This window comes from Bradyrhizobium erythrophlei, from assembly GCF_042430365.1.
GTDB classification, from domain to species: domain Bacteria; phylum Pseudomonadota; class Alphaproteobacteria; order Rhizobiales; family Xanthobacteraceae; genus Bradyrhizobium; species Bradyrhizobium erythrophlei.
Genome location: NZ_JBHMET010000274.1, coordinates 401365 through 457696, shown reverse-complemented (window position 1 = coordinate 457696; position 56332 = coordinate 401365). Strand labels below are relative to the sequence as shown.

Annotated in this window: 54 protein-coding genes and 3 pseudogenes (1 of these 57 cut by a window edge); 27 read left to right on the top strand and 30 right to left on the bottom strand. The window is 63.6% G+C overall.

All coding sequences use genetic code 11. From position 1 onward, the window contains the following. Window positions 1-106: 106 nt before the first annotated feature. The 14 genes and pseudogenes from ACFFWD_RS44050 to ACFFWD_RS43985 all read right to left on the bottom strand — a co-directional run bounded on the left by ACFFWD_RS44050 (window position 107) and on the right by ACFFWD_RS43985 (window position 19013). Window positions 107-2257 (bottom strand): oligosaccharide flippase family protein, encoded by a 2151-nt coding sequence (locus ACFFWD_RS44050; protein WP_376975720.1) that lies wholly within the window; start codon window positions 2255-2257, stop codon window positions 107-109. A gap of 27 nt (window positions 2258-2284) precedes the next feature. Continuing rightward, window positions 2285-4183: a tyrosine-protein kinase domain-containing protein gene (locus tag ACFFWD_RS44045; RefSeq protein ID WP_376975718.1), complete on the bottom strand. Its 1899-nt coding sequence runs from the start codon at window positions 4181-4183 to the stop codon at window positions 2285-2287. A 10-nt stretch (window positions 4184-4193) separates the two neighbouring features. Then, a complete protein-coding gene (gene asnB / locus ACFFWD_RS44040; RefSeq protein ID WP_376975717.1) occupies window positions 4194-6179 on the bottom strand; it encodes an asparagine synthase (glutamine-hydrolyzing) in 1986 nt (661 codons plus the stop codon). A 2-nt stretch (window positions 6180-6181) separates the two neighbouring features. Further along, window positions 6182-7198 (bottom strand): O-antigen ligase family protein, encoded by a 1017-nt coding sequence (locus ACFFWD_RS44035; RefSeq protein ID WP_376975716.1) that lies wholly within the window; start codon window positions 7196-7198, stop codon window positions 6182-6184. Window positions 7199-7434: 236 nt separating this feature from the next. Next, window positions 7435-8655 (bottom strand): glycosyltransferase, encoded by a 1221-nt coding sequence (locus tag ACFFWD_RS44030; protein ID WP_376975715.1) that lies wholly within the window; start codon window positions 8653-8655, stop codon window positions 7435-7437. A 255-nt stretch (window positions 8656-8910) separates the two neighbouring features. Further along, the gene (locus ACFFWD_RS44025; RefSeq protein ID WP_376975713.1) at window positions 8911-9507 is read right to left on the bottom strand and encodes a helix-turn-helix transcriptional regulator; all 597 of its coding nucleotides are present in this window, start codon (window positions 9505-9507) and stop codon (window positions 8911-8913) included. A gap of 178 nt (window positions 9508-9685) precedes the next feature. Further along, window positions 9686-11012 (bottom strand): annotated as a pseudogene (locus ACFFWD_RS44020) (IS5 family transposase). 344 nt (window positions 11013-11356) lie between these two features. Then, window positions 11357-12634 carry a polysaccharide biosynthesis/export family protein gene (locus ACFFWD_RS44015; protein WP_376975712.1) on the bottom strand — a complete coding sequence of 426 codons (1278 nt, stop codon included), beginning with the start codon at window positions 12632-12634 and terminating at the stop codon, window positions 11357-11359. Continuing rightward, a complete protein-coding gene (locus tag ACFFWD_RS44010; RefSeq protein ID WP_376975711.1) occupies window positions 12612-13904 on the bottom strand; it encodes a hypothetical protein in 1293 nt (430 codons plus the stop codon). The genes ACFFWD_RS44015 and ACFFWD_RS44010 overlap by 23 nt, the downstream gene beginning before the upstream one ends. Then, a complete protein-coding gene (locus ACFFWD_RS44005) occupies window positions 13901-14908 on the bottom strand; it encodes a GDP-mannose 4,6-dehydratase (RefSeq protein ID WP_376975710.1) in 1008 nt (335 codons plus the stop codon). Before ACFFWD_RS44005 ends, ACFFWD_RS44010 begins: the two co-directional genes overlap by 4 nt. Continuing rightward, complete coding sequence (locus ACFFWD_RS44000) at window positions 14905-15621, bottom strand: sugar transferase (RefSeq protein ID WP_376975709.1); 717 nt, start codon at window positions 15619-15621, stop codon at window positions 14905-14907. The genes ACFFWD_RS44005 and ACFFWD_RS44000 overlap by 4 nt, the downstream gene beginning before the upstream one ends. Then, window positions 15618-16754 (bottom strand): DegT/DnrJ/EryC1/StrS family aminotransferase, encoded by a 1137-nt coding sequence (locus tag ACFFWD_RS43995; protein ID WP_376975708.1) that lies wholly within the window; start codon window positions 16752-16754, stop codon window positions 15618-15620. The genes ACFFWD_RS44000 and ACFFWD_RS43995 overlap by 4 nt, the downstream gene beginning before the upstream one ends. Window positions 16755-16827: 73 nt before the next feature. Continuing rightward, window positions 16828-17547, bottom strand: a complete 720-nt coding sequence (locus tag ACFFWD_RS43990) for a nucleotidyltransferase family protein (protein ID WP_376975707.1) — start codon at window positions 17545-17547, stop codon at window positions 16828-16830. Window positions 17548-18200: 653 nt separating this feature from the next. Further along, window positions 18201-19013: a LuxR C-terminal-related transcriptional regulator gene (locus ACFFWD_RS43985; protein ID WP_376975706.1), complete on the bottom strand. Its 813-nt coding sequence runs from the start codon at window positions 19011-19013 to the stop codon at window positions 18201-18203. A 790-nt stretch (window positions 19014-19803) separates the two neighbouring features. Here ACFFWD_RS43985 and ACFFWD_RS43980 point away from each other — a divergent pair. Beyond that, the gene (locus ACFFWD_RS43980; RefSeq protein ID WP_376975705.1) at window positions 19804-20490 is read left to right on the top strand and encodes a LuxR C-terminal-related transcriptional regulator; all 687 of its coding nucleotides are present in this window, start codon (window positions 19804-19806) and stop codon (window positions 20488-20490) included. Window positions 20491-20571: 81 nt separating this feature from the next. On the opposite strand, the gene ACFFWD_RS43975 is transcribed toward ACFFWD_RS43980, so the two are convergent. From ACFFWD_RS43975 to ACFFWD_RS43965, 3 genes are all read right to left on the bottom strand, one after another. Beyond that, the gene (locus ACFFWD_RS43975; RefSeq protein ID WP_376975704.1) at window positions 20572-20808 is read right to left on the bottom strand and encodes a DUF6894 family protein; all 237 of its coding nucleotides are present in this window, start codon (window positions 20806-20808) and stop codon (window positions 20572-20574) included. A gap of 360 nt (window positions 20809-21168) precedes the next feature. Further along, window positions 21169-21432: a hypothetical protein gene (locus ACFFWD_RS43970; protein ID WP_376975703.1), complete on the bottom strand. Its 264-nt coding sequence runs from the start codon at window positions 21430-21432 to the stop codon at window positions 21169-21171. A 9-nt stretch (window positions 21433-21441) separates the two neighbouring features. Next, complete coding sequence (locus ACFFWD_RS43965) at window positions 21442-22467, bottom strand: NAD-dependent epimerase (protein ID WP_376975702.1); 1026 nt, start codon at window positions 22465-22467, stop codon at window positions 21442-21444. 260 nt (window positions 22468-22727) lie between these two features. On the opposite strand from ACFFWD_RS43965, the gene glmS reads away from it, so the two are divergent. Together glmS and ACFFWD_RS43955 are read left to right on the top strand one after the other, a co-directional pair. Continuing rightward, a complete protein-coding gene (gene glmS / locus ACFFWD_RS43960; protein ID WP_376975701.1) occupies window positions 22728-24554 on the top strand; it encodes a glutamine--fructose-6-phosphate transaminase (isomerizing) in 1827 nt (608 codons plus the stop codon). Window positions 24555-24704: 150 nt separating this feature from the next. After that, window positions 24705-25436 (top strand): class II aldolase/adducin family protein, encoded by a 732-nt coding sequence (locus ACFFWD_RS43955; protein ID WP_376975700.1) that lies wholly within the window; start codon window positions 24705-24707, stop codon window positions 25434-25436. 56 nt (window positions 25437-25492) lie between these two features. Here ACFFWD_RS43955 and ACFFWD_RS43950 read toward each other — a convergent pair whose 3' ends face one another. Further along, window positions 25493-25810, bottom strand: a complete 318-nt coding sequence (locus tag ACFFWD_RS43950; RefSeq protein ID WP_376975699.1) for a DMT family transporter — start codon at window positions 25808-25810, stop codon at window positions 25493-25495. Between the two features lie 148 nt (window positions 25811-25958). Then, window positions 25959-26876 carry a LysR family transcriptional regulator gene (locus ACFFWD_RS43945; protein WP_376975698.1) on the bottom strand — a complete coding sequence of 306 codons (918 nt, stop codon included), beginning with the start codon at window positions 26874-26876 and terminating at the stop codon, window positions 25959-25961. Window positions 26877-26982: 106 nt separating this feature from the next. Between ACFFWD_RS43945 and ACFFWD_RS43940 the strand changes: the two are divergent. The 8 genes and pseudogenes from ACFFWD_RS43940 to ACFFWD_RS43905 all read left to right on the top strand — a co-directional run. Further along, window positions 26983-27429, top strand: a pseudogene (locus tag ACFFWD_RS43940) (glutathione S-transferase family protein); the annotation flags it as partial. Window positions 27430-27554: 125 nt separating this feature from the next. After that, a pseudogene (locus ACFFWD_RS43935) lies at window positions 27555-27689 on the top strand (fumarylacetoacetate hydrolase family protein); the annotation flags it as partial. Continuing rightward, window positions 27686-28096 (top strand): polysaccharide deacetylase family protein, encoded by a 411-nt coding sequence (locus tag ACFFWD_RS43930; RefSeq protein WP_376975697.1) that lies wholly within the window; start codon window positions 27686-27688, stop codon window positions 28094-28096. The pseudogene ACFFWD_RS43935 and the gene ACFFWD_RS43930, both read left to right, overlap by 4 nt. Continuing rightward, window positions 28093-28560, top strand: a complete 468-nt coding sequence (locus ACFFWD_RS43925; protein WP_376975696.1) for a polysaccharide deacetylase family protein — start codon at window positions 28093-28095, stop codon at window positions 28558-28560. The genes ACFFWD_RS43930 and ACFFWD_RS43925 overlap by 4 nt, the downstream gene beginning before the upstream one ends. A gap of 102 nt (window positions 28561-28662) precedes the next feature. Next, window positions 28663-29877 (top strand): MFS transporter, encoded by a 1215-nt coding sequence (locus ACFFWD_RS43920; protein ID WP_376975694.1) that lies wholly within the window; start codon window positions 28663-28665, stop codon window positions 29875-29877. A gap of 282 nt (window positions 29878-30159) precedes the next feature. Next, window positions 30160-31650 carry a 4-hydroxyphenylacetate 3-hydroxylase family protein gene (locus ACFFWD_RS43915; RefSeq protein ID WP_376975693.1) on the top strand — a complete coding sequence of 497 codons (1491 nt, stop codon included), beginning with the start codon at window positions 30160-30162 and terminating at the stop codon, window positions 31648-31650. Between the two features lie 30 nt (window positions 31651-31680). Beyond that, window positions 31681-32226: a flavin reductase family protein gene (locus tag ACFFWD_RS43910; RefSeq protein WP_376975692.1), complete on the top strand. Its 546-nt coding sequence runs from the start codon at window positions 31681-31683 to the stop codon at window positions 32224-32226. After that, window positions 32223-32951 (top strand): flavin reductase family protein, encoded by a 729-nt coding sequence (locus ACFFWD_RS43905; RefSeq protein WP_376975691.1) that lies wholly within the window; start codon window positions 32223-32225, stop codon window positions 32949-32951. The genes ACFFWD_RS43910 and ACFFWD_RS43905 overlap by 4 nt, the downstream gene beginning before the upstream one ends. Here ACFFWD_RS43905 and ACFFWD_RS43900 read toward each other — a convergent pair. After that, window positions 32944-33165: a hypothetical protein gene (locus tag ACFFWD_RS43900; RefSeq protein ID WP_376975690.1), complete on the bottom strand. Its 222-nt coding sequence runs from the start codon at window positions 33163-33165 to the stop codon at window positions 32944-32946. The genes ACFFWD_RS43905 and ACFFWD_RS43900 overlap by 8 nt on opposite strands. On the opposite strand from ACFFWD_RS43900, the gene ACFFWD_RS43895 reads away from it, so the two are divergent. The 9 genes from ACFFWD_RS43895 (at window position 33121) to ACFFWD_RS43855 (ending at window position 39736) form a co-directional block, all read left to right on the top strand. Beyond that, window positions 33121-34110, top strand: a complete 990-nt coding sequence (locus ACFFWD_RS43895; RefSeq protein WP_376975982.1) for an ABC transporter substrate-binding protein — start codon at window positions 33121-33123, stop codon at window positions 34108-34110. The two genes, ACFFWD_RS43900 and ACFFWD_RS43895, sit on opposite strands and share 45 nt — an antisense overlap. Window positions 34111-34131: 21 nt before the next feature. After that, window positions 34132-35004 carry a branched-chain amino acid ABC transporter permease gene (locus ACFFWD_RS43890; RefSeq protein ID WP_376975689.1) on the top strand — a complete coding sequence of 291 codons (873 nt, stop codon included), beginning with the start codon at window positions 34132-34134 and terminating at the stop codon, window positions 35002-35004. A gap of 2 nt (window positions 35005-35006) precedes the next feature. After that, a complete protein-coding gene (locus ACFFWD_RS43885) occupies window positions 35007-35945 on the top strand; it encodes a branched-chain amino acid ABC transporter permease (RefSeq protein ID WP_376975981.1) in 939 nt (312 codons plus the stop codon). Further along, window positions 35942-36739, top strand: a complete 798-nt coding sequence (locus ACFFWD_RS43880) for an ABC transporter ATP-binding protein (RefSeq protein WP_376975688.1) — start codon at window positions 35942-35944, stop codon at window positions 36737-36739. The genes ACFFWD_RS43885 and ACFFWD_RS43880 overlap by 4 nt, the downstream gene beginning before the upstream one ends. Further along, the gene (locus tag ACFFWD_RS43875; protein ID WP_376975687.1) at window positions 36723-37427 is read left to right on the top strand and encodes an ABC transporter ATP-binding protein; all 705 of its coding nucleotides are present in this window, start codon (window positions 36723-36725) and stop codon (window positions 37425-37427) included. Before ACFFWD_RS43880 ends, ACFFWD_RS43875 begins: the two co-directional genes overlap by 17 nt. Before the next feature lie 16 nt (window positions 37428-37443). Next, on the top strand, window positions 37444-37755 hold the full coding sequence (locus ACFFWD_RS43870) for a DUF4286 family protein (RefSeq protein ID WP_376975686.1): 312 nt from the start codon (window positions 37444-37446) through the stop codon (window positions 37753-37755). Between the two features lies 1 nt (window position 37756). Beyond that, on the top strand, window positions 37757-38218 hold the full coding sequence (locus ACFFWD_RS43865; protein WP_376975685.1) for a DUF3830 family protein: 462 nt from the start codon (window positions 37757-37759) through the stop codon (window positions 38216-38218). Window positions 38219-38238: 20 nt separating this feature from the next. After that, window positions 38239-38439: a hypothetical protein gene (locus tag ACFFWD_RS43860; protein ID WP_376975684.1), complete on the top strand. Its 201-nt coding sequence runs from the start codon at window positions 38239-38241 to the stop codon at window positions 38437-38439. 187 nt (window positions 38440-38626) lie between these two features. After that, a complete protein-coding gene (locus tag ACFFWD_RS43855; RefSeq protein ID WP_376975683.1) occupies window positions 38627-39736 on the top strand; it encodes a Rieske 2Fe-2S domain-containing protein in 1110 nt (369 codons plus the stop codon). A 50-nt stretch (window positions 39737-39786) separates the two neighbouring features. Here ACFFWD_RS43855 and ACFFWD_RS43850 read toward each other — a convergent pair whose 3' ends face one another. The 10 genes from ACFFWD_RS43850 to ACFFWD_RS43805 form a co-directional block, all read right to left on the bottom strand. Continuing rightward, a complete protein-coding gene (locus tag ACFFWD_RS43850; RefSeq protein ID WP_376975682.1) occupies window positions 39787-40401 on the bottom strand; it encodes a glutathione S-transferase in 615 nt (204 codons plus the stop codon). Next, window positions 40398-42134: an FAD-dependent oxidoreductase gene (locus ACFFWD_RS43845; protein WP_376975681.1), complete on the bottom strand. Its 1737-nt coding sequence runs from the start codon at window positions 42132-42134 to the stop codon at window positions 40398-40400. The genes ACFFWD_RS43850 and ACFFWD_RS43845 overlap by 4 nt, the downstream gene beginning before the upstream one ends. Continuing rightward, a complete protein-coding gene (locus tag ACFFWD_RS43840; RefSeq protein ID WP_376975680.1) occupies window positions 42131-42877 on the bottom strand; it encodes an SDR family NAD(P)-dependent oxidoreductase in 747 nt (248 codons plus the stop codon). Before ACFFWD_RS43840 ends, ACFFWD_RS43845 begins: the two co-directional genes overlap by 4 nt. Beyond that, on the bottom strand, window positions 42874-43710 hold the full coding sequence (locus ACFFWD_RS43835) for an SDR family NAD(P)-dependent oxidoreductase (RefSeq protein WP_376975679.1): 837 nt from the start codon (window positions 43708-43710) through the stop codon (window positions 42874-42876). The genes ACFFWD_RS43840 and ACFFWD_RS43835 overlap by 4 nt, the downstream gene beginning before the upstream one ends. A gap of 2 nt (window positions 43711-43712) precedes the next feature. Continuing rightward, on the bottom strand, window positions 43713-44426 hold the full coding sequence (locus ACFFWD_RS43830) for an ABC transporter ATP-binding protein (protein ID WP_376975678.1): 714 nt from the start codon (window positions 44424-44426) through the stop codon (window positions 43713-43715). Continuing rightward, window positions 44419-45180, bottom strand: coding sequence for an ABC transporter ATP-binding protein (locus ACFFWD_RS43825; RefSeq protein WP_376975677.1), 762 nt, complete (start codon window positions 45178-45180; stop codon window positions 44419-44421). Before ACFFWD_RS43825 ends, ACFFWD_RS43830 begins: the two co-directional genes overlap by 8 nt. After that, on the bottom strand, window positions 45173-46099 hold the full coding sequence (locus ACFFWD_RS43820; protein WP_376975676.1) for a branched-chain amino acid ABC transporter permease: 927 nt from the start codon (window positions 46097-46099) through the stop codon (window positions 45173-45175). The genes ACFFWD_RS43825 and ACFFWD_RS43820 overlap by 8 nt, the downstream gene beginning before the upstream one ends. A gap of 6 nt (window positions 46100-46105) precedes the next feature. Continuing rightward, complete coding sequence (locus ACFFWD_RS43815) at window positions 46106-47008, bottom strand: branched-chain amino acid ABC transporter permease (protein WP_376975675.1); 903 nt, start codon at window positions 47006-47008, stop codon at window positions 46106-46108. A 73-nt stretch (window positions 47009-47081) separates the two neighbouring features. After that, a complete protein-coding gene (locus tag ACFFWD_RS43810; RefSeq protein WP_376975673.1) occupies window positions 47082-48305 on the bottom strand; it encodes an ABC transporter substrate-binding protein in 1224 nt (407 codons plus the stop codon). Window positions 48306-48334: 29 nt separating this feature from the next. Continuing rightward, entirely contained in the window at window positions 48335-49102 is a 768-nt protein-coding gene (locus tag ACFFWD_RS43805; RefSeq protein ID WP_376975672.1) for an SDR family NAD(P)-dependent oxidoreductase, read from the bottom strand. 124 nt (window positions 49103-49226) lie between these two features. On the opposite strand from ACFFWD_RS43805, the gene ACFFWD_RS43800 reads away from it, so the two are divergent. The 7 genes from ACFFWD_RS43800 to ACFFWD_RS43770 form a co-directional block, all read left to right on the top strand. Continuing rightward, complete coding sequence (locus tag ACFFWD_RS43800; protein WP_376975671.1) at window positions 49227-49940, top strand: GntR family transcriptional regulator; 714 nt, start codon at window positions 49227-49229, stop codon at window positions 49938-49940. 46 nt (window positions 49941-49986) lie between these two features. Further along, a complete protein-coding gene (locus ACFFWD_RS43795; RefSeq protein ID WP_376975670.1) occupies window positions 49987-50823 on the top strand; it encodes an ABC transporter permease in 837 nt (278 codons plus the stop codon). After that, window positions 50823-51887: an ABC transporter ATP-binding protein gene (locus tag ACFFWD_RS43790; RefSeq protein WP_376975669.1), complete on the top strand. Its 1065-nt coding sequence runs from the start codon at window positions 50823-50825 to the stop codon at window positions 51885-51887. The genes ACFFWD_RS43795 and ACFFWD_RS43790 overlap by 1 nt, the downstream gene beginning before the upstream one ends. Before the next feature lie 59 nt (window positions 51888-51946). Then, window positions 51947-52933 carry an extracellular solute-binding protein gene (locus ACFFWD_RS43785; RefSeq protein ID WP_376975668.1) on the top strand — a complete coding sequence of 329 codons (987 nt, stop codon included), beginning with the start codon at window positions 51947-51949 and terminating at the stop codon, window positions 52931-52933. 162 nt (window positions 52934-53095) lie between these two features. Then, window positions 53096-53926: an ABC transporter permease gene (locus tag ACFFWD_RS43780; RefSeq protein ID WP_376975980.1), complete on the top strand. Its 831-nt coding sequence runs from the start codon at window positions 53096-53098 to the stop codon at window positions 53924-53926. Between the two features lie 46 nt (window positions 53927-53972). After that, window positions 53973-55580 (top strand): amidohydrolase family protein, encoded by a 1608-nt coding sequence (locus ACFFWD_RS43775; protein WP_376975667.1) that lies wholly within the window; start codon window positions 53973-53975, stop codon window positions 55578-55580. Beyond that, window positions 55577-56332 carry the 5' portion of a CobW family GTP-binding protein gene (locus ACFFWD_RS43770; protein ID WP_376975666.1) on the top strand. Its footprint extends 264 nt past the window's final position, so 756 of the gene's 1020 nt are visible here — the first part of the coding sequence; it begins with the start codon at window positions 55577-55579; the stop codon falls past the right edge of the window. The genes ACFFWD_RS43775 and ACFFWD_RS43770 overlap by 4 nt, the downstream gene beginning before the upstream one ends.

The following is a 56332-nucleotide window of genomic DNA, read 5'->3' as shown; positions in this document are numbered from 1 at the left end:
GGCCCTCGCGAGTATGAGGTGACTATTAGGCCGTTGCGCCGGCAAGCGCATCGTTCGAATGAAGGACGAACCTTAAGCTTCTGTTGTTACAGAATATTTCTGCGGTCTATTCCGCGGCCGGGCGACGGAACTCCCAGATCGCATGGAGAAGGCCGGCCATCATGTTCACGCGCTTGTGGATGTAGACAACCATTGCCGTGTTCCAAACCACGTTCGTCACGGCCGTCGCGACGGCAGCACCCATTGCGCCAAAGAAGGCAATCCCGATCGCGCATGCGGTCAGATTGACCGCCGCGCCGACCAGCATGATCAGGGTTGCTGCGCGCTCGTGTCCCGTCATGGTCAGGAGGTTCAGCTGAGGACCGGTTGCGGCGGCCAGCAGTTGACCGATGACGAGGACTTGGGCGATCGGGGCGGCTACGATGAACTCCTCGCCGAAGAAGCGCAACAAGGGCTCCGTCAGGACCAGGAGCGGAATTGCCAGCACGGCCGTGCCGAGCAGCGAGAGCACGGTCGCGCGGGCGAACAGGCTTTGCAATGCCGCGTCATTGCGGTGCGCGTGGAGCTTCGAGACGCTCGGAGAAAAGAAGGTTCCGACGGCCACACGGGGAAGCACAAGAAACATGGCGAGGTTCAGCCCGAGAGCGAACAGGCCGGCGGCGTGTGCGTCGCCGCTCCAGCCCAGCAGGATCAACCCGGCGCGGCTCATCAGGATTTCTACGCCGATCATGAGCACGACCGGAATTCCGAGATGCCACCAATCGGCCTTGGCGTAAGCCGGTGTCACCGATCGAAGCTGCGGCGGCCACAGCTTGCGCATGCTGAACCCGAGCACCCCGGCCGTGAAGGCGGAGCTCGCAAACAAGGCCAGCAGCACGGTCGTTGCGTCGATTGGTGTGATGTTGAGGCCCAGTGCCAGCAGCACTAGCACGACCATGAGGCCGTCCCGACCGAACCGCTCGGGAGCAAGAGCCGAAACGACGCCGCCAAACGCGCGAACCGCGGAGCCGGCAAGCACGTAGATCGTGACCAGCGGGACTGTCGCGATGCCGATCGCGAGGCTGATCGTCAGCTCCGGATGCTCGTGGTGCGGCAGCACGAACACGGTCGCGATTCCGCCGATTGCGATAACAGCCGCGAGGAGCGTCGATCGTCCGAAGGCATACCGGATCAGTCCGTAGGCCAGCGACCACCGTCCGGTCGCGCTATAGGCGGGCACAAATCGCAGCAGGACCGTGTTGAAGCCAAGGGCCGAGATATAGGAGAGCAAGGTCGTCCAGGCCACGGCATACGAGTAGATGCCGTAGCTGTTCGTGCCAATGAGGCGGGCAATCACGAGCTGCGCAAGGCAGGTCAGCCCGGCTCCTCCAACGTAGACCATGAAGGCCCACAGGCTGGCGTTGGCGAGACGGCGCGTGAGCTCGGGGTCGTCGGGGCCGGCATTCTCGAGCGGCGACGGCACCGGTGCGAGCATTTCGCCAAAGGACGGGAGTGCGCGCTGCTCCGGATTGGGCCGCGCATGCGCCGTGTTGTCCTTCTTGAATCTGGTGGAGACTTCCTCTTCGACGCGGTCGAGCGCCTCGGTCAGGAGATCCGGGTCGAACGAATTGAAGCAGATCGGCTGCGGATCGTCGGTTGCCAGCAGCGATCCGACATAGTCGGTGATCGGCTTGGCCTCGAGAAAGGTCTCGACGTCAGGTTCGAACCACTTCTCCGCGAAGGTCTTCCCGTTCACGCGCTGATGAAGGCGCCGTTCCAGCATGTCGCGCGGGGCGTCAAAGCGGATCACGAGGTCCGACGGTGTTCGCATGCTGATGGCGTGGGCGATCGTCTTCTGATCGGCACGGCTGAACATGGCAAGGGTGCAAACGACCTGGACGAACCCCTGGTCGAACAGGACGATATGGTTCGGGTCGTGCGCGCGTTTCCAGACACAAGAGAACCGCATGACGTACTGGCTCAGTCTGATCCACCAGATGGCGCTCCTCGGCGGCATCAGGCGGAGCAGGTCGCGCGCAAGAAGCAGTCCCCGGGCGTTCGAGATCGGGCGGCACAGGATCGCGAGATCAGCGAGGAGCGCATGAAAGATGCGCACGATCGCCGGAATGATGCCGCCGCGGCTCAGCCACTTGCTTTGCATACGCGGCAGCGTCAGCACCAGATCGACGGTATGGCCCCGCTCGCGCAGGCGATCGGCCAACGCTCGGCTGAACGTCGTCTTGCCTGCACCCGGCGGACCGAAGGTCTCGATAATCATGCGATACTCAATTCCATCATCTGCGGTTCAGGATCGCGCCCTCAGCTTTGCCCACGCCGAGTGCATGGCCTCGATTGCTGCCTTGGGGGTGAACCATCGCGTGATCGCCGCTTCGTACCGTTGGTAACGCGCGACCAGTGGGTTCGGCCGATCATCCGCGGGCTGCGTGGCCTGGTCGTTGCCGGACGGATCTGCCCGCGTCAGGACCACCGAGATGCTCGTATCGCGGTTGGGGTGAAGATGTTCCGTGCGAGCGAGCTGGTGCAGGGCAGCGAGCGCCAGATCCCGATGGGTGCTTCCGCTACGCACAGCGAGCAGGATGTGATCGGCCCAGCTTGCGATGAGCCGTGCCTCGGGGACTTCGAGCAGGGACGGTCCATCGATGATCACGAGATCGTACGCTTCGCCCAGTTGCCGGAGCAGCGGAGCAATCTTGGGATTAGCGAACACGCCAAGCCGATTTCCATCGGACAGGCCAGCCGGCAGATAGTCGATGCCGAACTCGGGAATATACTGCACCGCATCCGCAAGCGGCCGGTCATACGACAGAACGCCGCGCAGATTGGCGCTCTCGTCGCTTGGGCGACGGCCGAACTGGCCGAAATCCATCAGCAGCGTGCGTCGCCCGAGCCGGGCGGCGTAGACGCCAAGGCTCCGCGCAAGGAGGGTCTTGCCTTCGCCGCCGACGCTGGACGTCACGAGAACGATCCGTTGCTGGACGACCGGATCGGACGCCAGCAGGGATACCAGGATGGAGCGGATTGCCCTGGAATAGCTACTCGTGGGCTGCTCCAGGAAGTACTGGGGCTGAACGCCCGGCTCGAGCGGGATGGTCGGCATCACGCCGACGCACGGAACGTTCAGAGCTGAGGTCGCGTCGGCCTCCGTGCGCAGCGTGTGGTCGAGACGATCGAGAACAACGGCAAGAACGCAGGCGAACAGCGCCAGCGCGATCACGGCGGGAGGAACCAAGAGCAGAGGCGGCAACGAGGCAGGCCGCTCCGGCGGCGAGGCCGTAGCGCGCAGGCTGACGTCCGGCTGCACGACGAGACCGGTGGCGGTCAGTTCCTGCCGTCGCCGAAGAAGCGTCTCAAACTGCTGCGCGAGCGTGGTCACTTTCCATTCGAGCGCGGCATCCCGTGACGGCACCACCTGGCCGGCAAGGCGATAATTCTTCAGTTCCTGCTCCGCCTGCGCGAGGTCGGCCTGGATCTTGGTTGACCGCACCGCGAGGGCATTCAAAGCGTTCTCGGCCTCGCTGCGCTTCTGCCGCGTCAGCGCTTCGACGTAGGACTGTGCGACCGTATTGGCGATGTCCGCCGCCTTTTGCGGATCGGGCGACGCCGCGCTCACGCCGATGATCCGGGAGCGACGCTCCTGGCCAATCTTCAGACTGCCCTTCAGAGCAGCCAGCGCCGCGCCGTCGTCCGGCTTTGCTTCGCCACCGATCAGCGCCTTGATATTTGTCCAAGCGTCGTGCACCTGCGTCCGCAGGCTCTGGATCCAGCCTCCTGCGGCGCGGTGTCTCGCATCCTGAAGTTCACGAAGCGTGGGCAGAAGCTGCCGCAGATAGGCATCGGACAAGAGGACCGTGACATGCGTGTCGATGATGGATTCCTCGGCACCTTGGCCGGCGGCGGCAGCGGGGGCCCCCTCGGTTGCTGCCGGTTGCCTGACGTCGACAGCAAGCTGTGCGGTCGCCAGATAGGTGGGCGATACGAACAGGCTTGCAAGGCCGGCGAGGATGGCGCCCACGATGACGATCCTGAGGATGAGCCGCCTGTATTTCCGCAGGCTCTCCAGCACTTGCTTCAACGACTGCATGCCGTCGTTGGTCCCGACGGATTGTTCGCCCATGCGTGCCCCGGGAACGGTGTCCGGGAGGACGGTCAGCTGCCGCATGCGTTTGCGTACCAGGGCTTCCATTGCTTGATCCTCACTGCGCGGGTTCGAGCACTCTCATCGGCCGAGATGCTCTGTGATCTCGTGTCGTATCCAGCCATGATTGCAGCATCAGAACCGCCCACAGCGGCCGCGCATGGTCGCGGCGGCCGCTCTGGTGGTCCTGCCAGCACTCCTGAATCCTTCGCGGGTCCAGCAGCCCCTGGCGGCGAAGGCGCGGCTCCGAAAGGAGGTCGCCCGCCCATGCGCGCAGGGGTCCTTTCAGCCAGGCGCCGATCGGCACGTCGAAACCCTGCTTCGGGCGATCGATGAGGTGGCTCGGGACATAGCGGTTGAGCACCTGACGCAGAATCCACTTGCCGCGACCGTCGCGAACCTTTGCGGAGTTCGGCAATCGCCAGGAGAATTCCACGACGCGATGGTCGAGGATCGGACAGCGCGCCTCGAGGCTTGCCGCCATGCTGGCGCGATCGAGCTTCACCAGGATGTCGCCGAGGAGATAGCCGGTCATGTCGCGGACGATGAAGTCGGACAGAAGATCATCGAGCGGCGGCACCTGGGCCGGATCGACGGCAGCGGGTTCCGCGGTCAGCTGCAACTCGGAAAGACGCGTCGTCTTCCGGTACATGTCGTCGACACTGTCGCCGCCGAACAGCTGCGCCAGGCGGTTGATCCGGTCGCCCTGGATCATTCGCCGCAGACGGACGGGCAGCGGCAGCGCGCTGGTCAGATCTTCGCGCAACACGCGCGCCAGCAGTCCGACGCCTGCCGCCGCGGTCTGCCGCAAGGCTCCGTTGGCAAGGAGCGCGGCGAGGCGAGCCGTCAGAAGGTGCCTGGAATAGCCACCGAAGCATTCGTCGCCGCCGTCGCCGGAGAGAGCGACCGTGACGTCCCGCCGGGCGAGACGAGAGAGCAGGAGCGTTGGGATCTGCGATTCATCGGCAAACGGCTCGTCCCAGATCGAGGCGAGGCCGGGAATGACCGCTCTGGCGTCCGCCGGAGTAAGCCTGAACTCCGTGTGATCCGTGCCGAGATGACGTGCGACGGCAGCAGCGCTGGCCGCCTCGTCGAAGGTCGGTTCGTTGAACCCGATCGTGAACGAGCGGACCGGCCGCGGCGACTGGGACTGCATCAGCGCGGCCACCGTCGCGCTGTCGATGCCGCCCGAAAGGAAAAGCCCGATGGGGACGTCGGCGACCATGCGCTCACGCACGGTCTGGCGGAGCAACTCGTCGAGCTCCGTCACGAGCTGACGATCGTCTTCGGGAGCGGGGGAGGCCCGGCCGTTCCTGGCAACCTCCGTCAGCGACCACCAGCGGCGCGCCCTCGCGCGCAGCGTCGCCGCATCCGGCTGGGCTGCAAGTTCGCCGGCGCCGAACGACAGGATGCTTCCGGGCGGGAGCTTGAACGCATCACGCCAAATGCACAGATCGTCCGGCAACCAGCCTTGCGCGAGAAACTCCGCCACCGCGCGCGGATCGATCTCCGACGAGAAATCGGGCAGTGCGGCGATTGCCTTCAGCTCCGAGGCAAAGGCGATGGCGCTTGGTGTCCTGGCGACGTAGAGCGGTTTCTTCCCCATCCGGTCGCGGGCGAGATGGAGGATGCGGTCCCGGCGATCCCACACGCCGATCGCAAACATTCCGTTGCTGCGGCTGAGGGCTTTCTCCAGCCCCCAGCTTTCGATCATTGCGAGCAGGACTTCCGTATCGCTGCCGCCGTTGAAGCGATGACCGATGCCTTCAAGCTCCTGGCGCAGCGACAGGTAGTTGTATATCTCGCCGTTGAACGTGATGACGAAGCGGCCGCTTTCGGAGCGCATCGGCTGTCGTCCGGCGTCCGTAAGGTCGACGATTGCGAGCCGGCGATGACCGAGCGCGATCCCGGCGTATGGGTCACTCCAGAAGCCGTCGGCATCGGGACCGCGATGCTGCAAGGTTGCGGTCATTTGCCTGATCGCGACCAGGTCGACGGGCCGGGAAGCCCGCGGGATCTGGAGTATGCCGGTGATGCCGCACATGTTCAGGTTCCTGGACGCGCCTGCGGGGAGGTCGTGCGTTCCGAGCCAAGGATCAGGCTGAGGGCGAGCGCGAACCACACGATCGGGTGACGCAGGATGAAATGGCTTATGCTGAAGATGGAAAGCGTCGCGACCAACGCCGCCAGGACATCAAGCCGCGCACGCAGCACCAGGGCGATCGTGGTCGCAAACAGGCCGCACACGGCCATCACGCCGAGCAGGCCGCCTTGCAGGAACACGTCCATCAGTGTGCTGTGAGCTTCGAACGGGAGGGGTAGATTGTTGACGTTTGCCACGTTCGGCTTCGTCAGGTGCGGACCTGGTCCGAGCCCTACCGATCCCGTATTCAATCCGATATCCAGTGCGTCCCCCCAAAGTTGCAGGCGCAGTGCCGCGGTCGCCTTCGTTGCGTTACCGCCACGATCCTTGGTGAGACTGAACGCAAGGCTTTCGACGTCGCCGGCGGTCGCCACGGCATACGGCGTCAATGAGAGCGCAAGCGGAGCGGCAGCGAGGATGACGAACAGCCCGATGGCGAACCGGAGGCTCGATCGGTGCTCCGGAGAAGTCAGCCAGCTCCGCAGGCGCAGCAGGAGCAGCAGCGCGAGGGCCGCGGTCATCGCGATGAGGAATGTATCGCTCTTGGTGAGGCGGCCGACGATGAGGGACAGAAGGCAACTGAAGAAGGCAACGATCCGACCAAATCCCCGCGCGGAAAGCGCCAGGCTCAGGGATAGCGGCGTAAAGACGGCGCAGTAAAGCCCGACCTGATTGGGATTCTCGGCCCAGCCCCGAAAGCGGTCCCAGAACCACGGCTCGACCGATGGCAGGCTGATGATGTTCCAACCCATCGCGAGCTGCAGAACCAGCGCGGCAATCCAGAATCCGATCAGGAACCACTGGGTCTGGCGCAACGCGCCGTGCGGATCCATTGTCGCAGCGATCATGAGGGCGAGCGCGGCCACCAGCACATATGCGAAGGTGTCATGTATCATGGTGGGGGGATCGAGCTCGTTCATGAGCAACGCCAGGCATGTTCCGATGCTCATCGCAAACGCAAAGCAGACCCAGAACGCGCCGATGCGAAGCACGGCTCGTGCGTTGTGGATGCGGCCGCCAGCGATCAGCTCAAGGGCGGCAAGTATGAGCCACAGCACGAGGCAGAGTTCGCCAATGCCCATCGACACAGCCCCAGGCAGCCGCAACTGTGAGGCCGTCGTGAGAACAATGCCGAGGGCAAAGAGTGCGTTGCCAATCATGATACTGCGCTGCTGTGAAGGCGAGCCCTTTGGTAGTCGCGGCCATCACGGGATGACGGAAGCTGGTCGTCGCCCGGCCTGACTGCGGAAACCAGCTGTCGGTAAAGCTCGGCGTAACGGTCGGTCACGACGTTCAGATCGAATTCGCGGCGTACCGTCTCGACCGAGCGGGCGCCCATGGCTCTTGCCCGGGCGGGGTCCTGGAGCAGGTCGAGGATGGCGGCGGCGAGCGCGCGCGGATCGCGCTCGGGCACGAGGTGGCCGTTCCAGTTCTCCACCACGACGTCGTCGCAGCCCGGAACACGTGTCGCGACGATGGGTACACCGGCGAGCCCCGCCTCCAGCAGTACCCGCGGAATGCCTTCCCGGTATTCGGTCGGGCAGGCAAAGACATTGGCGAGGCCGAGGAGCGCGGGAACGTCGGATCTCGCGCCGAGCGCCGTCACGTAGGGCGCATGGCGATCGATCAGGGCCTGGTCCACCGCAAAGGGACCCTCGCTCTCGCGCGGACCGACGAGCAGGAAACGTACGCCAGGCCGGGCCGCGTGCACGATGGCCGCAGCGTCGAGCAGGGTGGGGATGCCCTTTTGAACGGTCAGCCGGCTGACGGTCAGCACCACCTCGCAATCGCCGAGATTCAGCTCGGCGCGCAGCCTGGCATCGGAGCTTGCCTGGCTCTGCGCGGTCTCGAAGGCCGCAACATCGATGCCCGAACTTCCGATCAGCACGTCGGGACTGTTGCCGAGCAGGTGATAGCGCTGGAAGAAGCTGCGATCCGCCGTGTTCTGAAATACTGTCGCCGTGGTCCAGCGGGCGGCCAGGCGCTGCATCGTCAGGTAGATTGGCCGGAACGCGAGGGCCTTGAGATTGGTCGACGAGAACACCCAGCCCATCCCGTTGATGGTGCGCACGACGGGGACGCTGCCGCGGATCGCGAGCGGCGCAAGCAGGTTGGGTTTGGTGTCGAACGTCTGGACGACGTCGGGCCGGATACTTCGAACGAGCTGCGAGAGCTGCCCGATCGCCACGCGATCGTTGATGCGCGCGCCAAATCTGTCGAAGCTGTAGCCATGATACTCGATGTCGTTCCTGGTGAATGGAAGTGCGGCGCCGGTGCCGGCCGCGCTCACCCGGAAGCCCCGATCGCGCAGGGCGGACAGGAAGGGGATGCGGAGCGCATGATCCTCGCCTCCCACGCAGAGCACATGTATCGTCATGCGAGTCCTCTCGGTCACGCCGCTGTGCAGTTCCGCCGGCCGGGTGATCGGCCACCCCGTCGGCCTTGCGCTTCTCCGGGCACGCTCAAGGTGCAAACGAGCTTACGAGACGATCGGAAAGTGTCTTCATTCGTTTGGATGAGAACGCCGTCGAAACTGCCTTGTTGTCTTGCGGTGGTCCGCCCACGAACGGATTTTCCCGAGGTCGGACCACCGCGGATTTGACGCGATTGAATGGCGAGCCGCGTGCGGCCGTCAGGGCAAGACGGCGACGCGGCCCAGCAGCGCAACGAGCTCCGCTTGCCGCCGGGTCTGCGTCTTGACGAACAGCGCAGCGAGATGCGAGCGCACTGTCGTTCGGCTCAGTCGCCGGGCGCGGGCCACGTCGAGCAGATTGCGACCTCGCGCCAGTTCGACCGCGAGCTGGGTTTCCGCGGCGGTGAGGCCAAACAGGCGCTGCAGCGTGCCCGGAGTGGGTTCCGGATGCGCGTCGAGATCAAGCAGGATGACGGCGCTAGTGCCGTCCGAGCGGGCATTGCAGATCTGGTTGACGAGGCGGCTGATGCCTTCCTTGGTTGACGTCGCGAGCCATGACGTCGAGCCGATCGGCAATTGTGCTCCTGCACGATTGAGCAGTTGCCGCAAGGCGCCGTAGGGAGTCTCGCGACCGGGTAGTTGGCGGGACTCGCGCTCCAGGATCGCCCGGGCGGTCGCGCTTGCCTCGATCACGCGATCCCGAATGAGCAGGATCTGTCCGCATCCGATGCGCCCCAGCGCCGCGGGAAACTCGTCCCGCTTGTCCGCAGAATAGGTATCGGGCTGAATGGGCGTACGGTTGGAAATGTTAAACACGGATTCCCTGCACTGATGAAGTGATGCAATCGCGTTTGGCAATGTGGTGGTCTGGTCCAAATTGAGCATTTCTCCTGCCTCCAGGCCGTCTCATTCAAATGAATGGAATGAGGGCGTGAAAAGCATCCCAAGTTCGGCAAACGCTGTAAAATTCAAATCGGGGGTAATCCGTCGTCCGTTAAAAAACCGATTGACGCGGTGAGCGGTCGCTGGCGGCAGCGATGAGGGTGGTCAAGATCAGACACCAAAGAGCCCTGAGCCAGGCGAGGATGCGGCGGAAGTTGTGGCCGACGGCGGAGAGGATGACGTTGGCGGCATCGCCGGCGCGGCCTTTGAGGTAGCAGCGGCCGAGGTGACCATCGGTCTTCAGGTGTCCGATGATGGGCTCGATGGCGGAGCGGCGGCGCAGCTCGCGCTTGATGGCGCCGAAGACGCCGCGCTTCTGGCCGGAGATGAAGACGCGACGCGGATTTTGCGCGTCGTGGCCGCGGTATCCCTTGTCGACATAGGCCCGCTCGATCGCGCAGCCGGTGAGTGTCTCGGTGCGGTCGATGACGTCCCGCAAGGTGTGACCGTCGTACGGGTTATCGGGTAGCGCCCTGGCGTGCAGCACGAACAGGCCGCCGGGAGCCCGGCGGTTGTTGGTGACGATGGAGGCTTTGACACCGAACTCGTAAGGCGCGGCGGCTTTGCCCTTGCCGATGCACTCCACCTCCGGGGCATGGAAGGAATAAAGCTTCCAGCCGCGCTGGCGCTGCTGCTGCGAACGGATCTGCGAAGCCCGGCTGAGCGGGAGGGCAAAGGCGTTCTCGAGCACAGCCTGACCTTCGATCTTGCGGCGGATATCGCGGATGATCCGGCCCAACCGGCTGCGCAGGATGCGCAGCTGCCGGTGATGCCGCTTGAATTGCTTGGCATGGGCGTAGCGCCCCGCCATCATCGCCGCGGTCTTGGCAATGCGAAGATAGGACTGCCGCAGCTTGACCCCGTGCTTCCGCGCCAGGCGGTTGAGCCCCTTGACCGCCGCGTGCAGCAGCTTGGCATCGGTCGGAAAGGTGATGGCCTTCGGCTGCACCGTGGTATCGACCGTGACCCGCTTGAGGTCCTGGCTGCGTAACGCGCCGGCCTCGTGCGCCACCCGCAGGCTCTCGGCCAGCAACAGCTCCAGCTTGTCGCCGAGCCGCTTGCGCCAGTGGCTCAGGTCCGAGCGCTCGTGCGGGAAGGCGTGCTGGAAGAACTCTTCGCCGGTGAAGTACTGGAAATACGGGTCGTGGACCCAGCGCTCGCACACCCCCTCATCGGACAGCCCGTAAATCTGCTTGAGCAGCAGCAGCCCGATCATGAAGCGGGTCGCGATGCCCGGCCGACCATTCTCGCTATAGAGCGGTGCGATCTCGCCGTCGATCCAGTCCCAATCGAAGCTCGTGCTTCATGTTGATGATCTGGTCCAGCCTGGCCCGGAACAGATCGCCCGATCCCGTCGTCCTGTGCTTCTTCGGTCGCATCGCCACCTCCGATACGACGACGGAATCATGACTGGCGATTCGACGGAATCCTGAAAATGAAATTGCAGGGTTCCGATGCCCAAGCATCAAAACCCTGCAATCTCAAAACAGCCCACAAAGACAAATGCGATTCCAGCTCAATCGCTTAGCCGCTCTTCACGGACGACTAATCCAGCTACCTCGTCGGGGGCGGCCGTCGACGGCGCGCAGGTGCGGTCGGGTGGCGGTTGCGGGATAGCGGGGACCGCCCCCTTGCGCTGCTGCGGGCGCGGCCTGGCGCAGCATGCGGCTGCGGAGGCCGCCGGCGCGACCTCCGTTGTGGGTACCCCGTTTGATGCCGACGGCTAGTTTGAGGCGTTCGTAGCTGCCGAAGCCCGCAATGCGACGTCGACCACGTCCCCCGGTTCGACATCGAAATCGACCGATGCGGCGATCCTGTCCCATCGTTGTCCGACCTTACGGATGATGGTGACCTCGGGCTGGAGCTCGCTCATTCCGAGCGGCACGGCGCCGGCGCCGCCGATCGGCTGCAGCCGCTGGCTCAGCGCCTGCATCCTGACCCGCAGATCCGCCATCCGGGCGTTCGAATCCTTCAGCTCCTTCAGCAGATTGACGGTGCGCAGGCTGCCGACGCGATCGATCTGCCGCAGGGAATCCTCACGCTGACGCTGCAGCCGCATGACCTCAACCTGGGTTTGCAGGCGGCGCGTCGATGAGAGCAGCAGCGCACGCCGGCTCTCCGCAACGCGGGGGCTTGGCAATGATCCCTGGCCGAACAGCTTGATGACGCGGTCGAGTTCCTCCTCGTCCGCCTGGACACCTTTCTCCTCGGCCTCCTGCTGCTTCTTGAGCGTCACGAGCTGAGCATCCGCCTGCTTGACGGCGTCTTCCAGGAAGGCCCGTTCATTGCGATTGTCGGTCACGGCCGTTTTCAGCGATTGTGCCTCGGCTTGCACGATCGGGTCGATCGCGGAGGCCGGCAGGGAAATCTCCCTCGGGATGCTCGCATCGAACTTGTCTTGATCGCGTAGCTCCGCGTTGGTGCGCTGAACGTGGATGAACTCCTTCACGTATTCGGTCGAGAACGACTGATAGTCGCGCACCAGATCGGCCGGATCGGTGGCGCCTGGCGTCTGGCCGCGGGATCGCAACAGGCTGAAGCCGCCGGCGACCGCCACGACCTGACGTACGGTCATGGCTGCGCGATAAACTTGCTGCCCCGGCGTCAAAACGTCGCCGGTGACGTAGATCGGCCGATACTCCGCGACGCTCGTCATGACGTCGCCGGGCTTGACGACGAAAGGCTGCTCGCCCCCGTTCGGCGCCCGTTGACGCAGCACCCGCGAGCGCAGCAGCGCCTCCATGCGCGCTTGAAATTCCGCAGGCGTCAGGCCGGAGACCTCCACCGCGCCGATCCCGGGGAACGCGATGGTGCCATCATCTTGAATCTGCAGTCTGTAGCGCTGATCGGGCAGGCCGCCGATCGACACTTCGAGCGTGTCGCCGGCCGCCAGCTTGTACTGCGCCGCGACGCTGGCCCCGCTGCTCGTCGCGGCAACGACTGTTACCCAGAAGGCGGTGCAGAGGTGGCGCAAAGCCCTAGTGCGAATGTTGCCCTTCATGACGCTCTCCTTGGACGAGCTGCGACCCGCTCTCGGGATCACCCCAATCGAGCCTGGTCACAAAATCAAACACCGGTCCGCCTCGCGTCCCCCAGTTGCTCGACCAGATGACCTGCGATCCATCGGGGGAGGGGGAGCCGTGGGTTTCACTCCAGTAATCTGCTGATACGTTGACCGTGTGCGCGACGCGCCGGAACTCGCCGCTGCCGTCGATCTTCAGCGCGATAATCTCCTGGGCGAACGGAGCCATCCGCGCGTTGCCCACCAGGGCGAGCGGGCTGCCGGCATAGCTGAGGAACACCCATCCGGGACGGCGGATCGCCCGTGTCGAGGCATGTTGGGCCTCGCCATAGGGAGCAAGCGCCGTGACCAACCCGTCGCGCAGTCTTCGCTTGATCACCTGATACTTGTCGGGCGCCGATTTGCTGATGCCCACGTAGACTTCCAGCCCGTCGGCATCGACGGTCATGTCGCCATGGCCCGGCCGATGATGCTCGGTCCAGCTCTGCACCAGGCTGCCGTCGACCGCGAAGATGAACGCCTGATCCGTTTGATCGGCGAGCGCCTGCTGGCAGAAGATGGAGCCACCGAGCGGCGAGATGCCGCAATAGCTGTTCTTGCCGGGAATTCGCGCGAGGTCGATGTCGGGAAACTTCTGCCGGGTCGAGAGATCGACGGCGAAAGCGACCAGCGGGCCATCCTGCCTGGTCGCGCGTACCGCGATGCGGTGGCCGTCCCAGGATGGGTTGCCCTTGTAAGGGCCGAACTGAAGTTCGCGGTATTCCCTGAGCTCGAAGACGACATCCTCGGCATTGGTTCGCGGTGCCCATCGCGAAATGCGGTTGCCGAGGACGCAGATCATGACCTCCGGCTCCCGCGGATGCCATTCGCATTCACCCGCCCGCTGTCGCTGGAATAGCGCTGTGTAGCTGCGCCCGTCGAGAAAGCAGAGCCCGTTGCAGCCGTTGACGATCAGAAGCAGGCTCTGGTCGGCGTTCCAGGCTTGCGCGCTCGAATAGCGGTGCGAGCAGTAATTACGTTTGCAGGCAACGCCGTTGCCGAGCGCGCTCTGCGGGGTGGTCACACGCACGAGCGTCGTCCCGAGGGATTTGTCTGCCGTCGGGACGAGGTAGTCCGGCAGGTCCATGGGCGAAGCAAAGGCAAACCGCGCATTGGCCAGTGTCTCCGGCTGCGCGCTCCGCGACAGGAGGAGTGAGGCAATGATGCCGCACCACAGCCCGGCCCGGACCCAATGTAGCCGGGCGGTCATGTGATGAAATCGTGCTGGCGGCGGACCTGGCTTGTCGAGAGGCGACCGCGCCACCAGTTGACGGTCCGTTCCAGTCCATCGCGTAGCGTTACCTTTGGCGACCATCCGGTCGCCCGGACAAACCGGGTGGAATCGGCGAGCAGCGCCCGCACCTCCGAGTTGGTCGGACGAAGCCGCTTTTCGTCCTGAATGACGGGCTTCCGGCTGGACGTCAGATCGACAATGATATCGATCAGGTCGCCGATCGTAATGGCACGCTGACTGCCGGCGTTGTAGGCATGGCCATACTCGATGTCGTCGGCCAGACCGGCGGCCATGAACGCTGCGGCGGTGTCGGTAACGAATGTGAGATCACGCACGGTCGTCGTATCGCCGACCATGATCTCCGTGCAGGACGGATCGAGCGCCTGCCGAATGATGGTGCCGATGATCGCGCGTTCGCTTTGCCGCGGCCCGTACGTATTGAACGGTCTGAGGATCACGACGGGAACGCCAAACGACCGCGCGAACGCCTCCGCCATCATGTCCGCCGCGACCTTGGATGCGGAGTAGGGCGATTGTCCCTGCAAGGGATGGGACTCGTCGATCGGCATTCTCAGCGCAGTGCCGTAGACCTCGCTGGTCGAAGTCACGACGACCCGCTCGGTGCCGTGCTGCCGCGCGGCCTCCAGGACGTTCAACGTGCCGAGGACATTGGTTTCGACATACGACTGCGGGGCGAGATAGGAATAGGGGATCGCGATCAGCGCCGCGAGATGGAAGACGAAGTGGTGGCCCTGGACCAGGCGGCCGACGAAGGCGGCGTCGCGAATGTCGCCGCGAACGAGATTGAGCCTATGCCGCGTCGACTCCGGGAGATCGTCAAGCCAGCCATGGCTGTCGAAGGAGTTGTACTGGGCCAGAGCCGTCACGTCGGCTCCCGCCGCAACCAGCGCCTCCGTCAGGTGAGATCCGATGAAACCGTCGGCTCCCGTGACGAGTATCTTTGCCCCAAGGTAGCTCATGGTCGTCGCTCTTTCTCATCGGTGGAAGCGTCCGATCGAACGTTCCGCCTCAATGCGGCCCAGCACTCCGCGGCGATGACGCCGCCGGCGCGAACAATCCAGCCAAGATCGGATACGAGGGTCCGGCGCGGGAAATAGGCGAGATCGATCTTCGCCTTGGCCGGGAACAGAACTTCCCGGTAGAAGTCCGCGGCCGGCGCGTCCGCGGGGTAGAGCCTGTTCTCGTGCCGGAAGATGACCTGGCACGGGCCGAATACGCCGGGCTTGTGGTCGAGGAGCTGCTCGAAGCCGTCGCGAAAGCAGTCGGCAAAGGTGAGCGACTCCGGCCGGGGACCGACGAGAGACATATCGCCGCGCAGGACGTTCCAGATCTGCGGGAGCTCGTCCAGCTTGGTTGCGGCGAGGATGCGGCCGACCGCGGTCATCCGGTCATCTTCCCGCAGCGTCAAGGGCGAGCCCTTGTCGTCGCAACTCGGTCTGAACTTGCGAAACTTGTAGATGTAGAATGGTTGCCCGTTCTGTCCGAGGCGGAGTTGCGAGAACAGGATCGGCCGGCCGGCCTCGAGCCAGATCACGGCCGCCACGATAATGAAGACAGGCGAGAGCACCAACAACGCGGCGCCGGCGCAGACCAGGTCAATGATGCGCCGTCCGTTCACCTGAGAAAGACGAGATGGCGCGATCAGGTGATTGGCCGTCTCGGGTACAGTCATGCAACCGCTCCAACAGGGTAGTCCGCAGCAAGTGCCGCCGCGAGCGCAGTCACGACACGCTCGACGTCCGATGTCGTCATTCCGGGATGCAGCGGCAAGGTGAGCTCGTGGCGGGCAAAATCCTCGGTTCGCGACAGGGTCGTCTCGGGATAGAGATCCCTGTAGAAAGTGAGGCGATGGACCGGCGGATAGTGAACCGTGGTCTGGATGCCGCGCTTGCGCAGTCGGTCGATGACGCGCTGTCGGATCGTTCCCGGCGGCAACACGACCGGCATGATATGATGAGCCGAGGGCCAGGGCGCTTCAAACGGCACCATCACCGACGGGCACTGCTCCGCGAACAGCTGGCGGTAGCTGGTCGAGAGCCGGCGTCTGGTGTCATTCCATTGCGGCAACTTCTTCAGCTGTGCGAGGCCGAGGGCCGCGCGCAACTCGTCCATCCGGTAGTTGAAGCCGAGGATCGTCACGTCGTAGTCCGGACGACGGTTGGTGAGGCGTTGCCGTGTGCCGCTCGTCATGCCGTGGGCGCGCGCGCTCCGGATGGTTTCGCGCAAGGTGCGGCTGCGGGCGATGATGGCGCCGCCCTCGGCGGTGGTCATGTTCTTGTTGCCATAGAAGCTGAATGCCGCCGCTTCGCCATAGGTCCCGACATCAGGCATGCCGGGCGCGTGCGCGGCATCCTCGATCAGGAGCAGACCCTTCCGGCGGGCAAAGGATTGCCAGGCGTCGCGATGGGCCAGATAGCCGGCAAAATGCACGAGAATGACGGCCTTGGTTCGGGAGGTGCACTTGGCTTCGGCATCGTCCAGGGACATCAGCGGCACCTCTGCCGATCCGATATCGACGAAGACCGGCCGTGCGCCGACATAGAGGACGCTGTTGGCGGTGGCGACGAATGTCAGCGAGGGAACCAGGACCTCGTCTCCGGGGCCGATGCCAAGCGCATGAAGGATCAGGTGAAGGGCGGCCGTGCACGAGCCGACGGCGACCGAGTCCTCGGCTTCATGCATGCGCGCGAACGCCTGCTCGAAGTCGCGGACCCGATCTCCCATCGTTACCCAGCCGCTCTCGATCACGGCGGACAGGGCAGCCTTCTCGTCTTCGCCCAGGACCGGCTCTGATACCAATAGCATGTGTTCTCTCCAATCCCGGGTTGAATGAGACGGCAGGACCGCCGAAGCGGTCGCTGCAACACGAGGCTTGGGGTCAGGCGGCGACCGTCGCGGCGAAGGCCGGCGACTGTTCGTCCCATGCGACGTCCTGCGCCCTCAGGAAGTCCTCGACGCGTCCGATATCGAGCCAGAGCCCGCTATGCTTGAACACGTTCACCGGGGCTTCTTCGTCCAGCATCTGGAACATCAGATCGTCGAAGCCGAAGGGAACGTTCGACGGGATCCGTTCCAGCACGGACGGGTCCATGCAGTAGATGCCCATGCTGACGAGGTGCGTCAGCTCCGGTTTCTCGCGGAAGCCCGTCACGCGTCCTTCCATCTCGTCGATCACGCCAAAGTCCATCTTGGTCGGGCGGATCGCGGTGGCGATCGTGAGATTCGAGTTGCGGCGACGATGGCTGCCCACGAACTGGTTGAGGTTGAGGTCGGTCAGCACATCGCCGTTGAGAACCAGGAACGGTTCGTCGAGCTGGTCACGCAGCAACGACAGCGGGCCTATCGTTCCGAGCGGCTCCACCTCCTGGGTATAGGTGATCCGCATGTTCCACTGGTTGCCGTCACCGCACACGCTGCGAATGAGGTGTCCGAGATATCCCGTCGTGATGTAGACGTCCCGGATCCCGTTCCGCCTGAGCCACTTGAGGACAAGCTCAAGGACGGGGCGGGCGCCGATCGGCATGAGCGGCTTCGGCAAGATGGATGTGTGGGGGCGCAGGCGCGTTCCCTTGCCGCCGCATTGAATAACCGCCTTCATCATTCCCTCCGTATTGCTAGAGCGCGCAATCGCTGAGTCGACTCACTCGATCGCGACAGACCGCTTTCACCGTGCTGGTCGGGCTGAGCGTTCAAAAAAGCTAGTCGCAAAGACCGCATGCGTCTTCGTGCGTTTGCATGAGACGATTCGACGATGTCTCGGAGGACGGATGCGCGCGTCGCAAGATGAACGACGGGCGAGATTTAGTGGTCAGAACGACATCGCGGTGACGGGGATTCTCGTTGCCGCGATGTCAGGCCGCAAATTCGAACGAGACCCGGTGTATGCGCGATGGGCCGGTTCGGATCGGCCGTTGACGGGAGTGCGCCACGGCGGTGGCAACCGCCGGTTGCCGATCGGCCTCTGCATCGAAGGTGGTGGGATTGCCGCAATAGCGTCGCTGCAGCGTGCGAGCATCCGCTGGCATGCGCCGCCACCCGATCGATGTGCCGGACAACGTAAAACACAGCATTCGCCGCGACGTTGGCCGTCGGACGTTCATCGCATCTGCAACTGTCAACTCATCGCCGCCGCAGCGGTGACGCTGCGATGTCCGGCGATCCCAGCTCATTCGCAAGCTGCGTCATTGCGCGGGGCCCTCGGTCGACGGCCATGCGAAAGCAGGCCGTCGATGCGAGGCGCCCCGGAAGTGATCAGCCGGTTTGATCAACCTCAGTGATGCCGGCCCGCTGATGGTTTCGGCGATCACCTCGAGAGATCTTGGGACCCGTGTCATGGCTGACGGCCAGTGGCAGAACGTTGCCATTGGCTGCTCGGACCAGCGACCCGTTGTTCATGCCCCAGATCGCGGCCTGTGTCCGGTTCTGCACCCGGATCTTGCGCAGGATCGCCTTGACGTGGACCTTCACCGTGGCCTCGGCGATGTCGATCTTTCGGGCGATGCACTTGTTGGAGTTACCTTCGATGAGGCAGGACAGGATCGCCCTCTCCCGCGGGGAGAGATGCGGTGGGGCGATGGTGTCCTCCGCCGCGACCAGGAGTTCGCGCTCGCTTTCACCTGACGGCGTCAGCTGAGGCACGTGATTGCTGTCGAGAGCAAACGACAGAAATGCCGGCGGAAATACCGTCTCGCCCATCGTCACCAGTTCGATGGACTTGATGAAGGCATCGCACGAATTGACGTTGACGAAGTAGCCGCTGGCACCCGCGCGAAACGCGGCGGCCAACTCGCCTGGCCGGTAGTGGTCGGACACGACCGCTATCCGGGCTGCAGGGTACCTATTCTTGGCAAACCCGATCTGCTCCAGCGCGAGATCGAAATCATCGTCAGTATGAACGATGAGGAACAGCAGTTGATGCGCTTCGAGTGTGCTCGGCAGTTCGTCCGGGGTCGCTGCCGATACCAGGATACGAAAATTCGCTGCATGCAGTATTCGTGAAATTCCTTCTCTAATGAGTACGTTTTTTCCAATAAGAACGCTTTCGTAAGACTGCCGCCTCCTCATAATACCCTCCGCGACAAACGCAATGACACAACTTCAATGGGACAACTTCAAACTAGGCAATTCCAACAGGTAGTCCGTCCCCGGTCTTTCAAGTTGGCTGCGTCGAAGAACGACAAACACTCGTTGCGCGGTTGGGTTTTTTCTTCTTCGACGCCTCGTCGTCAAAAAATGCTTACTTCGATCGTGGCGCTCCTTTGGAGGGGCGCTTCTTTCTTCGGTGGAAATTCATGGTTGGCAGATTCTGAGGGCCCCGTTTTCGTTAATATTTTATGAATGTTAGAGGCGAAATCCCGATCTCCCTATATACCGTTCGTTATAGGCGCGTCCGTGCGACTACGGTGGGCGCGTTTGAACCTTTTTTGCCTTTCAGACACATTCTCTAGGTGAGTGCGGATTGCTGTGCTTATCGAACGTTGAAAATTTCGTGCGCTGTTTGAGATGTTATGCCGCGCGAACGAGATTGGAGCGTCGCGGGCGTTGAACGTCGGCGAGTGGCGAGCGCTCGTGAGGCCCGCCGTACGACCGGCAATTTCGTCGTCACCGCGACAGCGCGAAGCCAATTTGAGTACCGGATTTCTACGGACGACTCGCTTCCGTAAACTTGTCGTAAATTGTCACGCGTGAGCCTGGATTCGGCGAGAGCTATTTACCCGTTAACCTATGCGTTTTGCATCGCGATATTGGCACGTTTGTATTATTGGAAAAATGTAGTGATCCTATCGATATTGGAAGCAACGACAGCGGGCGCGCTGAGTTTCACACATGGGGGTGACACGCTAAGGAGCGCTCAATGCGTCGTACGAGTGTGGTGATCGCGGACCGGCATCCGGTGGTGTTGCATGGTCTGCGCAACGTGCTCGGCGCCGAAGCCGATTTCAACATCGTTGCATCGTGCAGTGACGCGACGAGCTGCATCGAGGCGATCCGGGATCTGGCACCGGATATCGCCATTCTCGACCCTGCGATGCCCGAGCTGATCGCGCTGAAGAATCCGCCGTCCACCAATCCGGGCGGTCGCTCGACGCATCTGGTGTTCTTTACGGCCGCCGAAGATTGCGACCTCGTGTTGTCGGGTGGACCGGAGGGATGCAGCGTCGTCCTGAAGGACGTGATGCCCGAAGTCCTCCTGCAATCGTTGCGGCAAATCGTCAATGGCCAGAACCTCGCGCCGCTGCCCGCGCCGGAGGTGTCGCGGGAGCAGGCCTCAAATTCGGACAACGCGCTCACCGTGTTGACCGACCGCGAACGTCAGATCATGCGCCTGGTCTCCGAAGGATTGTCGAACAAGGAGATCGGGCGGCGCCTGAGCATCGCCGACGGCACCATCAAGGTGCATCTTCACAACATCTTCCAGAAGCTCGAGATCAGCAATCGTACAGCGCTCGCTGCCCTCGCCATCTCGCAGAATGATCGCGCGGCTCCCGCGCAGGAGAAACCGCCGCTGCCGGGCACTGGTCCGACCGGCGGAGAGCGCTGAACGATCGCCAAATCTTTCCATTGCGGCGCAACGAGATGCTGGCGCGCCGCAGGCATGCCGTGCGCACGATCCGGCCTTGCGCTACTCCGCGACCGAGAATTGGAGGACGAACAGGGGCCGGCCGCCCAGCTCGGGACTGTCGGTGACCTCGACCTGCCAGCTGAGGTGATCCATGAACGGTCCCACTACCTCGCTTCTGAGAATTTCGCCGGTCAGCTCGATCGCCGCTGTCCGCGCGGCGGAAATGTCGGGAAGCTCCAATCCGATGTCGTCCAACACGGAACCGCCGTCATGCACGTGGAAGAAATAGCGGGGCATTGGTGTCTCCGGATAACGGAAGCGATCGGATAGCAACAACAAGCCATGGCAATCACATTAGCGTCATCGCCCCGGAATGGGGCACACGGCAAGCTGATTTTGTAGGGAGGTCCATCATCATTGTTGGGTACCTCGACGTCGACGAGGGCTGCGACGTGCTTGACGTAGACAGCGACTTCGCGCGCGGTACAATTCGAATGCGCCGACAGTGCCCACTTCGGCGTGCCTTGCGGCCCCGGCCTCGCAAACCCATTGCCCCCCGCCGGGGCCGCGGTCTTGTTCACCAGTAGGGATTCATCGGCAGGGAGCGCGCGTGCAGCTCAGGCTCGCGCGCCTACACGGCGTCGGCGTCGCCCGCCGTCAGAGGAAGCTGCGCAATCTCGTGATCTCGATGATCTGATGCGCCGACAGTATCCCGGTGATGACGGGGGGCTGCGGCGGCGTGTGAATCTCGTACAGGTGACGGGTGGGCTCCGGCTTGGCCATGAAATCACGCAAGCAACTGTCGAGCGTGCCTTCGCGCACCAGATAGCTGCTTCCGCCCGCAACGCGTTCGTTGTTTCGTGAGGGCCATTTGCGAAGCGTGGCGGGGGCATCGAAACTGATATGCACGCTGTCCGTCATCTTCTGGCGCTAGATCCTGTAGTGCTCGCGATACCACGCGATGAAGTTACGGATGCCGATCTCGATCGACGTGGACGGCGAGAATCCGGTGTCGCGCATCAGATCGTCAACATCCGCGAATGTCTCCAGCACGTCGCCGGGCTGCATCGGCAGCATCTCCATCGCCGCCGTTCGTCCGAGTTCCCGCTCGATCAAGCCGACGACGTGCATCAGCTCTTCCGGACGATGATTGCCGACGTTGTAGACCTTGGCGGGAGCATTCGCAGCATCCGGGTTATCAGCTGGAATGCGATCGATCAACCTGGATACGACGCGGGTGACATCGTCGACATAGGTGAAGTCGCGTTTCATCTTGCCGTGGTTGAAGAGCCTGATCGGCTTGCCCTCGACGATCGCGTTGGCAAACAGGAACATCGCCATGTCGGGCCGTCCCCACGGTCCGTAGATGGTGAAGAACCGCAGGCCCGTGACCGGAAGTCGATACAGATGGCTGTAGGATTGCGCCATCACCTCGTTGGCCTTCTTGGTCGCGGCATAGAAGCTTACGGGGTGGTCGGTCCGGTCCTGCGTCGAGAACGGCAGCTTGGTATTGGCGCCGTAAACCGACGACGACGAGGCATAGATCAGGTGACGGCAGCCGTGATGCCTGCAGCCCTCGAGGACGTTGAGGAATCCTTCGAGATTGGCGTCGGCATAGGTATGCGGATGCTCGATCGAGTATCGCACGCCGGCTTGCGCAGCCAGGTGGATCACGGTGGCGAAGCGATGCGACGCGAACAACTCGGCGATCGCCGCACGATTCGCGAGATCGGTCTGATGAAAGGAGAAGCCGCGCTCGTCGCGCAGAATGCCGAGACGAGCGCGCTTCAACGCCGGATCGTAATAGCTATTGACGTTGTCCAGGCCGATGACGCGCCGGCCCTCGGCGAGCAGCTGGCGAGCCACGTGAAAGCCGATGAATCCAGCTGCTCCCGTCACCAGGACGTCGTTGTCGACAATTGAACCCAAATGCGATGGCACCGTAGTCCCAGTCATGAACTCTTGCCGAGGCAGAGACGGAAGCAGCCACTCAACTCATTTTCCAATCGCTGCCTCCAACGCTGGAGGATTGGTGAGAACGCAACAGACTATCAAGCCAGAGTCAAACGATACGTCGAGGTTCCGCCAAATGGGGTACCTCGCGTTCGTCCCGGTGTCACCGGATTCGAACGACCCGATCGGCCGCAATCCGTGTATCTGGTTCGTTATTGCGGTGAGATTCGATCAATGGCCGGTGAGCTGAGAAAGTTGGCCTGATGTGCGGGATCGTCGGCATTCTGGGACAGGCTCCGGTTTCGGAGCGTTTGGTCGATTCGCTGAAGCGGCTTGAGTATCGAGGGTACGACTCCGCGGGTGTCGCGACGCTTGACGGGGGCCGTCTGGAGCGCCGCCGTGCCGAGGGCAAGCTCAGGAACCTGGAAGCGCGGCTGCGTCGCGAGCCGCTCGGCGGCTACGCCGGCATCGGCCACACGCGCTGGGCCACGCACGGCAAGCCGACCGAGCACAATGCGCATCCGCACGCAACCGAACATGTCGCGGTGGTCCATAACGGCATCATCGAGAATTTTCGCGAATTACGTCAGGAACTCGAGGGGCAGGGCGCCAGGTTTGCCAGCGACACCGATACCGAGGTCGTCGCGCATCTGGTCAATTCCTATCTGCTGAAGGGCTATTCGCCGCAGGACGCGGTGAGCGCATCGTTGCCGCGATTGCGCGGCGCCTTTGCGCTGGCCTTCCTGTTCAGGGGCCATGGCGATCTCCTGATCGGCGCGCGCAAGGGCTCGCCGCTCGCGGTCGGATATGGCAAAGGCGAGACATATCTGGGTTCGGATGCGATTGCGCTGGCCCCGTTCACCGACACCATCAGCTACCTGGAGGATGGCGACTGGGTGGCGTTGTCACGCAACGGGGGAGTGATCCATGATGCCGGCGGCTCGGTTGTCTACCGCGAGGTGCTGAGGTCGGGTGCATCGTCGTTTCTGGTCGACAAGGCCAATTATCGCCACTTCATGGCAAAGGAGATTCACGAGCAGCCGGAAGTCGTCCGCCATACGCTCGCGCACTATGCCGACATGGCGGCGGAGAGGATCACGCTGCCGGTCAAGCTTCCGTTCCACTTCGGCGACATCGGTCGGATCACGATCACAGCCTGCGGCACCGCCAGCTATGCCGGGATCATCGCGAAGTACTGGTTCGAGAGGTTGGCGCGTCTCCCGGTCGAGGTCGATATCGCCTCCGAGTTCCGCTATCGCGAGGCGCCGCTGTGCAGAGGCGATCTCGCGATCTTCATCTCGCAATCCGGTGAAACCGCCGACACGCTGGCGGCGCTGCGTTACGCGAAGGAGCAGGGCGCGCACACGGTATCGGTCGTCAACGTTCCGACCTCCACGATCGCGCGCGAGAGCGAAACGGTGCTGCCGACCCTGGCCGGCCCCGAAATCGGCGTCGCCTCCACGAAGGCCTTCACCTGCCAGTTGATGGCGCTTGGCGCACTTGCGATCGCCGCAGGTACGGCGCGCGGCGAACTCTCGGGGATCGAGGAGAGGGAGCTCGTGAAGGGGCTGATCGAGGTGCCGCGGTTGATGGCGGCGGCGCTCGGCACCGAGCCGCAGATCGAGAAGCTTGCGCGCGACATCGCAAAGGCGCGCGATGTGCTCTATCTCGGCCGCGGCACCGGCTTTCCGCTTGCGCTCGAAGGTGCGCTGAAGCTGAAGGAAATCTCCTACATCCACGCCGAAGGCTACGCGGCGGGCGAGCTCAAGCACGGCCCGATTGCGCTGATCGACGAGAGCATGCCCGTCGTGGTTATTGCGCCGTTCGACCGGCTGTTCGAGAAGACGGTCTCCAATATGCAGGAAGTTGCCGCGCGTGGCGGCAGGATCATCCTGATCACGGACGCCAGGGGGGCCGCCGAGGCGACCATCGAGTCCGCCACCACGATCGTGTTGCCGGACATGGCGCCGACGTTTGCGCCGATGGCCTACGCCATTCCGGTCCAGTTGCTCGCCTACCATACCGCCGTGGTCATGGGTACGGACGTCGACCAGCCGCGCAATCTTGCCAAGTCCGTGACTGTCGAGTAGCGGTGATTGTCCGAGGGGGCGGGGGCGCCTGCTGGTGCCCTGGCAGGCGCTACGCGAAGATGTTCCCGACTTATTCTTGATGCAAGACTGGCGTCGCGGCCGGTCCGGAAGCAACTTGCCGCGCTGCGCGTCGGAGGAAAGGCAGTCCGCATGACCCGCGAGGAACGACAATTGCGCGAGGCGATCATCGCCAAGTGCCGGTGGATGAACGCGTCGGGCCTCAATCAGGGCACGTCGGGCAATATCTCCGCCCGTTACAACGACCGGATGCTGATCACGCCGTCGGCGACGCCTTATGACGCGATGAAGCCGGAGATGATCGCGTCGATGCCGATCGAAGGCGCCTATGGGGAATGGGAAGGACCGTTGCAGCCGTCCACCGAATGGCGCTTTCACCTCGACATCACGCGGGCCAGGACCGATGTGGGCGCCATCGTCCATACCCATTCGACCTACGCGACCGTGCTCGCGATTGCGCGGAAGCCGATCCCGGCCTGCCACTACATGATCGCGGCGTTCGGTGGCACCGATATCCGCTGTGCCGGCTATGCCCGCTACGGCACCGAGGAGCTGTCCGAACTGGCGATCGCGGCCCTCGAAGGGCGCAACGGCTGTCTGCTCGCCAATCACGGCATGATCGCGGTCGGCGCAAACCTCGACAAGGCGATGTGGCTCGCCGTCGAGCTCGAGACGATCGCACGCCAATACTACCTCTCGCTCGCGCTCGATTCGCGCGTCATCCTGACCGATGAGGAGATCGCCGAGACGGCGAAGGGATTCTCGACCTACGGCCTGCGGACGCCAAAACCGAAGCAGAGGGCGCGCGTGACGGCGAAGGCGACACCGCGCCGGGCGGAGAAGCGGCGGGGCGGCAAGCGATGACGGCACCTGTGCCGCGCGATGCCTGCCCGTGAAGGCCGCTCGTCGCGCGAACGAGGTTACCCGTCGACGAATTTGAGGCCGATCACGCCGACCAGGATCATCGCGAGGAAGGCCAGCCGGATCGGGCTGGCACTCTCGTTCAGCACAAGGATGCCGGCGATGGCGACGCCGAGCGCGCCGATGCCGACCCAGACCGCGTAGGCGGTGCCGACCGGCAGGGCCTTGAGCGCGGCTCCCAGCATCACGAAGCTTACCACCGCGGAAGCGATGCCGACGACGCTCGGCCAAAACCGGGTAAAGCCGCCCATCTCCTTCAGCGCGAGCGCCCAGACGATCTCGAGCAACCCCGCGCCCACCAACATCAGCCAATACATCCTCATGCTCCCGTCGCTTGCATTGCATAAGCGACGATGTGGACAGGACGGTTCGAATTGGCGACGTGCTAGTTTGGCATTCGGAGTTGCATCCGCGCACAGCGCGGGCCTCGCGGGCGGCTCAGAGCTGCCGGGTGGGCGCGTCGTTTCAGGGGGAGCGGCCTTCCATCAGATCGCGCTGGCGTTGCAGCGCGTCGGCCATGAATTCGATGAATGCGCTGACGCGCGCAGTCCGACGCAGATCCTCATGGGTGAGCACCCACAGCGCCGAATCGATGTCATCGATCAAGGGGCCGATCCGAACGAGGCCAGGAAGGCCGTCGGCGAGGTAGCACGGCAGCGCCGCGGCGCCGAGGCCGGCGCGGACGCAATGGGCCATGGCAACGAGCGAATCCACGCGCAGTGCGATGTCCGCGTCCGGCAGCGCAGATTTCATCCAGCGCGCAACGCCCGAGCTTGCAAGGCTGTCGTCAGGGACGATCCAGCGCAGGGCCGCCAGATCGATCGTCTCCCTCGTCGCGATGTAGCCGGGCGAGGCGTAGACCGCAAACTTCACGTTGGCGACCCGCCGTCCGACCAGGGTCTCCGGCGGCTGGGCCACCGGGCGAATCGCCACGTCGGCATCGCGCTGCGTGAGATTCGCCATCGGGTTCTGGATCGCCAGTTGCAGTTCGACCGCCGGATAGCGCTCGCGGAAGGCCGCCAACATCGGCGGCAGCACCGAATAGAACAGCGTGTCGGTCGTGGTGACGCGCAGCGGCCCTTCGAAGCGGAGGTCCTGCCCGGACAGCTTGCGCTCCAGTTCGGTCACGGTTTCGGCCATCTTGCGGGCGGTTGCGAGAAGTTCCTGGCCGCCGGCGGTCAGCGCGTATCCCGAAGGCAGCCGGTCGAACAGGCGGATGCCAAGCCGCTCCTCGAAGGCGTTCACGCGCCTCAGCACGGTGGTGTGGTTGACGCCAAGGATGCGGGCGGCGCCGGCAAGCGAGCTTGCCTCCGCCACGGCGAGCACCATGCGGAGATCTTCCCAGTCGATCCGGTGACTGCGGCTGTCAGAAGGGTTGTGCATTATTGCAATAAGGTATCGCACAAATGCCGACTGAGCGAGGAGAAATGCCCGACTATATGTCCGGCGACGCAGATGATGTGGAAGCGTCCCGGACGCGGAGCCCGCGATGAAGCTGATGATCGACGGCACGTGGCGAGGTGACGTCGCGCAGGTATCTGCTGAGGTGGATGCCGAGAGCGTGATCCATGCCGGTCTGTTTCGCGATCGGATTGAAGCTGGCACCGACGGCGATGCCCCGGAGCCTGGCCGCTATCACCTCTACATCTCCTTTGCCTGTCCGTTCGCCCACCGAACCATTCTGGCGCGAGCGCTGCTCGGACTTGAGCACACGATCGGCATGAGCGTGCTGCATCCACGCTGGAACACCGGCGACGGGTGGGTGTTCGGCGAGACGCCGTTTTCCACGCCGGACCTTGCCGGCAACCGATTCACGCATCTACACCAGGCGTATGCAGCCTCCGATGCGAGCTATACAGGCAAGGTTACGGTGCCGGTGCTGTGGGATCGCAAGGCCCGTCGGATCGTCTCGAACGAATCGGTCGAGATTGTCGAGATGCTGAGCGACGCGTTCCGCGGTCGTTGGCGGAAGCTGGATCTGTTCCCGCTGCGCCTGCGGGATGCGATCGCGACGTTGAATCGGCGGATCGCGGAGGATCTGGCAGGGGGCGTCTACGCGCGCTGGCGCCCGGCGATCTCATCTTCACCGGTACACCGGCCGGCGTCGGGCCGGTGGTCCCAGGCGACCGCATGGTCGGCGCCGTCGCTGGTCTCGGCGAGGTTTCCTTCACCATCGGCGAACGGAGTGCGCGATGATCATGCTGCCCACCGACCGCTTGTCCTATTCACCGATCATCGATCGCCCGCCGCTCAAGCTACCGGGTGATGCGCGGCTCGCCGTCTGGGTGATCGTCAATGTGGAAGAGTGGGACCCGCGCGAGACCATGCCGCGCACCGTCCTGACGCCGCCGGCCGGCGGCTCGCCGAGCTCGGATATCCCGAACTGGGCCTGGCACGAATACGGCAACCGAGTCGGCTTCTGGCGCATGCTCGAGGTCCTGGACACGCTGCGCATCAAGGCCGTGCTCGCCATCAACGGGTCGGCGATCGCAGCCTACGAGCCGATCGCGCGGGCGGCGCGCGACCGCGGCTGGGAGTTGGCCACGGCTTTCCGCAGAAGAACATGCAGAAGGTCGCCAACGAGCGCGAGGACATTGCCATGACCACGAAGGCCATCGCCGACTTTGTCGGTCGCAGGCCGCGCGGCTGGCTCGGCCCGGGGCTCACCGAGACCTGGGAAACGCCTGATATCCTGGTTGAGGAAGGCTACGACTATGTTTGCGACTGGGTGCTGGACGATCAGCCGGTCACGCTCAAGACGCGCAGCCGGCCGATCGTCAACATTCCCTATACCCAGGAATGCAACGACGTCGCCATGATGCTGATCCAGCATCACAAGGCCTCCGAATACCGCGATCGCGCGATCGACCAGTTCGAGCAGCTCTACGCCGATGCGCGCTCGTCGGCGCGTGTCATGGCACTCGTGGTCCATCCCTACATCATGGGCGCGCCGCATCGCCTGCGTTATTTCCGCGAGGCGCTCGAGCATATCGCCGGCAAGCCCGGCGTGCTGTTCCGCACTGGCGAAGAGATTCTCGACTGGCATCGCGCGGCTTCGAAAGGCTGAGCCGACGGCAATTCGCTCCCGGTGTCCGGCGGCGACGCCGAACGCCGCAATTAACGACAATCAATTTGCAGGGAGGCACCTTTGAGCAGCGAAACCACAATCATGACGGCGGCAGACGCGCGCCCGTTGCCACAGCGCCTGATCCTGCCGATGTTCGGGATCCTGCTTGCGTCCTACGTCATCAATGCGATGGACCGCCAGATCTTCCCGCTGATCGCGGCCGATGTGCGCAAGGAGTACGGCTTTTCCCTCGCCGACACCGGGTTGCTTTCCACGATCTTCACGCTCGGGATGGCGTTGGCGGGATGGCCGACCGGATATCTGCTCGCGCGCTTCAGCCGCAAGACCGTGCTGCAGATCGGGATTGCGATTTTCTCCGCCGGTACGCTGCTGACGGCGTTTGCGACCAGCATGGCCGACATGCTGGTCTATCGCGCAGCGACCGGCATCGGTGAGGCCATGCAGCTCACCGCGCTGATCGCGATCGCGACCACCGCGTTCGTCGGTGCCCGCGCGGTCGCCGTCGGCGCCGTCAATGCCTCCTTCGGCATCGGCGCGATGGTGGGGCGGCTGTTGGCAAATCACGCGCTTGCCGCCTACGGCAACTGGCGCGGGCCGATCATCCTGTTCGGCGCGATCGGCTTTGTGGCGATGGTTGTCATCGCAATCGTGGTACGTCCGTCGCTCACCGAGTTGCGTGGCCGGGCCGATGGCGCGCAGCTCGAAGGCGGCGCCGCCACGCTGATGAACCGCAACACCGTCATCCTGACGGTCCTCAGCGTGATCGGCGGCTTCATCATTTACGGCTATCTCGGCATGTACCCGGTGTTCCTGCGCGAGCAGCTGCACTTTACCCTGGCTGATACCGGTCTCGTCATGAGCATCTACGGTGTCGGCGTGTTGTGCTCGCTGATCGGTGGATGGCTCGGCGACCGATTCTCGCCGCGCGCGGTGCTGGGCCTCGCCTTCCTTGGTGCTGCGGTGCTCGGCTATCTCCTGTTTTCCGCGGCGCAGAGCTTTGCGACCCAGGCGCTGTTGTCGTTCTGCTGGGGCTTCATCGTCAGCGGCACGATCTACGTCAATCTTGCCGCCCTTCACGTCAAGGCCGTGGTCGCGCCGCTTGCGGGCCGTGCCTCCGGCGTATTCGTGACCAGTCTCTACGGAGCCGCGGCGCTCGCTGGTTACCTGATCGGGTTTCTCGCTAGTCTCGCCGGCTGGAGCCATGCCGGTCTGATCCAGATCACGGTGTTGTCGGGACTTGGCCTGCTGTTGTCACTGGTGCTGCAGCCAGGCCTGATGTCCGTGCGCAAGGCATAGCCGCCACCTCGCGAGCACGTGGTCGGTCCGCGGATGGACCGGCTACCGCGCGACCTTGCATCTGAGAACGCAGCAACGTCGATGCCTCTTGATGGCACAAGCTGCAGCGGCGCGTTGCCCTTGACAGACGCGCGGGAGTTGGTACGTTTTCGGCACGCGACCCTTCGTCTACGACACGCAGAGCTCAATAACGAGATGCGTTGGGTCGCTTAATCGTAAGCACAGCGGTCGGTGTAAGGAGCATCAGCTCGGCGCCCGCCACCAGCACGCCGAGGAAGTGCTATGGTGAAAACGGGAAGCGACCATCGCAGGTCGCTGATTGACGGTCGGTCCGTCTATATCAATTCCGAAAAGGTCGATGACGTAACGACTTATCGTGCGTTCGCGCGCTCGGTCACGTCGGCCTGCAATCTCTACGACTACCAAGCCGCAAATCTGGAGAAGATGACGTTCCGTTCGCCGTCCAACGGCAAGGACGTCAATCGCCTGTGGCAATTGCCGAAATCGCATCGCGACCTGGTCGCGCGCCGCAAGGCGCTCGAAGCCTGGGCCGAAACCACCTGTGGAATGCTCGGCCGCTCCCCGGACCATGTCGGCTCGTCGCTCGCCGGCATGTATATGGGGCGCAAGGTGTTCGAGAAATACGACCCGAAACGAGCCCAGGCGCTGGCCGACTATTTCGAATACGCACGCGACAACGATCTGTATCTCTCCTACGTCATCATCAATCCCCAGGCCGACAAATCGAAGGGATCATCCGCCCAGCCGGGCGAGGATCTCGTCGCGCGAATCGTCGACGAGGATCACGAAGGGATCACGATCCGCGGTGCCAAGATGCTCGGCACCGGTGCGGTCTTCGCCAACGAGCTCCTGGTCGCGGGCTTCATGGGCCTGCAGGCCGGCGAGGAGGCTTACGCCTTCACTGCGATGGTGCCGATGAATGCGAAGGGTCTCAAGGCCTTCTCGCGCAAATCCTACGAGGAAGCCGCGGTCTCGCTGTTCGACAATCCGCTCTCCAGCCAGTTCGACGAGAACGACGCCGTCATATACTTCGATGATGTCAAGATTCCGTGGGAGCGGGTGCTGGTGCATCGCGATGTGCAGATGGGTCAGGCGCAATGGTTCGACACCCGCGCGCATGTCTACCAGAACTACCAGTGCCAGATCCGCCTGATGGTGAAGTTGCGCTTCCTGATGGGCGCCGTCCGCAAGATCGCGGAGGTCAACGGCATCATCAACTTTCCGCAAGTGCGCGAGACGCTCGGTCTCCTGGCCGCGAAAGCGACCGCGATCGAAAGCATGGTCATCGCGATGGAGGCGGCGGGCGAGAGCTACGGCGAGTATTTCGTGCCGAGCCGCAACATCCTGTCGGCGTCGCAGGTGCTGGCCCAACAGATCTATCCCGAGGTGGTCGAGGCGATCCGCACGCTCGCAGGCGGCGGGCTGATCATGCTGCCGTCGAGCGCGCATGACTTCTCCAATCCGGAGTTTGCGTCCATCATCAGCAAGACGCAGCGATCCTCGGCGGCGACGCCGGAAGAGCGGGTCAAGCTGTTCAAGCTCGTTTGGGACGCGATCGGATCGGAGTTCGGCTCGCGCCACCTGCAGTATGAGATGTTTTATTCGGGGGCGACCTTCGTCACCCGCGGTCATTCCTTCCGTTACTTCGACTGGGACCGGTCGAAGGGGATGATCGAAGAGTTCATGGCCACCTACGACCTTCCGGACGCGTCCGGCAGCGCGAGCGGCATTACCGCGCGCGCCGCCGAATAATCGCAACCTCCGCAGCGTCGAGGTCAAGTCATGGATTCATCGTCCCTCCGGGAAGACGATATTGTTGCGCCCGGCGACGTCGCCCGCGCCTTGCGGCAATGCCTCGGGCACTTCGCGACGGGCGTCGCTGTGGTCTCCTACGAGACAGCAGCCTTCGAGGTGCGCGGGTTGACGGTCAACTCGTTCACGTCGGTCTCGCTCGATCCGCCGCTGGTGCTGATCTGCCTGAACAAGAGGTCGCGGGCGATCGAGCATCTCCCCCGGACCCCGTTTGCGGTGAACGTGCTCGGCGCCGACCAGCGCGATCTCGCCTGGCATTTTGCGGGCAGAGCGACCGATACGCAGCCGATCTGGCGCCGTGTCGGCAACGTGCCGCTGCTCGCGCAATCTCTGGCATGGATGACGTGCGAGCCTTGGTCGAACTGTGACGCCGGCGACCATGTGATCCTGATCGGCCATGTCCAGGAGTTCGGCGTCAGCCAGCAGGCACCGCTGTGCTTCTACCGGGGTGAGTTCATCGGCATCGCGCCTTCCGCGCTGCCCGAGCCGGCAATCGGCAGAGAGGCGGCGACATGAACGGCAGCGCGGGTGAGACCGGCGGACGCGAAACTCGGGCCGTCGATCCGGCGATCCTTTACCTCGGCACGCCGGTGGTGCTGATCGGCACCCAGAACGAGGACGGCATGCCCAACCTGGCGCCGATGTCGTCGGCATGGTGGCTGGGGTGGGGGTGCATGCTCGGGCTCAATGCAAGCTCGAAGACGCTCGAGAACCTGCAGCGAACCGGGCAATGCGTGCTCAACATGCCCTCGGCCGATCTCGTCGCCTGCGTCGACCGCATTGCGCTGACAACGGGTAGCAACCCGGTTCCGGCCAACAAGGTCGGGATGGGGTTTCGCTATGTTGCCGACAAGTTCGGGCTGGCGCAGCTCACGCCGGCGGCCGGCGACACCGTGATGGCGCCTCGCGCGATCGAATGTCCGGTGCAGATGGAGGCGGTGGTCGAGCAGATCACGCCGTTTGGGGCGACCAACCCCCGCATCCGCACCAAGATGCTGGCGATCGAGGTGCGGATTACCCGCGTCCACGCACATCCCGACATTCTGGTCGACGGAAACCCGAATCGGATCGATCCGGACAAGTGGCGGCCGTTGATCATGAGCTTCCGCGAATTCTACGGCCTCGGAGGACGCGTTCACCAGTCGCGGCTCGCAGGTTTTCCGGAAGACAAATTCCGCCCGCCGGCACAGCCCTACAGCGCAAATCAACAACCACTCCAACTCGCGGAGCCACTCAAATGAAGCAATTTTTGCAAGTGAAGCATTTCCTGCGCGGTGTGTCGGCGACCATTGTTTTCGCAAGCATTTCACTCGTCAATGCGCAAGCCAATACCGCGATCAAGATCGGCTCGTTCGCGGCGATGAGCGGCGCGAACGCGTTCTTGGCGAGCCGACCAAGAAGACGCTCGAACTGTTCGTCGCCAGGATCAACAAGGAGGGCGGTATCAACGGTCACCCGATCGAGTTGATCCTTTACGACTCCAAGACCAATGCCAAGGACGCGGCGGCCATCGCCCGGCGCCTGATCGACCAGGACAATGTCGATCTCGTGGTCGGCGGCACGAGCACCGGCGAAACCATGGCGGCGCTGCCTTACTTCGAGGAGACCGGGACGCCGTTCATCTCGCTCGCCGGCTCCACCATCATCATCGATCCCGTCAAGAAATACGTCTTCAAGACGCCGCACACCGATCTGATGTCGGTCGAGAAAGCCTTTGAGCGCATTGGGCAGGAGGGCTTGTCCAAGGTCGGTCTGTTGTCCGGCGCCGGCGGGTACGACCAGTCCTTCCGGAAGAATGCCAACGAAGCGGCTGCCCGCTACAAGATGCAGATCGTTGCCGACGAACAACATGGCGCCGGCGACACGGATCTGACCCCGCAGCTCACGAAGATCCGGGCCGCGGCCCCGGATGCGGTGATCTATTGCGGCGCTGGCGCGTCGTCGTCGATCGCGGCGAAGAATTACCGGCAGCTTGGCCTCAAGCCAAAGCTGTACCTGACGGTGGGCGTCGGCTCGACCGCCTATATCGAAGGTTCCGAAGGCGCCGCCGAGGGCACGCGCGTGACCGGTTCGGCGCTGCTGGCCTTCAAGGATCTGTCGCCCAATGATCCCATCTATGCGCCGACCAAGACCTTTGTCGAGGCTTATGAAGGCGCGTTCAAGGAGCCGGCGTCGAACTTCGGCGGCTATGCCTATGACGCCCTGATGATCGCGGTCGCGGCACTGAAGAAGGCCGGATCAACCGACAAGGAGAAGATTCGCGAAGCCATCGAGTCCTTGCAGAAATTCCCCGGCGTGACCGGCGTCTACTCCTACTCCGCGACGAACCACCTCGGCCTGACCTCTGAAGCGCTGCGTGTGCTCGAGGTGAGGGACAGTCAGTACCGGTTTGCGAACTGACCGCGGAGCGGGAGGGCCGAGATGACCGACTTTCTGCAGTTCATCGTCGCGGGTCTCAGCCAGGGTGCCATCTATGCCCTGGTCGCGCTCGGCTTCTCGTTGATCTACCGCGCCACCAACATCGTGAACTTCGCCCAGGGCGAGTTCGTGATGATCGGGGGGCTTGGTACCGCGAGCGGCCTGCTGTGGGGTTTGCCCGGATGGCTCGCGTTGGCGATGAGCCTGTCGATCGCGGTCGCCTGCGCGTTTCTCCTGCACAGCGTGCTGGTGCGGTTGACGAAATCGGCCTCGATCACGCTGATCATCATTGTCACCATGGGTGCGTCGATCACACTGCGCGGCGCCGCCCAGATCGTCTGGGGCGGAAATTTTCATTCGCTGCCGTCGATTGCCGGCGCGGAGCCGCTGCGCATCGCAGGTGTCGCGATCATGCCGCAGACGATCCTGGTCCTGGCCGGTACGGCGCTGATCGTCGTCCTCCTCGACTACCTGCTGCGACATACGCGGTTCGGCAAGGCGATGGCCGCCGCCGCGATCAATCCGCGCGCGGCGGCGCTGGTCGGAATCGATCTGGCCAAGGTCAACGCAGCGACAATCCTGATCGCCGCGCTGTTGGGCGCCATCGCGGGATTCCTCGTGACGCCGTTGTCGATGGTTCAATTCGAGTCGGGCCTGATGTTCGGCCTGAAAGGCTTTGCCGCCGCGGTGCTCGGCGGTCTCGGCGGCCTTTATGGTGTTGTGGCTGGCGGCCTCCTGCTCGGGGTCACTGAGGCCCTTGGCGCGGGGTACCTGTCGTCGACCTACAAGGACGCGCTGGCGTTCATTCTGATCATCGCCGTGCTTCTCACCCGCCCGAGCGGCTTGTTCGGACGACTGCGGCAGGAAAGGGTGTGACGATGTTCTTTCTGCCGAAGCAACCCTGGCGGCTTTTGCTGTTCACCGCGGTCCTCGTCATCCTGCCATTCATTTTCACCAGCAAGTTCCAGCTCTCGATCCTGCTGCTGGTCGGCATCAACGCGATCGTCTGCGTGGGATTGAATCTCCTGGTCGGCAATACCGGGCAGATCAGTCTCGGCCATGCGGCGTTCTTCGGGATCGGCGCCTATGCCAGCGCGATCCTGACCGGCGACTATGATTGGAGCGCGATCGCGGCCGCCTCGGTTGGGCTGGTGGTGTCGTGCACGATTGCCGCCGCCGTCGGATGGCCCATCCTGCGGTTGAAGGACAATTATCTGGCGATGGCGACGCTCGGCGTCGGCCTCGTGATCTATCTGGTGCTTGCCCATGAGCTCGCGATCACAGGCGGGCCTGATGGCCGTGCGGTGAAGTCGGTCGTGATGGCCGGGACGCGGTTGCGCGGCGAGGCGACGTGGTACTGGATCATTGCCGGCGCACTGGTGCTCAGTGTCTGGATGGCCGAGAACCTGTCGTCCTCGCCCTGGGGATTGGCGCTGCGCGCCATCCACGCCTCTGAACCGGCGTCCGCCGCCGTCGGGATCGACGTGCACTCACTCAAGGTCGCGGTGTTCGTGTTCTCGGCATGCCTCGCGGCTTTCGCGGGAAGCCTCTATGCGCATGCGTACGCCTTCGTCACGCCCGAACTGTCCGGCTTCATGCGCTCGGTGGAATTGATCGTGATGATCGTGATTGGCGGATTGGGCAGCGTGTATGGCGGGGTGATTGGCGCGGCCATCGTCGTCATCCTGCCTCAGGTGCTCACTGTCGCCAAGGATTTCGAACAGCTCGTCTTCGGCGTGATGCTGATCTCGATTGCGTTCGTGATGCGACAGGGCCTGCTGCCGACCATTGCTGGCGTGCTCGGGGCACGACGATGAGCGCGCTCGTAACGCGTGACCTCAAGGTGCATTTCGGCGGCGTGAAGGCCCTCGACGGCGTGTCGCTGACGCTTCGGCAGGGTGGCGTCCACGCGATCATCGGCCCGAACGGCGCCGGCAAGACCTCGCTCATCAACGCCATCACCGGCGTGTACCGGGCCACGGCTGGAAGCGTCTGCCTCGACGGGACCGACGTGACGGATCTGCCAGCCCACAAGCTCGCTGGTCGAGGTGTCACCCGGACGTTCCAGAACCTGCAGATCTTCTGGACCATGACGGCGCTGGAGAATGTCGTCTGCGGCTTCTACCTGCAAAGCCGCCATGGCTTCTGGCGCAGCTTGCTGCGAACGCCTGCGTTGGTGCGGCGATCGCGCATCATCGAACAGGAGGCCCGCGCGATCCTAGCGAAGGTGGGTCTCGGCGATCGTGAGACAGAGATGGCAAAGAACCTCTCCTATGGCGAGCTCAAGCGGCTCGAGATCGCTCGTGCGATCGCAAGCCGTCCCAGGATCCTGTTCCTCGATGAGCCGGTTGCGGGATGTACCAGCGCCGAGAAGAAGGCATTGGGTCAGGTGATCCGTGCGATGGCGGATGCAACCGATGCCACGATCGTGCTGGTCGAGCACGACATGAAGCTGGTGATGTCGATCTCGGACCGGGTGACGGTGCTGGTTCGCGGCAGGGTCTTCGCCGATGGCACGGCGGATGCCGTGCGTAACGATGCGGGGGTTATCGAGGCCTATCTCGGAGCGCGGAAGCCGAAGCAGGAGAAGAGCTATGCGGCTGCAGGTTGAAGGCGTCTCCAGTCACTATGATCGCATCCGGGCGCTCGACGATGTCAATATCGACGTCGCACAGGGCGAGATCGCGGCCCTGATCGGGGCGAACGGCGCGGGCAAGACCACGCTGCTGAATGTGATCTCCGGCGTGCAACCGTTGAGCGGTGGACGTCTGCAGTATGACGGCCAGGACCTCGCGGCAGCGCCCGCGGCAGAACGCGTCAGGCGCGGTATTGTCCAGGTGCCGGAGGGCCGGCAGGTCTTCGCGCCGCTGACCGTGCGGGAAAATCTGGAGCTCGGCGCCTATACGCGCCCCGTCGATAGCATCGAGCGGACGATCGCAGAAGTATTCGAGTTGTTTCCGGTGCTGGCGGCGCGACAGTCGGCGGAGGCCGGTGCCTTGTCAGGTGGTGAACAGCAGATGCTGGCGATCGGGCGTGCGCTCATGTCCGAACCGCGGCTTCTGCTGCTCGACGAACCTTCGCTCGGGCTCGCGCCGCAGGTGATCTCGTTCATCTTCGAGCGCGTGCGTGAGCTGAACGAGAAGGGCATGTCCATCCTGCTGGTGGAACAGAACGCCTCGATCGCCCTCGAACTCGCCGATCGCGCCTATGTGTTGGAGACCGGCAGTGTCGTGATGACCGGGTCGGGGCTTGAGCTGCTTGGAAATCCAAATGTCCAGTCGGCCTATCTCGGCATCTGAAACAGGAGAACAGAAAATGGCGATCGCCCCGGATTTACTGATCGTGACGGCCACGATCGAGCCATCGGTCGAGAAGGAATGGAATGCGTGGTACAACGACGTACATCTTCCGGAGATCGTCGATTGCCCCGGCTTCGAGTCGGCTCAACGGTACGTCGCCCAGGACAGCGACGGCTCGCGCAGCTATGTCAGCGTCTATGAACTGTCGGCCGCCAATGCGCTCGAGAGCGCCGAGTTCGCTGCGCGGCGTGGATGGGGTCCCTTTGTCGAGCAGGTGAAATTCAAGACGCTGCGTTACGCGCAGATCGCACAAATCGTGAGGTCGTAACATGGAAGCCGAAAGCTGGTACTGGCAGAAAACCTGGAGCGATTTCCGCCGCGGAACACGACGGATGTCGATGAATTGGGAAGGCGGTCGCGCGGAAATCCTCGTCTATGAGGAGGGGGTTCCGCGAACAGCGGCCGCAGTTCTGGCCAAGCTGCCGATCGAATTGCCGATGGTGCACGTTGCCTGGAGCGGGGACATGTTGATGGGCGCGCGCTCGGTGCCGATCGGTTACAACGAGGCGGAGAACCACACCCGCCTGGTACGGCCCGGCGATGTCGCCTTTGACCCGAAGTACGACGAGATCACCGTGACCTACGGCACGGCGGAAGCCCGCCTGCCGTCCGGTCCGAACACGCTGACGGTCTTCGGATCGGTGGTGAACGGCTTGGAAGAGTTCGGCAGATGGGCCCGCGCGCGGCGGTTCGAAGGCGTGGGTGTGGTCACGTTTGCTCCCATTCCTTGAAGGCCCGCGAGATGGCTCAGATGGCCAACAAGGAGAGCGGGGCAGGCCGTTCGCGCCGAGCGGCAGCGCGGGAGCGCTTGTTCGGCGACTGGGTCAGTCGCACCCTGCTCTTCGGCACATCATTGGTCGTGGTCATATTGTTCGTCGTCGAAGCGGTCTTCAGTTTGTTGTGGGCGTTGGGTGGTGAATTTCGACACTACGCATTGCTCTTCGTGCGCTGAAGGACGAACGCCGCTGGTTAGACTCGTGTTTGCCTAGTCATGATTGAGGGCCCCAGTCCCTGAGGACGCCGATCCCGATGATGGGAAGCGTCGGGGATCGTCGCCAAGGGCCCGTTGCAAAACCATCGGCTGGTCGCAGCAGAAATGAATCTGGCGACACGCCTCACCCAGAGGGGAGTCGTGTGTCATGATTCGTAATAGCTGGTACGTCGCGGACTTCGGCCGCAATTTCAAATTCGCGCTTCAGAAGAAGGTCATCACCGGCCTTCCCATCGTCATGTGGCGTACGCTCGAGGGCGAGGTGGTCGCCTTCGATGGCCGCTGCCCGCACAAGGGCTTTCCGCTGTGGGAAAGCAATCTGTTGAAGGACGGTACCCTGCAATGCGGCTACCACGGCTTCTGCTTCAACGGCAGCGGCAAATGCACTGACGTGCCCTCGCAGCGCGACCTGCCGATCGCCCCAACGGCAGATCTGAGGCGTTATCCCGTCACCGAGCAGGATGGCCTGGTCTGGATCTGGCCTGGCGATCCCGCGAAGGCTGCCGGCGTGAAAGCGCCCCGCATTCCCGAGCTGTCGAGCGGGGAATACGAGTTCGTTGCGGCCGACCCGCCGCAAAGGGTGCGGGCCAACTATCGCTTCCTGATCGAGAACATCCTCGACATCACCCATCTCTATCCGCTGCATGACGGCAATATCGGCAACCTGTCCAACTCCTTCATTCCGGCCGAGGTTGTCGAACGCCAGCACGAGGGCAATCCGTTCGTGATGACGATCCGAAAGGTGCAGAATTACGAGCTCGCGCCTTACTTCAAGCGCTGGTTCGATCTCGACATTGTCGACCGGGAGCACACCCACCAGATGGTGGGTCCCGGGCTGATTCGGGTCGATCTGCGTCTGGCGCCTCCCGGCAAGCTCGGCACCGACCAACAGCGCGGCTACATCGTCGCTAACTGCAACACGCCGATCGACGAGCACAATCTCGAGTGGCGGTGGATCATGATGACCAAGCGCGGCGAGCGCTTCCCCGCCGATCCGACCATGACGCTGGTGCAGGGGATCGCGTCCGAATTTCCCGATGTCGCGCTGGAAGACGTCTGGGCGCTGGAGAAGCAACACGAAGCGCTGGAGTACAGCCCGGAGTTCGCCGACGGCTCACTGTTCCGCGAGGTCAACCTTCGCGCCGACAAGGGAGTCGTCACGGCGAGGCTCGCACTGTCGAAAATGGCACAGGCCGAGGGCAACCGCTTGTTCGGGATTGCCGTGCCCGATCGCGACAAGAAGGCAAGCGCGGCGTAGTCAACGCGGTCGTAGCGGCCGGAGAAATTCGGCCGGCCGCTGCGAGGACATCAACTCGAGCTCGGATGGCGGGTCGCCTGCATTGACGGCCGCTGCTCGAAGCGGGCGAACCATGCGGCCGATTGCGGATGCCGGGAACGCCAGCCGCAGTCGGGAAAGCGCAGATCGAGATAACCGAAGGCGCAGGCAAAGCTGATCGTTCCGATGTCGACACGTTCGCCAAGGGTGGGGGCGGCCGTCTCGATCGCGGCGATGGCGGTTTCGACCTTGTCCATCTGACCGTCGAACCAGGGCTGCCAGAGCTTGTCGGCCGGCCGGACCGCAGCTTCATAACGTGAGAGCAGGGCGGCGGTCAGGATGCCGTCACCCACGGTCTGGTCGACGAGCGCGCGCCAACGCTGGGCGCCCGAGCGCGGAAACAGCGCGCCGCCGGCGAGATCGTCGAGATACTCGCAGATCACGCGGCTGTCGGCGAGCGGCGTTCCGTCGTCAAGCAGCAGTGTCGGGACCTGTCCAAGTGGGTTGTGCGCGATGATGGTCTTGTCACGGTTGATCGGATGGGCCGCGCTGGGGAGATGCTCGATCCGGTCGGCGAGGCCGAGCTCGTGGGCTGCGACCAGCACCTTCCGGACGTAAGGAGAATACGGCGAATAGTAGATCTTCATGGTTGCGCCTCATCTTGCGTCGCGTTGGCGAGTTCAAGGCCGGCGATGTAGCCGAAGGTCAGGGCCGGCCCGAGCGTAATGCCGGCGCCCGGATAAGCACCGGCCATGATCGAATTCATGTCGTTGCCGGCCGCGAACAGGCCGGAAATGGGGTGACCATCGCCATTTAGCACCCGGGCCTTCGGATCGGTCTTGAGGCCGGCGGCCGTCCCGATGTCGCCGGGAAAAACCCGCACGGCGTAGAACGGCGGCTTCTCGATCGGTCCAAGACAGGGATTGGGACTGTGCGCGGGATCGCCGAGATAGCGATTGTAGGCTGTGCTGCCTTTGCCGAAAGCTGGGTCATGACCGCTGGCGGCTGCGCGATTCATCTGGGCCACGCTGTCGGCGAGTGCCGTCGCATCGATATCGAGTTTGCGCGCGAGCTCGGCGATACTGTTGCCGGCCACGAGATAGCCGCTGTCGAGAAAGCGCGACAACGATCGGGCGGCCGGCCTCACCAGGCCGAGACCGTAGTTGCGTAGGAAATCGGCGTCGCAGATTAGATAGGCGGGTATGGTCGGAGTGGTCTCGTGGGCGCGATGCATCGCCTCGATGAATTCGTGATACGAAGTCGCCTCGTTGACGAAGCGCCGACCGGCTTGGTTCACGGCGATCACGCCGGGCTTCTGACGGTCGAGGATCAGATGAGGGAAGCGGATCTCGCGGCCCCCCTTGTCGCGCATGACAGAGACCGGCGTCCAGAATGCATTGCCGATGTTGTCGGTTTCGATCGCAGCCCCGGCTTCGCAGGCGAGGCGCAGGCCGTCGCCGCTGTTGCCGCTCGGCGCCATCGAATAGTGTTGATTGGCGTGAGGCAGCATGTGCGACTGCATCGATGTGTCAGCAGGAAAGCCGCCGGTCGCCAGCACGATTCCGCGCCTTGCACGGATCCGCGACACGCGTCCGTCGCGCGTGACCTCGAGCCCGACCACGCGTGGCCCGTCCAGCATCAGTTTGGTTGCGGCGGTCTCGGTGCGCAGCGGGATGCCGCGATCGAGCGCGGATTTCAGCAGGCGGGCAGCGAGCGCGTTGCCCATCAGGAGGCGGGTGCCCCGAGGATAGCTCAGGCGATCGAGGCCGAAGCGCAGCAGCAGCTTGGTGGCATCGCGGAAGTTGGCCCAGGACGAGCGGATGCCGAGCAGCGTGTCGATGTCCTTGCGTCCGACCATCATGCCGCCGAACACCAGAAATTCCCGGATCGGTGTGCGCAGAAGATTGAACTGCTTGCCAAGCTCGCGGCCGTCGAACGGCGCCGGATCGATGGTGCGGCCGCCGCTTGAGGCGCCGTCGAGATCCGACTGATAGTCTGGAGATACGGCGCGCGGGATGAAGCGGAGTGCGGTGTTGGTCTCCATGAAACTCACCATGCGCGGACCGGCATCGAGAAAGGCCTCGATCATGTCAAGACGCAGGCGGTTTCCAAGGATAGCCCGCAGATAGGTGAGCACCGCCTCGCGGCTATCCTCCACGCCCACCTCGCGGCTGTGCGGATTGAGCGGTATCCAGACCGCACCGCCTGAGACCGCCGTGCTGCCGCCTATCGCGTCAGTTTTCTCGATCACGACCACGTTGAGACCGTGGTGCGCGACGGTCAGGGCGGCGGCCATGCCGCCGGCGCCGGAGCCGACGACGACGACATCATGTTCCTCGTCGAACCGCTGTGCAGAAATGGGTGGTGTAGTCGTGCTCAAATCCCGAGTCCTCCTCCGAGCGACTTGCCGCCGTCGACCAGCAGTGTCTGGCCGGTAATGAAATCCATCGTCGGTGACGCCAGGAAAGCTACGGCATTGGCAATATCCTGTGGCCGTCCAGCTTTCCCGGTCGGCTGCAACGCAAGCTGCGCCTTGAGCCGTTCGGGTGTCAGTGCCGCCAGCAGTGGCGTGTCGATCAGTCCCGGCGCCACGGCGTTGACCAGAATGCCGCGCGGCGCGAGCTCCATCGCGGTCGCGCGCGTGAAACCCACCACGGCCGCCTTGGATGCAACGTAGTGGGCGTGGTTGCGGGCCCCGAGAAAGGCGCGGGAGGCAATGTTGACGATCTTTGCGCCGGGCTGCATGCGCGCGGCGGCCGCCTGGGACAGCGCGAACAGGGCGACCAGGTTGATCTCGTACATTCGCCGGAAATCGTCCGCGGTGAGGTCGAAGAACGCGCGTTCGTCGAAGATGCCGGCGTTGTTGACGAGGGCCGCGAGCGGTCGATCCCGCGCCACCAGTGCATCAACCGCCTCGCGGTCGCCAAGGTCGATGGCGGCCGCGCGCGATGTAACGGTCGCCGTCGAGATGTCGGCGGCGCAGGCCTCCGCCGCCGCGCCGTCGCGGTCGAGGACGATGACCTCGAAGCCGTCCTGCGCGAGCCGGGTGGCGATCGCCTTGCCGATGCCCCGCCCGCCACCGGTGACGAGCGCGAGAGGCGGTTGAGCCGAAGGAGTTGTCATGGCTTTTTCTCCGTGGGATTCGGCCCAGGGCTCTTGCGCGCGAGATCTGCGCCGTGACGATGCGTCAGGAAACCCGCCGTGAGACCGCCGTCGACCTCGAGCACGGCGCCGTTGATGTAGGCGGCCTCGTCGCTGAGCAGGAAGGCGATCGCATCAGCCACTTCAGTTGGTTGAGCCAGCCGCCCGAGCGGCGTGCGGTCGAGCATGACATCGTCGAGGAAGGCGTTCGGAATGCCGTCGCGGATCATCGGCGTATCGACGCCGTTCGGCGCCACCGCATTTACGCGCACGCCGCGATGGCCCCATTCCACCGCGAGTGTCTTGGTGAGGCCGACCAGTCCCCATTTCGAAGCGGCGTAGTTGGCCCGACCTGGCTGGCCGCCCTTCGCGGTGATGGACGCGATGGTGACGATCGCCCCACGTCCTTGCGCAAGCAGCACGCGCCCGACGGCGCGACACGTGAAGAAGACACCCTTGAGGTTGATGTCGAGCACGTCGGAGAAGGTCGCATCGTTCATGACTTCGGCCGGGGCCGCGCGCGCGATACCGGCGCAGGGGACGGCGCCGTCGAGTCGACCGAAATGGCGCGCAGTATGGGCGACAAAGGTGTCTGTCGCGACAACGTCACGCGTGTCGAGCGCCTGCACAACCACGGGCGTTCCGGCGGCGGCGAGCGACGTTTCCAGGGCCGACAGGCCTGCCGCATCGAGATCCGTTGCCGCAATGGCCGCGCCTTCGGCAGCGAGCCTGCGGGCGACGGCCTCACCGATGCCGCGCGCGGCACCGGTAATGAGGAAGGCCTTGCCGGCGAAGCGTCCGTGTCGCGACGCCATGATCAACTGCCCAGATAGGTGCGCTTGACCGCCTCGTCCTGCCGCAACGCATCGGACGCGCCTTCGAGCACAATCTCGCCGTTCTCGAGGATGTAGGCATATTGCGAGGCAGCGAGCGCCACCGCAGCATTCTGCTCGACCAGCAGGATGCTGAGCCCGTCGGCGTGCAGGCGTGCGATGATGTCGAAGATCTTCTGCACCAGCACCGGTGACAGGCCAAGCGAAGGCTCGTCGAGCAACAGCAGCCGCGGCCGCGCCATCAGGGCGCGTGCGATCAGAAGCATCTGCTGCTCGCCCCCGGACAGCGTCCCCGCTTTCTGTTTCAGCCGCTCGCGCAGCACCGGGAAGTAGTCGAAGGCGCGTTCGAGATCGCTGCGGACCGCAGCAGAATCGCGACGGCTATATGCGCCCATTTCGAGGTTCTCGCGGACACTCATGTCGCGGAACACCTCGCGCCCCTCGGGGACCTGGGAAATTCCGGCACTGACCACATGATGGGAGCCGAGCCGGTCCAGCGGCTTGCCTTCGAACCGGATGGAGCCAGCCGTCAGCGGCACCAGCCGCGAAATCGTATTGAGCGTCGTGGTCTTACCGGCGCCATTGCCGCCGAGCAGCGCCACGATCGAGCCGGCGCCCATGCGCAGGCTCACGCTGCTCAACGCCTGGATGCGGCCGTAGGCCGCTGAAACGCCGTCGACTTCGAGCAGGTCAGGCATGCGCAGCCTCCTTGCCGAGATAGGCCTCGATCACCGCCGAATCGTTGCGAACCTGCTGCGGCGTCCCTTCCGCGATCTTGGTGCCGAAGTTGAGCACCGTGACCCGGTCCGAGATCGACATCACGAGCTGCATGACGTGCTCAACGATCAGCACCGTGAGCCCGTCCGTCCTGACGAGATCCGTCAGCAAACGGTCGAGAGTGGCAATCTCACGGTTGCGCAAGCCGGCCGCGGGCTCGTCGAGCAGCAGGAGCCGTGGGCGGATCGCCAGTGCACGCGCCAGCTCCAGCAATTTCTGATGGCCGAAGTCCAGATTCCTGGCCTTGTGATCTCGGTAGGGCCCAAGACCGGTACGCTCGATCACGCTGTCGACATGGCGCATGACTGCGGGCGGCTTCGCCTGCAGCCAGTCCCGCCAGGAGCCGCCGCAATGCGCGTGCGCTCCGATCATCACGTTTTCCAGCACGCTCAACTCGTTGAAGAGCTCGAGATTCTGGAACGAGCGGGCGATGCCGCGCCCGGCCATCGTTGCCGCCGGGGCGTCGGTTATGTCGGTCCCGTCGAACACGATGCGGCCCGATGTCGGCTGATAGAACCGTGAAATGCAGTTGAAGGTGGTGGATTTGCCGGCACCGTTCGGGCCGATCAGCGCGTGGATGGTGCCACGTTCGACCGCAAGGCTGAAATTGTTCACCGCAACGAGCCCGCCGAAGCGGACGGTGACGTCGTGCACCTGGAGCAGAGGATCAGGCACGGGCGAACCTCTTCATATTGTCGCCGATAAAGGCGAACAGTCCACGTGGCGCGAACATCATGAAAACGATCAGGATCAGCCCGTAGATGATCTCCTGATAGGACGGGGCCTGGCGCAACAGTTCGGAGATCAGGCCAAACACGATCGCGCCGCCGATCGCGCCGGACAGAGAGCCGAGGCCGCCGACCACCACCATGGTCAGCACGAGGATCGTGGTTTGAAAGCCGAGGCTGTCGGGATGGATATAGGTCGAATAGATCGCAAACATGGCGCCGGCGACCCCCGCGAAGAACGCAGACAGCGCAAAGGCGGCGAGCTTCATCGCGCGCACCGGTACGCCCATTGCCAGCGCGGCGACCTCGGACTCGCGCACGGCCCTGAAGGCGCGTCCGAGCCTTGACCGTGCGATCACGATCGTCGCCCAGATCATCAGGATCGTGATGGCAAGCACGACCGGATAGGCCTGCTTGTCGCTGACGATGTCGAAGCCCAACAGGCTCGCGGGCGGGATCCTCAGGCCGTTCGGCCCGCCGGTCACCGATGTCCAGTTCAAGAACACCCACTGCATGGCCTCGCCGAACGCGAAGGTGGCTAGCGCGAGGTAGATGTCGCGCATCCGGAGCGCGATCGTGCCGATGCACAGTCCGACCAGTCCGGCAACAATTCCGGACGCTAGCACCGAGAGCGGGAACGGCCAGCCGAAGGCCTGGCCGGCGAGGCCGCTGGTGTAGATGCCGATGCCGTAGAACGCCGCCTGCGCCAGCGAGAACTGACCTGCCTCGCCGATGACAATGTGCATGCCGAGGCAAAGGACGGCGAAGGTGAGCAACAGGTTGGCGAGGTAGACGATGTAGCCTGTGGCGAAAAACGGGAGCGCGATGAGAGCCATCAGCGCGGCAAGGAGGCCGAGGATGCGCATGGCGGCTCAGACCTTCTTGATCACGATGCGGCCGCCGAACAGGCCTTGGGGGCGCAGGATCAGGACCAGCATGATGACGACGAACGGCGCCAGCGTGATTGCGCGCGACGACACGAACAGCCCGACCAGCTGCTCGACGATGCCGATGATGACGCCGCCGACCACCGCGCCCGGCAGGCTGGCAAATCCGCCGACAATGGCGGCGGCGAAGCCGAGCGTGACGACCGCGCCCATGTCGGCCGTCATCAGCAGCTTGGGTGAGATCAGCAGCGCCGCGACCGCCGAAATCGCGCCCGACAGGCCCCAGATGATCATGTGGATCCGGTTGAGATCCACGCCGACGAGTTGCGCCGCCTTGGGATTCATGCCGACCGCGCGCATGGCGCGGCCGAGCTTGGTGTATCCGAACATCCAGAAGAAGGCCGCCATGACGATCACGGCTGTACCCAGAATGGTGAGATCGAGCCGGGTCACGCTGGCTTGGCCGATCATCAACGAGTCGGTCGACACCAGCGCCGGGAACGAGCGTGGCGTATCGCCGAAGCCGGTCTGGCGGACCAAGCCTTTCAGCACGTAGGAGAGGCCGAGCGTCGCAATCACCAAATTGACCGGGCTGCCGCTGGCGCGCGCCACCTGCGTGAGAACGGCACGGCGGAACAGCGCGGCTCCCGCAAATGCCGCGACGATTGTCATCGGGATCGCTGCCCAGGCGGGCACCGCGCGGAACACCAGCAGATAGAGCGCCACATAGCCTGCCGCCATCAGCATCTCGCCCTGCGAGAAGTTCGGCACCTCCGACGTCTTGAAGATAATGACGATCGCGAGCGCCAGCAGCGCATAGACGCTGCCGACGACAAGACCGGATGCGACGCCCTGTTGCAGGAACAGAAGGACGAGTTGCAGATCCATAAGGGAGCGGCTCAAGAGTTGGATGTCGAGGAAGGGGCTCACCGCGCAGTCGACCCGCGCGGCAAGCGAAGCGTCAGCCTTTGTACTGCCAGCGGCTGGTATAGACGCCTGGCTGCAGTACCTGGCTCGCGCCATCGAACTTGATGAAGATGGTCGACTTGTTTGCGGCGCGCTCGGTGGGGCCGAACACGACCGGGCCCGCCATCACGCCGCTCTCGAAATGCTGCTTCTTCATCGCTTCGAGCACCTTCTCGCGGGTCGGCTGCGGACCGGCCTCCTTCAGGGCGTTGACGATGCTCATCGCCGACGGGATGCCGTAGGGCATGTAGGCCTGCGGATGGTCGGGCTTGGCGGCGAGATCGGGATAGGCCTTCTTGTACATGTCGTAGACCCATTTGATCTTCGGGCCGCCGGGCAGGTCCGCCAGCACATCCTGCACATAGAAATTCTTCAACGCGTCCTTGCTGCCGACATTGTCGACAAGCTGCGACAGGTTCGCTGTGCCGGTCACGGAAAGAATGATCGGCTTGTTGAAGCCGAGCTCGTGGGCCTTCTTGATCAGGAGCGCGGCCGGACGCGCATAGGTCACGATCGCAACGGCGTCGAGATTGGCGGCTCGCAGCTTGAAGAAGGGGGCGGTGACGTCGGTGATGGTCGGGCTGATCGATTCAACCAGGAGGTCGACCTTATGTTCTGCGGCGTCCGCCTTCGAGCCTTCCAGATTCCACGCGCCGTAGGCGTCGTCGTGATTGATGTAGGCGATCTTCTTGGCGCCGAAGGTCTTCGCCGCGAAGTCGACGATCGCGCCGCCGACCGCATATTGCGAGATCGAGAAGGCACCGAAGATATAATCCGTCGGCGGATAGAGCGCTCCGTCGCCCGAGGCGTTCAGCATGACCATGGGAATCTTGGAACGGACGACGTAATCCTTGGCGGCGACGACTGCGGCCGAGCAGGAACCGCCGTTCAAGAGAAACACCTGGTCCTGCTCCACGAGCTTCTTGACCGCTGCGACGAGATCATTGGCGTTGCAGCGGTCGTCCTCCATGACGACCTCGATCTTGCGGCCGTGAATGCTGCCTTCCGCGTTGACCTTGTCGTAGTACATGCGCGCTGCATTGGCGACGTCGAAGCCATAGGCCATGTTTGGCCCGGACAACGGAGCGAACATGCCGATCTTGATGGTCTTGTCGGTAACTCCAGGCTCCTGGGCGAAGCAGGTCGCGGGCAGGCTCGCTGTGGCCAAGCTCGCTGCGATGGCCAGCATTTTGAGCGAGCGGTATTCTCCAAGGGACATCGTTACTCCTCCTCCTCTTTTGTTGTCGCTTATTGCATCCGGTAGCCGCCGTTGACGTCGATCGTGACGCCGGTGATGTAGGAGGCGCCTGGAGAGACCAGGAAGCGCACCGCCGCCGCGACGTCGTCGGGCGTACCGAGCCGGCCGAGCGGAATCTGCGCCGAAGCCCTCTCGTCGTCGGCGGGATCGAGGGAGAGCCGCAACATCGGCGCATCGATCAGGCCGGGCGCGACCGCATTCACGGTCACGGCGCGTGGAGCAATCTCGCGCGCCATGGCCTTGGTGAGGCCGAGAACAGCGGACTTGCTGGCGATGTAGGATGCGCTCGAGCGATAGCCGCCGAGTTGGGCCGCAACCGATGACAGCGTAACGATACGTCCGCCGGCGACGCGCTCGGGCAGGCGCGCTGCGAATTCACGGCAGCACAGGAATGTCCCGGTCGCGTTGATGTCCTGGGTCTTCTGCCATTCGGCCAGGTCCGTCTCCGCGACAAGGTTGCGCGATCCGTCGGGGCGCAACATCAGGACTCCCGCGGCAGTGACCAGAATGGCGATGTCGCCCAGCGCGGCCTCGGTCCGATCAAATGCCGATCGGACCTCCGTCTCATCGGAGACATCCGCGACAATGGAAATGTGACCTGTGCCGGCGAGCTGCGGCAGAAGCGCCTCGAGCGCTTCCTGATCGCGATCGAGAACGGCGAGACGCACGCCGTCTGCAGCCAATCCCTTGCAGATTGCCGCACCAATCCCGCCGCTCGCCCCCGTCACGACGGCGGCACGCCGCTCCTGCCCAACCACGCGTTTGTGCTCCCTGACCAAGATTGGATACAATCCAAGGCTAGTTGGCCCAAAATGTCAATCCTGTTGCAATTAAGAGAGCAATATTTTATCCAATTGTCGATTTGGATGTGGATCAAAGCTTGTGACCAGCGCATCGGACGTCACTGAATTGCTGCGCGAGCGCATCCTCTCGGGCGATGTGCCATCGGGGGCGCGACTTCAACAAATCCCGCTCTCCGAGGCGCTTGGAGTCTCGCGCACACCGTTGCGCGAAGCGCTGGCGCAACTCGCAAAGGAAGGGCTGCTGATTTACGAGCCCAACCGGGGTTATGCAGTCCGGGCATTCTCAACGGCCGAAATCGGTGCGGCCTTCGAGGTGCGCGCGCGGCTCGAGGCGCTGGCTTGCGGTATCGTCGCGACGCTTGGGGCGCCGGGAGAGGTGATCGACCGGCTGCGCGATTGTGTTGTCGAGGGGGACCGCATTCTGTCGAAGGGCATCCTGGATCCGGAAGATCTGGCCCCGTACCGGCGGATGAACGTGGATTTCCACGAGACCATCATTCAGACCTGCGGAAATCCGTTCGTCAGCAGTTTCGTGCGGCAGTGCCACAACGTGCCGATGGCTTCAGATCGCGTGTTCATCTGGGAGGACTATCACGTCATCGCGCGCTCCCATGACGATCACCACCGGATTCTTGACGCTATCGCGAAGCGCGAGCCGCAGCGGGCGGAAAGCCTGATGTCCGAGCACATCCACTTTGCGTGGCTTGTACTGCGCAAGAAGCTCGAGGGCGCTGCTGCTGGCGATTCACCCGACTCGGGTTCAGGTGGGCTTGGCGACCGGAGCGTTATCTGATTACGATAGGGGCAGACCTGTCGCTCCGAGAAACGAGCCGCGAAGAATGCCGGCGTCACTGTTTGCCAATTTGATGGAGCGGCCGACGTTGAGCCGCGTCCTGATGCGGACGCTGGTCGTGATCGCCTACATCATCATCTTCGCGCCGGTCTCGATGATCGTCGTGACCAGTTTTTTCGCCCAGCAGATCGTCAGCTTTCCGCCGCCGGCGTTAACCTGGCACTGGTACGTCAACGCCTGGGACAAACCGGAATTCCTGCGCGGCCTGATCACAAGCCTTCAGGTCGCCTTGCTCGCGGCCGCGGCCGGTGTGCCGATCGGGACGGCGGCGGCGCTTGCCATCGTGCGCGGCGAGTTTCCGGGCAAGCAGGCGATCAGTACGCTGCTGCTCGCGCCGCTTGCAGTGCCCGGTGTCGTGGCCGGCTCGGGGCTCTACATGTTCTACGTGCTCGCGGAGAACGCGCTCGATCGCGACATCAAGGCGACGACGGAAGGGCTGGTCGCCGCCCACGTTCTGCTCGCCATTCCCTGGACAGTGCGGCTCGTGGTTGCGAGCCTGCAAGGCCTCGATCAGGCCGCGGAGGAGGCTGCGGCCAATCTCGGCGCGAGCCCCTTCACGGTGTTTCGCCGCATCACGCTGCCGATGATGCGACCGGGCATCGTGGCGGCGGCGATGTTCTCATTCATCCAGAGTTTCGAAAACCTTGACCTTTCGCTGCTGCTGGTCGGTCCCGGCCGGATTACGCTCCCGGTTGCGATGCTCAACTATCTCGAATTCCGGATCGACCCGACCCTCGCCGCGGTGGCAACGGTGCAGATCCTGATCGTCGGTGTGCTCATGGTCGTGACTGATCGCTTCGTTAAATTGTCGCGGGTCGTCTGATGGCAAGCCTGTCGATCGAAAATCTGACCAAGCGGTTCGGTACCTCGCTCGCCGTCGATCGTCTCGATCTCTCCGTGCAGGAGGGCGAGCTGGTCGCGCTGCTCGGCCCCTCTGGCTGCGGCAAGACCACCACCCTGCGCATGGTTGCAGGATTCCTCCCGCCGACCAGCGGGCGTGTGCTGTTCGACAGGGACGACGTCACCAATTTGCCTGCGCACAGACGCTCTACCGGCATGGTGTTTCAGTCCTATGCCCTGTTTCCGCACATGACCGCTGCGCAGAATGTCGGCTTTGGGCTAGAGATGCGCGGGCTCGGTGCCGCCGAGCGGCAAGCCAGGGTCGAGGAGGCGCTGAAGCTGGTGCGGCTGGCGCATCTTGCAGGGCGCTTTCCGCGCGAGTTGTCCGGCGGACAGCAGCAGCGCGTCGCACTGGCCCGCGCGCTGGTGATCAATCCGAAGCTCTTCTTGTTGGATGAACCGCTTTCCAACCTTGACGCCAAGCTGCGTGCCGAGGTCCGGATCGAGATACGTGCGCTGCAGCAACGGCTCGGACTGACCACGCTCCTGGTTACGCACGACCGTGAGGAGGCACTCACCATGGCCGACCGTCTCGTCGTGATGGAAGGGGGACGGGTTCGGCAGGTCGGCTCGCCACGCGAGCTTTATGACGAGCCGCGGGACGCGTTCGTGGCCGATTTCGTTGGGCGCTGCAATATCCTGTCGGGCCGGCGTGAGAACGAGACCGAGTTCCGCACCGAGAGCGGGCTCGTGTTACCGGTCGACACAACGCCGAACGAGAGCAACAATGCGAATGTCTTTGCGCTGCGACCGGAACGGATTTCGGTCGAGCCCGGCGCGAAGGGCAGTCTCCATGGTGCCGTTCAGGCCGTGACCTATCTCGGCTCGCAGACCGAGTACCATGTCTGCATCGGCAAGGAGGTTTTCGTTGTGATTCAGCAAACCCCAGGCGCAAACGAGCCGCTCGCCGCAGTCAAACCGCAAGATCAGGTTTCGCTGCGGTGGGACTGCAAGGCCCCGCGGCTGGTCCCGCATACGTCCCTTTGAGGAAGATGATCATGATATCGCGACGTCATTTCTTGTCTGCCGGTGCCGGAGCGGCGACCATGCTGGCATCGGGCGCGCCGGTCGCGCGTGCGGAGTCCAGCCAGGTTGTGGTCGGCACCTGGGGCGGCGATTACGGGCAGCTGCTCAGCGAGCTGATCGACAAGCCGCTGCTGGCGCCGAAGGGCGTCGAGGTGCTGCAGGATGTCGCCAATGCCGATCCAAGGAAAACAAAGCTTCTGGCTGAGCGGCAAAGCCGGCGCGGATCGATGGACGTCGCGTGTCTCTCCGACAGCGATCACTACATCGTCGCCGGAACCAATGCGTTCGAGGCGGTCGATAGCGCGAAGGTTTCGCGGCTCGACAAGGTGTTTCCGGAACTGCGCACCGACACTGCCATTCCGCACATCTATTCGGCGCAGGTGATCCTCTACAACGAGAATTTGGTGAAGGCCCCGCCGACATCCTGGGCCGAGCTTTGGGATCCAAAATGGCGTGGCCGTGTCGGACTTGCCGATATCCTTTATCCCAACAACACGTTGGCTGCAGCGCTAGCCGGTGGCGGCGGCGTCTCGAACTACGATCCCGCCGAACAAAAGCTGATGGAGCTGCGGTCGCTGGACGTCAAGATCTATCCGTCCAACGAGGCGCTGGCGGCCGCGCTCAAATCCGAGGAAGTCTGGCTCACGGTGATGTGGCTTGCGCGCGGCTTCATGTGGAAGAAAGCGGGTATCCCGCTCTCCCACATCGTGCCCAAGGAAGGCGCGGTGTCGATCGTGTTCGAAGCCAGTGTTCCACGCAATGCGCGCAACAAGGAGGGGGGCTTCGCCTATCTCAACGCGATGCTCGATCCTAAGGCGCAGGCCGCTTTCGCCGACAAGATGGGATATGTGCCGACCGTGTCGGATGCCGTGCTGCCGGAGGATCTTGCAAAGCAGGTCAGCCTGAGCGAGGCCGACCGCGCAAGACTCCTGAAGCCCGACTACAAATATCAGACCGAGCGCGCGCAGCGCACGCTCGATTTCTGGAACAAGCAGTTCAAGGGCTAGCGCTTCGATCCTGACACTCACCCGCGTTGCGGCAGGTGCTTGGCGAATGTCGGGATCAAGGTATCACGAGCAGGTGGTCGCTGCTGACGGAGCTTCCGATTGACGTTCACTGACAAGAATAGCGACGGGAAGGAGGCGAACGTCAAATCCGCAGCGTCCGGCATGGCGCTGTTGGTGCTGCCGGCCTGCCTGCTTGTGCTCGGCCTCCTGATCGGACCGATGATGCTGATGTTCAGGATCTCGCTCAATCGGTTCAGCCCGACGCAACTGATGATCGAGGCGTTTTCGTTCGACAATTACGCGCGGGCGGCGGCGGACCCCTACTATCAGGAGATCATCCTGACGACGCTGGGAATGGCGCTGCTCTGCACGGCGTTGACGCTCGTTATTGCCTTTCCAGCAGCTTATTGGCTGGGGCGCCTGCAGAGCCGCTGGAAAAGTCTGGTCGTGATCGCGACATTGTTTCCGCTCCTGGTCGGAAACGTCGTCCGTTCCGCCGGATGGATGGCGCTGTTCACGCGTGAGGGGTTGATCAACACGGCGCTCCTCAGGGCCCATGTGATCAGCGAGCCGCTAACGCTGATATATACGCCGAAGGCGGTCGTGTTCGGCATCATCGCGGTGGTGCTACCTTACATGATCCTGACCATCGCCTCGGTGATCGAGAGCATTCCCCGTGACCTGGAGGATGCAGCCGCCAATCTCGGCGCCTCCGCCATGCAGAGATTCTGGCGCGTGATCCTGCCGATGTCGGCGCCGGGCGTCGCGGCGGGGTCGATCCTGGTCTTCGTATTGTGCATGAACACCTATGCAACTGCGGTGCTTCTCGGCGGGCCGCGGTTCAAGATGATGGCGCCGGCGATCTTCGATCAGTTTGTGCGAGGCAACAACTGGCCGATGGGCGCCGCGCTGGCGTTCATGCTGCTCGCGGTGACCATGAGTTTTACGATTTTTGGCAGCGTCGCCTTTGCGCGTCGCTATCGGGTGAGATAATCGCGGAACGCTTAAGGATATCCGCTAAACAAGAAGGAAACGCTCCATGGCTGATCAGGCGAAGGCGGAAGTTCCCCCGGGCGATGAACTCGCGGTCATCCGCAACAAGGGGGCGATCCCGGTCGTCGCGAAGGCGACGTCGCGGGATCGCGGCATCGGGCCGTTCAAGCGGCTCGCGCTGCGCGGCGCCACTGTGATTGACGGCACCGGCGCGCCGCCGATCGGCCCGGTCGACATCATCGTGGAGAATGGCCGCATTGTCAGCCTGAAGAAGGTCACCGGCTACGGCGCCGGCCCAGGCGAGCCGGCCGATCACGAGATCGACTGCCGCGGCAAATGGGTGACGCCGGGCTTCGTCGATTGCCATGCCCATGCTGGTGTCGCCTACCACTCCGCCAATGGCTGGGTGCCGCCGGTTGACTATGTCTACAAGCTTTGGCTCGCCCATGGCGTCACCACCGTGCGCGAAATGGGCTCGATGAATGGCCTCGGCTGGGTCATCGACCAGCAGAAGCGGTCGAAGGAAAACACCATCGCGGCACCGAGGCTGCTCGCCTACGCTTATTTCCCCGCGGTCAACGACATGGTCAAGACCATCTACACGCCGGAGCAGGGCCGGGAGTGGCTGCGCAAGGTCAAGGAGCGCGGCGCCGACGGCATCAAATTCTTCGGCGCGCCGCCGGCAATCATGGAGGCGGCGCTCGATGAGTGCAGGAAGCTCGGCCTGCGGTCCGGTTGCCATCACGCGCAGATGGCGGTGACGCGCATGAATGCGCTCACCACAGCGCGCTGGGGCCTGACCAGCGCCGAGCACTACTACGGGCTGCCCGAAGCGCTGTATGAAGATCGCGTCGTGCAGAACTTCCCGCTCGATTACAACTACACCGACGAATATTTCCGCTTCTCGGTCTCGGGGCAGATGTTCGGGCAGGCCGCCAAGCCCGGCTCACCCAAATGGGAGGAGACGCTGGAGAAATTCCTCGAGATCGGCTTCACCTTCGTGCCGACCTTCACGATCTACGACGCCAACCGCGATCTGATGCGCGCACGTCAGGCCTACTGGCACAAGGACTACACCTGGAAGTCCATGTGGGACTATTTCACGCCGCAGCGCGGCGGTCACGGCTCTTACTGGTATCGCTGGTCCACGCAGAATGAGATCGAGTGGAAGGAAAATTATCGGCTGTGGATGGCGTTCATCAACGAGTACAAGAACCGCGGTGGGCGCGTGTGCACCGGTAGCGACTCCGGCTTTATCTACCAAATTTTCGGTTTCGGCTACATCCGTGAGCTCGAGCTTTTGCAGGAAGCGGGCTTCCATCCGCTCGAAGTGATCCGTGCCGCGACCTCGCAAGGTGCGGCGCTATGCGGGATTCAGGATGAGGTCGGCACCATCGATATCGGCATGCGCGCCGACCTGTTGGTGCATGACCACAATCCGCTCACCGATTTCAAGCTGCTCTACGGTACCGGTGCGATGCGGTTCAACGACGCGACCAACGCGGTCGAATGGCACCATGGCCTGAAATACACCATCAAGGACGGCATTATCTACGATACCGAGGAATTGCTGGCGGATGTTCGCGAGCTCGTGAAAGCGAGCTGGGAAAGCGACATTCCGGAGAAATTCGTCTCGCGGGCGGCGGCGGAATGAACGGCGACGTGCTCGATTTCTTCGTGCTGACGGGATTTCTGGGTTCGGGAAAGACCACGCTACTGCGTGATTTTCTCGGGCATCCCGAGGCGGCCGATACAGCGGTGATCGTCAATGAAGTCGGAGAGATCGGGCTGGACGGCGTCTTGCTGCGCGAGGGGAGCGGCGAGCTGCCGATCGCGATGCTGTCGAATGGCTGCGTCTGCTGCCAAATCGGCAGCGATCTGGCCTTCACCATCGACCGGCTCATCATGGCGCCGCGGCCGGCCGGGGCCGGCCCGTTGCGCCGGATCATCCTCGAAGCCAGCGGGCTTTCGATGCCCGGGCCGGTGCTGCGTACGCTCGCGACACTGGCCGAACACCGGATAAGGGTGGCCGTGGTCGGCACGTTCGATCTCACGCGCGGCAGCGACGTCGCGGCGTATGAGGAGGCGGTCGCGCAATGGGCGGCCGCGCATCGCATTGTCGCGACCAAGGCCGACCTTGTCGCATCCGCCGATCTGGATGACGCGCCCTCGATGATTGCGAACGTCAATCCACTGGCCGAGGTCGTTGCGACTGCGGACCGCGCCAGCACGGTGCTTGCGGCATTTGCTCCCTTGACGGCGCTGCCGCGCTTCGACGTTGCCAACGTTTCCGGAAGCGCGCATCCGCGTGTTGCGGTCTGCCTTGTCAGGCCAGTGACCGAGGTCGCCTACGCCGATCTTGCGGCTTGGCTCGACAATCTAGCCGGTGCACTCGGCGAGCGCTTG

Bases quoted from the DNA above. Each gene is read 5' to 3' on its own strand.
- ACFFWD_RS43950 (WP_376975699.1), bottom strand. From the start codon at position 25,810: ATGTATTGGCTGATGTTGGTGGGCGCGGGGTTGCTCGAGATCGTCTGG.
- ACFFWD_RS44010 (WP_376975711.1), bottom strand. From the start codon at position 13,904: ATGACCGCCCGGCTACATTGGGTCCGGGCCGGGCTGTGGTGCGGCATC.
- ACFFWD_RS43850 (WP_376975682.1), bottom strand. From the start codon at position 40,401: ATGAAGATCTACTATTCGCCGTATTCTCCTTACGTCCGGAAGGTGCTG.
- asnB (WP_376975717.1), bottom strand. From the start codon at position 6,179: ATGTGCGGCATCACCGGCATACTCCAGATCCCGCGGGCTTCCCGGCCC.
- ACFFWD_RS43890 (WP_376975689.1), top strand. From the start codon at position 34,132: ATGACCGACTTTCTGCAGTTCATCGTCGCGGGTCTCAGCCAGGGTGCC.
- ACFFWD_RS43980 (WP_376975705.1), top strand. From the start codon at position 19,804: ATGCGTCGTACGAGTGTGGTGATCGCGGACCGGCATCCGGTGGTGTTG.
- ACFFWD_RS43925 (WP_376975696.1), top strand. From the start codon at position 28,093: ATGACCACGAAGGCCATCGCCGACTTTGTCGGTCGCAGGCCGCGCGGC.
- ACFFWD_RS44000 (WP_376975709.1), bottom strand. From the start codon at position 15,621: ATGACTGTACCCGAGACGGCCAATCACCTGATCGCGCCATCTCGTCTT.
- ACFFWD_RS43795 (WP_376975670.1), top strand. From the start codon at position 49,987: ATGCCGGCGTCACTGTTTGCCAATTTGATGGAGCGGCCGACGTTGAGC.
- ACFFWD_RS43905 (WP_376975691.1), top strand. From the start codon at position 32,223: ATGAACGGCAGCGCGGGTGAGACCGGCGGACGCGAAACTCGGGCCGTC.
- ACFFWD_RS43910 (WP_376975692.1), top strand. From the start codon at position 31,681: ATGGATTCATCGTCCCTCCGGGAAGACGATATTGTTGCGCCCGGCGAC.
- ACFFWD_RS43785 (WP_376975668.1), top strand. From the start codon at position 51,947: ATGCTGGCATCGGGCGCGCCGGTCGCGCGTGCGGAGTCCAGCCAGGTT.
- ACFFWD_RS43995 (WP_376975708.1), bottom strand. From the start codon at position 16,754: ATGCTATTGGTATCAGAGCCGGTCCTGGGCGAAGACGAGAAGGCTGCC.
- ACFFWD_RS43835 (WP_376975679.1), bottom strand. From the start codon at position 43,710: ATGGCGTCGCGACACGGACGCTTCGCCGGCAAGGCCTTCCTCATTACC.
- ACFFWD_RS43880 (WP_376975688.1), top strand. From the start codon at position 35,942: ATGAGCGCGCTCGTAACGCGTGACCTCAAGGTGCATTTCGGCGGCGTG.
- ACFFWD_RS43975 (WP_376975704.1), bottom strand. From the start codon at position 20,808: ATGCCCCGCTATTTCTTCCACGTGCATGACGGCGGTTCCGTGTTGGAC.
- ACFFWD_RS44035 (WP_376975716.1), bottom strand. From the start codon at position 7,198: ATGAACGAGCTCGATCCCCCCACCATGATACATGACACCTTCGCATAT.
- ACFFWD_RS43840 (WP_376975680.1), bottom strand. From the start codon at position 42,877: ATGACAACTCCTTCGGCTCAACCGCCTCTCGCGCTCGTCACCGGTGGC.
- ACFFWD_RS43945 (WP_376975698.1), bottom strand. From the start codon at position 26,876: ATGCACAACCCTTCTGACAGCCGCAGTCACCGGATCGACTGGGAAGAT.
- ACFFWD_RS43885 (WP_376975981.1), top strand. From the start codon at position 35,007: ATGTTCTTTCTGCCGAAGCAACCCTGGCGGCTTTTGCTGTTCACCGCG.
- ACFFWD_RS43915 (WP_376975693.1), top strand. From the start codon at position 30,160: ATGGTGAAAACGGGAAGCGACCATCGCAGGTCGCTGATTGACGGTCGG.
- ACFFWD_RS43780 (WP_376975980.1), top strand. From the start codon at position 53,096: ATGGCGCTGTTGGTGCTGCCGGCCTGCCTGCTTGTGCTCGGCCTCCTG.
- ACFFWD_RS43955 (WP_376975700.1), top strand. From the start codon at position 24,705: ATGACCCGCGAGGAACGACAATTGCGCGAGGCGATCATCGCCAAGTGC.
- ACFFWD_RS43920 (WP_376975694.1), top strand. From the start codon at position 28,663: ATGACGGCGGCAGACGCGCGCCCGTTGCCACAGCGCCTGATCCTGCCG.
- ACFFWD_RS44045 (WP_376975718.1), bottom strand. From the start codon at position 4,183: ATGGAAGCCCTGGTACGCAAACGCATGCGGCAGCTGACCGTCCTCCCG.
- ACFFWD_RS43860 (WP_376975684.1), top strand. From the start codon at position 38,239: ATGGCCAACAAGGAGAGCGGGGCAGGCCGTTCGCGCCGAGCGGCAGCG.
- ACFFWD_RS43990 (WP_376975707.1), bottom strand. From the start codon at position 17,547: ATGAAGGCGGTTATTCAATGCGGCGGCAAGGGAACGCGCCTGCGCCCC.
- ACFFWD_RS43855 (WP_376975683.1), top strand. From the start codon at position 38,627: ATGATTCGTAATAGCTGGTACGTCGCGGACTTCGGCCGCAATTTCAAA.
- ACFFWD_RS44030 (WP_376975715.1), bottom strand. From the start codon at position 8,655: ATGACGATACATGTGCTCTGCGTGGGAGGCGAGGATCATGCGCTCCGC.
- ACFFWD_RS43970 (WP_376975703.1), bottom strand. From the start codon at position 21,432: ATGACGGACAGCGTGCATATCAGTTTCGATGCCCCCGCCACGCTTCGC.
- ACFFWD_RS43965 (WP_376975702.1), bottom strand. From the start codon at position 22,467: ATGACTGGGACTACGGTGCCATCGCATTTGGGTTCAATTGTCGACAAC.
- ACFFWD_RS43775 (WP_376975667.1), top strand. From the start codon at position 53,973: ATGGCTGATCAGGCGAAGGCGGAAGTTCCCCCGGGCGATGAACTCGCG.
- ACFFWD_RS43815 (WP_376975675.1), bottom strand. From the start codon at position 47,008: ATGGATCTGCAACTCGTCCTTCTGTTCCTGCAACAGGGCGTCGCATCC.
- ACFFWD_RS43865 (WP_376975685.1), top strand. From the start codon at position 37,757: ATGGAAGCCGAAAGCTGGTACTGGCAGAAAACCTGGAGCGATTTCCGC.
- ACFFWD_RS43930 (WP_376975697.1), top strand. From the start codon at position 27,686: ATGATCATGCTGCCCACCGACCGCTTGTCCTATTCACCGATCATCGAT.
- ACFFWD_RS43875 (WP_376975687.1), top strand. From the start codon at position 36,723: ATGCGGCTGCAGGTTGAAGGCGTCTCCAGTCACTATGATCGCATCCGG.
- glmS (WP_376975701.1), top strand. From the start codon at position 22,728: ATGTGCGGGATCGTCGGCATTCTGGGACAGGCTCCGGTTTCGGAGCGT.
- ACFFWD_RS44005 (WP_376975710.1), bottom strand. From the start codon at position 14,908: ATGAGCTACCTTGGGGCAAAGATACTCGTCACGGGAGCCGACGGTTTC.
- ACFFWD_RS43810 (WP_376975673.1), bottom strand. From the start codon at position 48,305: ATGTCCCTTGGAGAATACCGCTCGCTCAAAATGCTGGCCATCGCAGCG.
- ACFFWD_RS43820 (WP_376975676.1), bottom strand. From the start codon at position 46,099: ATGCGCATCCTCGGCCTCCTTGCCGCGCTGATGGCTCTCATCGCGCTC.
- ACFFWD_RS43790 (WP_376975669.1), top strand. From the start codon at position 50,823: ATGGCAAGCCTGTCGATCGAAAATCTGACCAAGCGGTTCGGTACCTCG.
- ACFFWD_RS43830 (WP_376975678.1), bottom strand. From the start codon at position 44,426: ATGCCTGACCTGCTCGAAGTCGACGGCGTTTCAGCGGCCTACGGCCGC.
- ACFFWD_RS44015 (WP_376975712.1), bottom strand. From the start codon at position 12,634: ATGAAGGGCAACATTCGCACTAGGGCTTTGCGCCACCTCTGCACCGCC.
- ACFFWD_RS43870 (WP_376975686.1), top strand. From the start codon at position 37,444: ATGGCGATCGCCCCGGATTTACTGATCGTGACGGCCACGATCGAGCCA.
- ACFFWD_RS43985 (WP_376975706.1), bottom strand. From the start codon at position 19,013: ATGAGGAGGCGGCAGTCTTACGAAAGCGTTCTTATTGGAAAAAACGTA.
- ACFFWD_RS44050 (WP_376975720.1), bottom strand. From the start codon at position 2,257: ATGATTATCGAGACCTTCGGTCCGCCGGGTGCAGGCAAGACGACGTTC.